At 66.2% G+C, this 57,671-nt stretch carries 38 protein-coding genes and 1 tRNA gene (1 of these 39 cut by a window edge); 15 read left to right on the top strand and 24 right to left on the bottom strand.

Features of this window, described 5'->3' with window-relative positions:
- Positions 1-778, top strand: the 3' portion of a protein-coding gene (locus BLV57_RS01150; protein WP_091285431.1) for a glutamate ABC transporter substrate-binding protein. It extends 47 nt beyond the left edge of the window; only the last 778 of its 825 coding nucleotides appear in the window; its start codon lies beyond the left edge, outside the window; its stop codon occupies positions 776-778.
- Positions 779-835: 57 nt separating this feature from the next.
- On the opposite strand, the gene BLV57_RS01145 is transcribed toward BLV57_RS01150, so the two are convergent.
- Positions 836-1,351 (bottom strand): DUF4232 domain-containing protein, encoded by a 516-nt coding sequence (locus BLV57_RS01145; RefSeq protein WP_091287804.1) that lies wholly within the window; start codon positions 1,349-1,351, stop codon positions 836-838.
- Positions 1,352-1,561: 210 nt separating this feature from the next.
- Here BLV57_RS01145 and BLV57_RS01140 point away from each other — a divergent pair, with 210 nt between their 5' ends.
- The 6 genes from BLV57_RS01140 (at position 1,562) to BLV57_RS01115 (ending at position 7,894) form a co-directional block, all read left to right on the top strand.
- Complete coding sequence (locus tag BLV57_RS01140) at positions 1,562-3,604, top strand: MDR family MFS transporter (RefSeq protein WP_091287803.1); 2,043 nt, start codon at positions 1,562-1,564, stop codon at positions 3,602-3,604.
- Between the two features lie 8 nt (positions 3,605-3,612).
- Complete coding sequence (locus BLV57_RS01135) at positions 3,613-4,566, top strand: aldo/keto reductase (RefSeq protein ID WP_218134551.1); 954 nt, start codon at positions 3,613-3,615, stop codon at positions 4,564-4,566.
- A 77-nt stretch (positions 4,567-4,643) separates the two neighbouring features.
- Complete coding sequence (locus BLV57_RS01130) at positions 4,644-6,074, top strand: hypothetical protein (RefSeq protein ID WP_091285427.1); 1,431 nt, start codon at positions 4,644-4,646, stop codon at positions 6,072-6,074.
- Positions 6,071-7,108: a hypothetical protein gene (locus BLV57_RS01125; protein ID WP_091285424.1), complete on the top strand. Its 1,038-nt coding sequence runs from the start codon at positions 6,071-6,073 to the stop codon at positions 7,106-7,108. The genes BLV57_RS01130 and BLV57_RS01125 overlap by 4 nt, the downstream gene beginning before the upstream one ends.
- Positions 7,109-7,119: 11 nt before the next feature.
- The gene (locus BLV57_RS01120) at positions 7,120-7,740 is read left to right on the top strand and encodes a TetR/AcrR family transcriptional regulator (RefSeq protein WP_091287802.1); all 621 of its coding nucleotides are present in this window, start codon (positions 7,120-7,122) and stop codon (positions 7,738-7,740) included.
- A 79-nt stretch (positions 7,741-7,819) separates the two neighbouring features.
- A tRNA-Val gene (locus BLV57_RS01115) sits at positions 7,820-7,894 on the top strand.
- Between the two features lie 49 nt (positions 7,895-7,943).
- Here the strand turns inward: BLV57_RS01115 and BLV57_RS44320 are convergent.
- The 11 genes from BLV57_RS44320 to BLV57_RS01065 form a co-directional block, all read right to left on the bottom strand.
- A complete protein-coding gene (locus BLV57_RS44320) occupies positions 7,944-8,204 on the bottom strand; it encodes a hypothetical protein (RefSeq protein WP_342741151.1) in 261 nt (86 codons plus the stop codon).
- Positions 8,205-8,215: 11 nt separating this feature from the next.
- Positions 8,216-9,001: a hypothetical protein gene (locus BLV57_RS01110; protein ID WP_342741150.1), complete on the bottom strand. Its 786-nt coding sequence runs from the start codon at positions 8,999-9,001 to the stop codon at positions 8,216-8,218.
- Between the two features lie 293 nt (positions 9,002-9,294).
- On the bottom strand, positions 9,295-9,609 hold the full coding sequence (locus BLV57_RS01105) for a helix-turn-helix domain-containing protein (protein ID WP_245757085.1): 315 nt from the start codon (positions 9,607-9,609) through the stop codon (positions 9,295-9,297).
- 840 nt (positions 9,610-10,449) lie between these two features.
- On the bottom strand, positions 10,450-10,617 hold the full coding sequence (locus tag BLV57_RS43145) for a hypothetical protein (protein ID WP_176968460.1): 168 nt from the start codon (positions 10,615-10,617) through the stop codon (positions 10,450-10,452).
- A 48-nt stretch (positions 10,618-10,665) separates the two neighbouring features.
- Positions 10,666-10,842, bottom strand: a complete 177-nt coding sequence (locus BLV57_RS01100) for a glycosyltransferase family 1 protein (protein ID WP_143046943.1) — start codon at positions 10,840-10,842, stop codon at positions 10,666-10,668.
- 466 nt (positions 10,843-11,308) lie between these two features.
- Positions 11,309-17,011 carry an AAA family ATPase gene (locus tag BLV57_RS01090; protein ID WP_143046942.1) on the bottom strand — a complete coding sequence of 1,901 codons (5,703 nt, stop codon included), beginning with the start codon at positions 17,009-17,011 and terminating at the stop codon, positions 11,309-11,311.
- Positions 17,012-17,131: 120 nt separating this feature from the next.
- Entirely contained in the window at positions 17,132-19,456 is a 2,325-nt protein-coding gene (locus tag BLV57_RS01085) for a hypothetical protein (protein WP_091285416.1), read from the bottom strand.
- Positions 19,453-25,461, bottom strand: coding sequence for a DEAD/DEAH box helicase (locus BLV57_RS01080; protein ID WP_091285413.1), 6,009 nt, complete (start codon positions 25,459-25,461; stop codon positions 19,453-19,455). Before BLV57_RS01080 ends, BLV57_RS01085 begins: the two co-directional genes overlap by 4 nt.
- 258 nt (positions 25,462-25,719) lie before the next feature.
- Positions 25,720-27,924, bottom strand: coding sequence for a DEAD/DEAH box helicase (locus tag BLV57_RS01075; protein WP_218134549.1), 2,205 nt, complete (start codon positions 27,922-27,924; stop codon positions 25,720-25,722).
- An 85-nt stretch (positions 27,925-28,009) separates the two neighbouring features.
- A complete protein-coding gene (locus BLV57_RS01070; protein ID WP_091285409.1) occupies positions 28,010-29,317 on the bottom strand; it encodes an ATP-binding protein in 1,308 nt (435 codons plus the stop codon).
- Entirely contained in the window at positions 29,314-31,461 is a 2,148-nt protein-coding gene (locus BLV57_RS01065; RefSeq protein WP_176968459.1) for a tellurite resistance TerB family protein, read from the bottom strand. Before BLV57_RS01065 ends, BLV57_RS01070 begins: the two co-directional genes overlap by 4 nt.
- Before the next feature lie 589 nt (positions 31,462-32,050).
- Here BLV57_RS01065 and BLV57_RS01060 point away from each other — a divergent pair.
- From BLV57_RS01060 to BLV57_RS01045, 4 genes are read left to right on the top strand one after another with little or no spacing between them, the layout of a single operon-like run.
- Positions 32,051-33,622: a DUF2397 family protein gene (locus BLV57_RS01060; RefSeq protein ID WP_176968458.1), complete on the top strand. Its 1,572-nt coding sequence runs from the start codon at positions 32,051-32,053 to the stop codon at positions 33,620-33,622.
- Positions 33,619-34,923, top strand: coding sequence for a DUF2398 family protein (locus BLV57_RS01055; RefSeq protein ID WP_091285402.1), 1,305 nt, complete (start codon positions 33,619-33,621; stop codon positions 34,921-34,923). Before BLV57_RS01060 ends, BLV57_RS01055 begins: the two co-directional genes overlap by 4 nt.
- The gene (locus BLV57_RS01050; RefSeq protein WP_091285400.1) at positions 34,923-39,974 is read left to right on the top strand and encodes an SbcC/MukB-like Walker B domain-containing protein; all 5,052 of its coding nucleotides are present in this window, start codon (positions 34,923-34,925) and stop codon (positions 39,972-39,974) included. The genes BLV57_RS01055 and BLV57_RS01050 overlap by 1 nt, the downstream gene beginning before the upstream one ends.
- The gene (locus BLV57_RS01045) at positions 39,902-41,212 is read left to right on the top strand and encodes a TIGR02679 domain-containing protein (protein WP_091285398.1); all 1,311 of its coding nucleotides are present in this window, start codon (positions 39,902-39,904) and stop codon (positions 41,210-41,212) included. Before BLV57_RS01050 ends, BLV57_RS01045 begins: the two co-directional genes overlap by 73 nt.
- A 98-nt stretch (positions 41,213-41,310) precedes the next feature.
- Here the strand turns inward: BLV57_RS01045 and BLV57_RS01040 are convergent, their stop codons facing one another.
- Entirely contained in the window at positions 41,311-41,994 is a 684-nt protein-coding gene (locus BLV57_RS01040) for a hypothetical protein (protein WP_425425930.1), read from the bottom strand.
- 248 nt (positions 41,995-42,242) lie between these two features.
- Positions 42,243-44,546, bottom strand: a complete 2,304-nt coding sequence (locus BLV57_RS01035) for a helix-turn-helix domain-containing protein (protein WP_091285395.1) — start codon at positions 44,544-44,546, stop codon at positions 42,243-42,245.
- Positions 44,547-44,799: 253 nt separating this feature from the next.
- Between BLV57_RS01035 and BLV57_RS01030 the strand changes: the two genes are divergently transcribed.
- Positions 44,800-45,885: a serine hydrolase domain-containing protein gene (locus tag BLV57_RS01030; RefSeq protein ID WP_091287799.1), complete on the top strand. Its 1,086-nt coding sequence runs from the start codon at positions 44,800-44,802 to the stop codon at positions 45,883-45,885.
- Positions 45,886-45,890: 5 nt separating this feature from the next.
- Entirely contained in the window at positions 45,891-46,919 is a 1,029-nt protein-coding gene (locus tag BLV57_RS01025) for an alpha/beta hydrolase (RefSeq protein WP_091285393.1), read from the top strand.
- A gap of 84 nt (positions 46,920-47,003) precedes the next feature.
- On the opposite strand, the gene BLV57_RS44205 is transcribed toward BLV57_RS01025, so the two are convergent.
- The 6 genes from BLV57_RS44205 to BLV57_RS42725 are packed head-to-tail and all read right to left on the bottom strand — an operon-like array spanning position 47,004 to position 50,923.
- The gene (locus BLV57_RS44205) at positions 47,004-47,135 is read right to left on the bottom strand and encodes a hypothetical protein (RefSeq protein WP_281244375.1); all 132 of its coding nucleotides are present in this window, start codon (positions 47,133-47,135) and stop codon (positions 47,004-47,006) included.
- Between the two features lie 60 nt (positions 47,136-47,195).
- Positions 47,196-48,005 (bottom strand): methyltransferase domain-containing protein, encoded by an 810-nt coding sequence (locus tag BLV57_RS01020; protein WP_091285391.1) that lies wholly within the window; start codon positions 48,003-48,005, stop codon positions 47,196-47,198.
- An 8-nt stretch (positions 48,006-48,013) separates the two neighbouring features.
- A complete protein-coding gene (locus BLV57_RS01015) occupies positions 48,014-49,063 on the bottom strand; it encodes a hypothetical protein (RefSeq protein WP_143046941.1) in 1,050 nt (349 codons plus the stop codon).
- Between the two features lie 20 nt (positions 49,064-49,083).
- A complete protein-coding gene (locus tag BLV57_RS42730; protein WP_143046940.1) occupies positions 49,084-49,365 on the bottom strand; it encodes a hypothetical protein in 282 nt (93 codons plus the stop codon).
- An 11-nt stretch (positions 49,366-49,376) separates the two neighbouring features.
- Positions 49,377-50,369 (bottom strand): hypothetical protein, encoded by a 993-nt coding sequence (locus BLV57_RS01010; RefSeq protein WP_091285387.1) that lies wholly within the window; start codon positions 50,367-50,369, stop codon positions 49,377-49,379.
- Positions 50,366-50,923 (bottom strand): hypothetical protein, encoded by a 558-nt coding sequence (locus tag BLV57_RS42725; RefSeq protein ID WP_143046939.1) that lies wholly within the window; start codon positions 50,921-50,923, stop codon positions 50,366-50,368. The genes BLV57_RS01010 and BLV57_RS42725 overlap by 4 nt, the downstream gene beginning before the upstream one ends.
- Before the next feature lie 209 nt (positions 50,924-51,132).
- On the opposite strand from BLV57_RS42725, the gene BLV57_RS01000 reads away from it, so the two are divergent.
- Complete coding sequence (locus BLV57_RS01000) at positions 51,133-52,380, top strand: MFS transporter (protein ID WP_091285383.1); 1,248 nt, start codon at positions 51,133-51,135, stop codon at positions 52,378-52,380.
- Here BLV57_RS01000 and BLV57_RS00995 read toward each other — a convergent pair.
- From BLV57_RS00995 to BLV57_RS00980, 4 genes are read right to left on the bottom strand one after another with little or no spacing between them, the layout of a single operon-like run.
- Positions 52,377-53,138 carry an ESX secretion-associated protein EspG gene (locus tag BLV57_RS00995; protein WP_091285380.1) on the bottom strand — a complete coding sequence of 254 codons (762 nt, stop codon included), beginning with the start codon at positions 53,136-53,138 and terminating at the stop codon, positions 52,377-52,379. The genes BLV57_RS01000 and BLV57_RS00995 overlap by 4 nt on opposite strands.
- Positions 53,139-53,153: 15 nt before the next feature.
- Positions 53,154-54,455 (bottom strand): PPE domain-containing protein, encoded by a 1,302-nt coding sequence (locus BLV57_RS00990; RefSeq protein WP_091285379.1) that lies wholly within the window; start codon positions 54,453-54,455, stop codon positions 53,154-53,156.
- Complete coding sequence (locus BLV57_RS00985; RefSeq protein WP_091285376.1) at positions 54,456-55,082, bottom strand: DUF3558 domain-containing protein; 627 nt, start codon at positions 55,080-55,082, stop codon at positions 54,456-54,458.
- On the bottom strand, positions 55,082-55,543 hold the full coding sequence (locus BLV57_RS00980) for a hypothetical protein (RefSeq protein ID WP_091285375.1): 462 nt from the start codon (positions 55,541-55,543) through the stop codon (positions 55,082-55,084). Before BLV57_RS00980 ends, BLV57_RS00985 begins: the two co-directional genes overlap by 1 nt.
- An 853-nt stretch (positions 55,544-56,396) precedes the next feature.
- On the opposite strand from BLV57_RS00980, the gene BLV57_RS00975 reads away from it, so the two are divergent.
- Complete coding sequence (locus BLV57_RS00975; RefSeq protein WP_091285372.1) at positions 56,397-57,557, top strand: Cmx/CmrA family chloramphenicol efflux MFS transporter; 1,161 nt, start codon at positions 56,397-56,399, stop codon at positions 57,555-57,557.
- Positions 57,558-57,671 lie beyond the last annotated feature (114 nt).

Genomic DNA, 57,671 nt, shown 5'->3' with positions numbered 1-57,671 from the left:
GGTGACCGGTTGCGGCAGCGAACCTCCACCCCCTGGCGACCTGCTCGCCTCCGCGTCCGCGGGCAAGCTCACCATCGGAATCCGGTTCGACCAGCCCGGCATGGGCTTGAGAACGCTTAACAAGACTTACGAGGGCTTCGACATCGACGTCGCCAGGTATGTGGCCGCGGAACTCGGCGTCGATCCGGAAGACATCACCTGGCAGGAAACCCGGCCGGCGAACCGGGAGAAGTTCATCGCGGGCCGCGCGGTGGATTTCGTGGTGGGCGCCTACACGATCGACGACGAGCGCAAGCGGCAAGTGGGCTTCGCGGGTCCGTATCTCACGGTCGGCCAGGATCTTTTGGTGCGGCGCAACGACAATTCCATCACCGGGCCGCAGTCGCTCAACGGCAAGCGGCTGTGCACGGTGAGCGAGTCCACTTCGGCCCAGTACGTGAAGGACACGTTCGCGCACGAGACGAAACTCGTGGAGTACAAGCAGTATTCCGATTGCGTGGCTTCGCTGCTGGCCAACCTGGTCGACGCCATCACCACCGGCAACGCGCTGCTCAGCGGCTACGCCGGGCAGCATCCGGAACTGCTCAAGGTGGTCAACAAACCGTTCACCCAGCGCTTCTACGGCATCGGCCTGCGCAAGGACGACAACGCGGGCCGGGCGAAGATCAACGACGCGCTGCGGAAGATGATCTCGACGGGCGCCTGGCGCGCGTCCCTCCAGGCCAATCTGGGCCCGTCCGGCTACACGATCCCGCCGCCGCCCACGATCAGCGACTAGCCGTGGGTCGTGAGTGGCATGACCGGTTCTAACCGGCCATACCACTCACGACGACGGTCAGGCCGCCGAGACGGCCGTGACCTCGACGGACTCGCCCTTCAGCGGCGCGCCTTCCGGCCAGCCGACCGTGACGGTGTCGCCGCCCGGGATCGGCAGGTTCAGGTTCACCACGCTCGGCACGAAGGTGACCGGGGCCTGCGAAGCCATCAGGATCCGGGACTCCGCGGGCTTGCCGGGCTGGACGTTCACCGGAACGCTGCTGTCGCCGGACGGGTCGTCAGGGACGACGCCGATGCCGCTGCCATCACCCTCGCCGTGCCCGCTGCCCTTGGTGAAGGTGACCGCGGTCGGGATCCCCTGCAGCTTGCAGTTGGTGTGCCCGCCCGCGGCGACGTAGTGGATCACGTAAGCCTGCTGGCCCGCCGAAGAAGTCGGATCCGGCGTGACCGAGACAGTGAGGTCGGAGATGTCGCACGGCTTGTCCGACGGGTTCGCCGACGCCGCGGGAGCGAGCAGGACGACCCCGGCCGCGGCGACCGCGATACCGGCGACTGCCTTGAACTTCGTGTTCATCTGGTTCTCCTTCGTGATGCGAATCGAGATCGATTCACCGTGTTCGCCCTCACCAGGAAAGATGTTCACCAGGCCGTGGGGATGCTTCCGGATGACCTTCGCCTCACCGGCGCAACCCCAGTGCCGATCACACGTCGCCCCGCCCCCGGATCGGGTGATCATCGCCGATGGAGCGAGCCGGTTTCCGCCGTGATGAGCAGTGTGAACGTCATGACGACGACCGCGACCGCCGAGCGGCAGGAGAACGCGCCGCCGGAGCTCAGCCGGAAACGGGTGAACGCGGTCTTCGCCGCGGTCACACTGGGGATGCTGCTGGCCGCTTTGGACCAGACGATCGTGGGCACCGCGCTGCCGACGATCGTCGGCGATCTCGGCGGCGCCGGGCACCTTTCGTGGGTGATCACCGCGTATCTGCTCGCCGAGACGATCATGACGGTCGTCGTCGGCAAGCTGGGTGACCTGTTCGGCCGGAAGCTGATGTTCCAGCTGTCGGTGCTCGTGTTCACCGGCGGCTCGTTCTTCTGCGGATTCGCGAACGACATGATCTGGCTGATCGTCGCGCGGGCGGTGCAGGGTCTCGGCGCCGGCGGGCTCATGGTCACCGCGACCGCGCTGGTGGCCGACGTCGTGCCTCTGCGGGAGCGCGGGAAGTACCAGGGCGCGCTCGGTTCGGTGTTCGGCGTGGTGACCGTGCTCGGGCCGATGCTGGGCGGGCTGTTCGTCGACCATCTGTCGTGGCGGTGGGCGTTCTACGTCAACGTGCCGCTCGCGGTGATCGTGCTGATCGTCGCCGCGGGCGCGATGCCGAGCGTGAAGGCCGCGGTCAAGCCGGTGATCGACTACCTCGGCATCCTGCTCATCGGGCTCGCCGCGACCGGGCTGACGCTGGTCACCAGCTGGGGCGGCACCCAGTACGCGTGGGGCTCGCCGACGATCATCGGCATGGCCGCGGGCTCGGTGGTGCTCCTCGCCGGGTTCGTTTTCGTGGAGAAGCGCGCGAAGGAACCGACGCTGCCGATGCGGCTGTTCCGGAACCCCGTGTTCACGGTGTCGGCGATCCTGAGCTTCGTCGTCGGGTTCGCGATGCTCGGCGCGCTGTCGTACCTTCCGACGTATCTGCAGTACGTGCACGGGATCTCGGCGACGAATTCCGGGGTCCGGATGCTGCCGATGGTGCTGGCGCTGCTGGTCTCCGGGATCGTCGCGGGCAACCTGGTCGGCAAGACCGGGCGCTACAAGATCTTCCCGATCCTCGGCGGTGTCGGGCTGACGCTCGGGCTCTACCTGCTGTCGCGGCTCACCGCGACGAGCGGCTTCTGGGAGATGTCGGCCTATCTGGTCGTGCTGGGCCTCGGCATCGGGCTGAGCATGCAGGTGCTGGTCATCGTCGTGCAGAACACGGCCGAGTACCGCGACCTCGGCGTCGCGACGTCCGGGGTCACCTTCCTGCGCTCGCTGGGATCCTCGTTCGGCGCGGCCATCTTCGGCACGATCTACGCCAACCAGCTGGCGCCGAACATGGCGCGCGCCGCGGCGGAACATCCGCTCCCCCAAGGACTCAATCCGCAGATAGTCCAAGTGCCCGCCGCGTTGCACAAGCTGCCGCCGTCGGTGTCGGCGCCGTACATCCAGGCCTACAGCGATTCACTGCACGCGGTGTTCCTCTATGCCGCGCCCGTCGGGCTGGTGGCGTTGGGGCTCGCGTTCTTCCTCAAGGAGGTCCCGCTGCGCGACACCTCGCGCGCGGGCGCGCCGGACCTGGGCACCGGCTTCGCGATGCCCGATCCGAGCGATCGCGACCAGGACCTGGAACGCGCCGTCGGCAGGCTGCTCGCCAAGGAAGGAAGAGCCGCGTCGCCGCATATCCTCGCGCGGTCGGGATGCGAGCTGGACCGCGGCGGCTTGTGGTGTGTCGGGCAGGTCCGGATCAGGGAACGGCGCGACAAGCCCGCGACGCTGGCCGCGGTCAGCGAACGGTTCGGGATCCCGCCCGAGGTCTTCGAGCCGGTGTTCTCCAAGCTGGAACTGACCGGCCATCTCACCTACCACAATGGCCGGTGGGCGACCACCGAACTCGGCCTGGTGGAACTCGACAAGCTCATCGAGGCCTGGAAGAACTGGCTCGCCGAGCAGTTGCGGGACTGGGGCCCGGAGGGCCGCGAGGAGTTGCTCGCCGCACTCGGCCGCGTCGCGAACCGTATTCTCGATCAAGCAACCGATGATCGGCCATACGGCAAACACGCGTACGCGTAGGAGAATTCATGGTGAGCACAGAGCCGCCGGCACCCCGGGCCTGGTACGGGTGCATGGGACTGGGCGGCTCCTGGGACGAGCAACCCTATGGGGCGCAAGACATCGAGCTCGCCGAGCGCGCGGTGAACACCGCTCTCGAAGTGGGGATCACGGCATTCGACCACGCGGACATCTACCGGTTCGGCAAGGCCGAGTCGGTGTTCGGCGAGCTGATCGCGCGGGATCCCGGGCTGCGACGGCGGATCGTCCTGCAGACCAAGTGCGGCATCCGGCTGGCCCAGGACGGCATGCCGGGGCACTACGACCTGCGCGGCGCCTCCATCATCGAGCGGGTCGAGCAGAGCCTCGCCCGGCTGCGCACCGACCACGTCGACGTGCTGCTCCTGCACCGGCCGGATCCGCTGGCCCGGCCCGAAGAGGTCGCCGAAGCGTTGACGAAGCTGCGTGACCAAGGGCTGGTGAAGCATTTCGGTGTCTCGAACATGAGCGCCGAGCAGATTCAGGACCTCGAACACCGGCTGGACTTCCCGCTGGTGGCGAACCAGCTCGAGATGAGCCTCGCCAGCCGGGCCTGGGTGGAGGCGGGCGTGCTGGTCAACACGGCCGAAGGCGCCTCGGTCGGTTTCCCGTCCGGCGTGACGGAGTACTGCCGCAGGCGCGGGATGCAGATCCAAGCATGGGGAGCGCTCGCGCGCGGGCGCTACACGGGGCGGCAGGAGACGGAGGCCGAACACGCCACGGCGGACCTGGTTTCGGCCATCGCCGCGGCGGCGGAGACCACGCCCGAGGCGGTGCTGCTCTGGTGGTTGCAGCGGCATCCGGCGCGGATCTCGCCCGTCATCGGGACGACCAATCCCGGCCGGATCCGTGCCTGCGCCGACTCCGTGCGCCGCGAGCCGGAGCTGTCCCACGAAGACTGGTACCGGCTGTGGATTTCCGCGCGGGGCAGCGCGCTCCCCTGATCGCGCCTTGACACACACCTCACGTCATTCATACATTCAAGGGCACTTTGTATGATTGACGTGGGGAGCTGGTCCGTGTGGAGCTCGGCAAAACCGCTGTCGTACTGGGTGGCAGTGCCGCGGGACTGTGTGCCGCAGGCGCGCTCGCGCCCCATTTCGAGCAGGTGCTGGTGCTGGAGCGCGACGAACTGCCCGCCGAAGCCGAGCATCGGCGCGGCGTGCCGCAGAGCAAGCATCCGCACTTCCTGCTGAACTCCGGCCGCCGCGCGATCGGGGCGCTGTTCCCCGGTTTCGAGGAGGACCTCATCGCCGCGGGCGGGCTGCACCTGATGCCGTCCATGGACGCCGCCTACCTCGACGGTCCCGGCTGGTCGGCGCGCAAACGCAGCGCGATGACGATGATCTACAGCTCGCGGATCCTCATCGAGCGCGTGCTGCGCGACAAGGTGCGCGAGTTGGCCAACGTGACCATCCGCGAAGGGGTCACGGTCACCGGCCTGACCACGGCAGGCGGCGCGGTCACCGGAGTCGAACTCGGCTCGGAGCACCTCGGCGCCGACTTCGTGGTCGACGCGCTGGGCCGCGGCTCTTCCGTCGGCGACTGGCTGGTGGCGGCGGGCTGGCCCAAGCCCGAGGTCCAGACGCTCGACGCCAAGGTCACCTACACCTCACGCTGGTACGACCTGCCCGCCGACCGGCCCGCGTCCTGGTGGTGGCGGCACTTGGTGATCATGCCGACGCTCGACAAGGGCGAGCACCCCGCCGAGCACGAGTTCCTGGTCAACTTCTTCCCGATCGAAGGCAACCGGGTCATCGCCTGCATGGGCTCGTGGGGACTCGAGATGCCCCGCACCACGGACACGTTCGCCGAGTCGGCCGCCCGGGTCCGGACGCCGCTGTTCGCCGCCGCGATGGACCGGTGCGAGCCCACCTCGGAGGTGCACCTGACCCGGTCGACCGGCAACAAGTGGCGCCGCTACGACCGCTGGAAGACGCCGCCGCGCGGCCTGGCGTTCATCGGCGACTCGATCTGCGCGTTCAACCCGTTCTACGCACAAGGCATCAGCTCGGCCTCGGCCTCGGCACTGCTGTTGCGAGAGCACCTCCCGGCTTTCGACACCAAGCGATTCCTTGCCGCGCAACGCAAACTGCTCGCCGTACCCTGGCGCCTCGCGATGGCGAGGGACCAGGGTTACGCCTGCGCGGTGGGCACCGAGACACTGCCCGAATGGCAGCGCCGCGTCGTCTCGGCGTTGTCCGGCCCGGCGTTCAGCCTGATCGTCGGCGCCGCCCGCGAGGACGACGTGGTCGACGAGCACTTCGCCAAGGTGTTCAACCTCGACGAGTCACTGGGCGACATGATGCGCAACCCGAGGGTGCTCGCCGGCCTCCTGCGCTACCGCGTCCGCGCGGCACTGGGCAGGCACCGCGTCCCCTTCGGCTTCGACCCCCGCGCCGAACCACCCGCCGCCGACTACTCCCCCGCGACGACCGCGGCCGCGCGATGAGCGCCGTGTGCGGCCCCGAGGCGGAGGCCGTCACCCGCGGCCTCGGCTTCGACTGCCACGACGTCTCACCCGTGCTGTCAGTCCGGTTTCCCTGGGACCTCGCCCATCCGACGATGCCGTTCCTGGAGCTGCTCATCCTCGGCGGCGCGATCTTCGCGCTGGTGCACGCCCTGCGCCGCCACCGCGACGGCGACCCCGTCAACCTGGCGCTGTGGTGCACCTCGCTGGTCTACCTGTTCGTGATCGAGCCGCCGCTGTACTTTCCGGAGTGGTTCGGGCTGGAGCGGCAGTACGGGTTCATCTTCGCGCACAACCAGTTCACCGTGCAGTTCATGTGGGATCGGCTCCCGCTCTACATCGTGGCGTTCTACCCGGTGATCAGCCAGCTCGCGTACGAGCTCGTGCGCTCGCTCGGCGTCTTCCGGCGCCGCGGCCCAGCGCTGGGCGCGGTGGCCGTCGCGTTCGTGTGCCAGGTGTTCTACGAGGTCTTCGACCAGCTCGGCCCCCAGCTGAAATGGTGGGCGTGGAACATGGACAACCACCTCGTCAACCACCCCGCGCTGGCCTCGGTGCCGCTCAACAGCATGCTGTTGTTCGCCTCGGTGTCCATGGGAGCCATGACATACCTGGTCGTCCGCCTGACCAGGGACCGCCACGGCTGGTCGCTGGCGTGGCGCATCCTGCTGGCCGGCATCCTCACGCCCCCGACCATGGCGATCGCCGGCATCCCCGCGAGCTTCTTCACCGACAAGACCTGGGTGCTCGGCATCGAGCTGGCTTTGGTCTGGCTGGCGGGCGTCGCGATCCTCGTGTCGGCCCGCGGCCCGGCCGAGCCATTGTCTCCGTTCGTCCGCGTCTACCCCGCCGTCTACCTAGGCGCAATGGCCGCGTTCTGGCTCAGCTCCCTGCCCGCCGACGACGGCACCCCGACCGGCAGCAGACCCTACGCACTCGCCTGTTTCCTCGGCGCGGGCCTCGTGTTGGCCGCGCTCTACCGGGCGAGTCGAACGGCGCCGGCGGCACTCTCCCGGTAAAGATGGTCCCCATGGGGCACCACGGCTGGCAGGGCAACCCACCCGGCACCGAAGACGAAGCACGCCGCCGCATCGTCGAGGCGGCAACAACCTGCATCGACCGAGCAGGCCTCGCCAAGACCAGCCTCTCCGACGTCGCCACCGAAGCGGGCATCACCCGCCAAACCGTCTACCGCTACTTCCCCAGCCTCGCCGACATCCTCCGCGCCGTCGCCATGGCCAACGTCGAAGACTTCGCGGCCCGCATGGAACGCCACCTGTCCACCTTCACCACCGCCGCCGAGGCGGCCGTCGAATCGGTGGTCTTCGCCGTCCGCACGGTCCCGAACGAGCCCTACCTCGGCCTCCTCTTCCAAGCGGGCGAGGCCGACTTCTTCACAGCAGGCGTCACCTCCCCCCTGTCGTTCTCCCTCGGCGCCCGCATCCTCCGCAACCTCCCGATCGACTGGCCCGCCGCCGGCCTCGCCGACACCGACCTCGAAGGCCTCGCCGAGATCCTCATGCGCCTGTTCATCTCATTCCTGCAGTACCCGTCGACCCCCGCACTCACCGACGACCGGCTGCGAGCCCTGGTCCGGCGGTGGATCGGGCCGGCGTTGAGTCCTACGTGGACAGGCGGGATCGGGATATAGCAACAGAGTTGCCCCGGGCGACCACGGGGGTGGCTTTGGGCGGCCGCGGACGCTTGGTAGTGTTTCCTTCAACAGCAAGGCGCGTTTAGCTCAGCGGGAGAGCGCTTCCCTGACACGGAAGAGGTCACTGGTTCAATCCCAGTATCGCGCACCATACGTTTTCGCAGCTCAGAGCCCTGTCCCTCCTCGCGAGGGATGGGGTTTTACTTTTGCAATGGCGTGAATCCGGCGTGGATCTTTCTCACCGGCTCGATCTCAAGGTTTCGGTACACCACCTTTAAGTGCGGGAACCAGCTCGCGAGCTTGTCGCGCTCGGTGGGCCGGAGCACGATCAAGGACGCAGCCCATCGTGCTTCCAGCGACGCGATGATGTGCTGACGCATCGCCGGGGTCACGTGGTCGTAGATCCTTCCCATGCCCTTCATCTTCTGGCCGAGCCTCGCGCGCCTCGCGACTTCCGGCACTCCGTCCTCGGTCAGCCATGTCGCGTGAGTGTGGCGCCCTTCGTGGAAGGTGAACCTTCGAGAATCGGAGGCACCGAACCCGGCTTGTCCTCGGCGGCACCGTCCCAGGCTGGACGCCAGTAGCGGTAGCGGAAGTTAGATCGCCGCCACGGGTTGCCTTCAGGACTGCACAGGATGAACGGGTGGCTATGGCTGTCCATCAGTTCCTCGTAGAACACCGCGATACTGGGCGGAATCTCCACCAGTCGTGTCCCAGCCGGAGTCTTGGTCCTCCCCTTTCGTTGCTTTCCGCGACGCCGTGACGGGGCTGCGATCTCAGCAGGCGCCTTGCCTCCTTTGAAGACTCGCCCGCTGAACTCCTTCAGTGGCTCCCTGATCGCGATGGCGCGCACCGCCGAGTCGTACTCGTGCCGCTGCTGCCCGACCAATTCACCCCATCGAGCGCCGGTGTAGGCGTCCATCAGGCACAACACGAACCCATGCAGCCCAAGCCCGCACTTGTACAGGCGCATCGCACCGCGCAAGATCTGGACTGGGCTGGCCACCAGGTACTCGGTGTCGTACGCACCGGAGGTGACCCTGACACTCGAGCATGGGCTTGCCGGGATCAGTCTCGCGTTCGCCGCGGCCTTCATGAGCCCGGAGAACGTGGCGAAAATCGACGCCACCGTCGACTCCGCGTAGTCCTCGTGCAGCTCTGACACCCACTTCTCGATTTCCAGGTAGCCGTTGAAGATCCCAGCCAACGGCCACGACTCCCACTGTGGCAGCAGATGGTTGTCCAGGAAGGACCGCATTTTCGCCACCGTATTCGGCTCCAGACGACCACGGATAGCGTCGAGGTGAGCCTCAGCGAAACCCCCGAAGAGCGTCGCGCCGGCCAGCGGACCGATCCACAAGTTTCGCCGGATCAAAGCCTCCTGGTCACCGGCCCACTCCTTGGCCGCCTTCTTCGAGTCGAACCCAGACAGGCTCCCGACCGTCCCATCGGGACGCTTGTACCGAGCACGCCATCGCTGCCCGTCAAGTTGTCCATACGCCACAACCACATTCCTCTCTCGTATCGATCGAACTCACCGGTCACGATCGGTCACGCCACACGGAGATGTCTCGGCCGAAAATGGACACCCCGAGCCGCGAGCCGAGTGATCTCACTCACGTCCTCGCGGCTGAATCGGTAGTGCTTCCCGAACCGCCGGTGCGGGAAAGTGCCCGCATTGGCCTGGTCTTTGAGCGTGCGTGGGGAAATGCCGAGCAGCTGACCGAGCTCGTCCGCGGTCATCAACGCCTGCGCGTCGCGAGGTTGCCGCGAGGCGAGCATTTCGACCGCGTCGGTCAACCGGCATATCGCCGACGTCAGCACAAGCACATCGGCCGTGTCGTCATGATTTGATGGACTGGTCACACTCCTCCTCTGATTCTGGCGCCACTGAGGGACTTTCCTGAGTGCTCATGACGGGACACGCGACAACGCGGTTCACCACGCCCGAACCGGCGCGTACCGGCTTTGCCAGCTGCAACAACGAAACCAGCTGGGATGCAAGGGATTCACTCGTTCGAGCGAGTTCCGCCTCGTTCCTCTGATCGTTGCGCTTGTCCGCTTTGGAAGCTGCTGAGGTGACTTCCCAGCAGACGCGCGCGACACCGTCGAGCCTTCGAGAGCCGCGCTGTCGGCCGGGGCTGTTCCAGCCTGGGCCTACATTGGTGCGCAGCGCCAGCCGGCTCGCGGGGCACTATCGCGGCGATCGGGCCGACTTGCACGCCTCGGTGCTGGCCGGCTTCCTCGAGGCGCTGGCCACCGTCAAGGTGAGTGGTCGAGGACTGTCGCAGCAGTTGGGGATCGGCGACCGGTGGCTGGCTGTGGGCGAGGGGATAGACGAGGACCGGGGGCAAGGTGTGGTCGGCCAGCGCGACGGGTGCGGCGGATCAGAATCAGCCCGCGGCCCTGCAAGTCGATGGCGAGGTTGATCGGGCACGGGGTTTCCAGAACGCGGTCGCCAGTGTGCCAGACGCTCTCGGGGAGCAGCTCGGCCACCATGGCCTCGACACCGTGGGTGGTGAGGGGGTGTGTTCGGCAGCCAGGATTCCGCCGAAGTAGCCACCACCGCCGTGCGACGCGCGATCGCCCGAGCCGAAGGCCATACGGAGCCGACCGGAGAATTCGTCAGCCCGCCCAGGCTCGTCGTCAGGCGCACCTCCGGCCCGGCAGGCTCGGCGAGATCCTGATCAGGCGTAGTCCGGTAACCTACTCGCGATGTCGTGCGGTGAGGGCATGGCGACGAGTTCGGCGGTCATTGCAGAGTTCGTGTACGACCAGGTCCGGCCGCCAGTTCTCGATGATCGGCCCCAGGTCGGCGACCAGCCCCTTCGGCAGGAGAGAGCCGAACCCCAGCGCGATTCGTTCCGGCGTCAACTCCTCCACCGCCGGCAGACCATGTTCTTCGTTGGCGCCCTTGAAGGTTCACACCATGTCCAGACCGCCGGGGATGTACTCCACGCCGCAGGACTTCAGCGTGACCTCGAACGCAGACCCGGTCACGAAGGAGACTTCGTGCCCCTGCTCAGCCGCGGCGATGGCCAGTGACAGAAGCGGGTATGTGTGCCCGTACGCGGCCAGACTTGAAGAGAGAAGTCGCATCAGCGAGTACCTGCTCAGATTTCTGACGAGATGATCTTGCATCTGATCCAAGCACGTACGACACCTGAGCGCGTTCTGCACACCAATTAAACCGCAACCTTCCGCAAAATCCTCAAAACGCGGTCCGGCATCCGCTTCCATTCCGCGTTTACCAGACACCATGCTGGATCAGCCCCAGTGTCAGTGCCGCCGCCGCAGTGGCTAGAAACACGATCCCGCCGATGACGTCGCGGGGGCCCACGCGCAGGTGGGCGCGGCAGACTGCTCCGTCGAGTAAGCCGCCGCACCAACGCAGCGGCTCCTCGCCGAGCTCGCCGAACTGGGCTGGATCGAAGCGAACGGTCCCGTAGGAAAGTCCCTGAGCGGAGGCGGCTGCCCAGCGAACCAGATCACGCCTGATCCTCATCTGAGGTTGTCCCCCGACCGAGGATCAGGCGCGATCGACTTCGCCGCCACGTAACTGTCCCTAGCCGGGCAAGCAGCGCACCAACGTCGGTTCCGGCCGATACACGCCACCGTCAAAGTCGAATACTTGGAGGGCCATGAGGCACTCCACATCCGTTTCCGGTGCGGTGATCACGAAACTCGCGGCCACGTCAAGATCCGCCCGCGTCAGCCCTTCGGCCCCTGCCTCCGCGAGGATTCCGGTGAAGGCACGCAGGAGCCGGCCGTCGCTGGCCAGGCCGGAGGCACTGAACAGCTCCTTTCGCCCGGCCGCGGTTTCGAGATGCTTTTCGACCTGTCCCAGCGCTTCGGATTCGTCCACTCCCGACGCACCTGGCGACGAACCGTCTCCCTTGAGCAGCTGTTGGACCCGTTCCACGAGCATGGGCCAGCCACCGGTGACCCGCAGCAGCCGGGCCCGCGCGGCCTTGTCGGTGAACATGTTCGTGTCCATCGACCACACTTGCAAAGTCGCGGCGGTGTACCTGCGCAGCAAGACTGTGCCCGCTACCTGGCTGTCCGTGGAATCCTGTTCGAACACCTTACGCCACAAGGGCATTTGCTCCGGCCCGGCGACGATCACCGCCGACCGGGTCACACCGGCCGCGATCGGCCGAAGTGTCTGCGCGAGTTCCAGCGCTTCCAGACAAGCCGCCTCGTTCGGCGCCACGCTGACCAGGTCGTCGAGGACTACTCGCCACTCCCCCGGTCGCCCTTCCATGAGCTGCGCCTTGAATTCTCGCCGACTACCACCGATGCGCGGGAGCGTGAACCGATCTCCGACGCTGGCCGCGGCCTCGACGGCTTCGCTCACCAATTCGATCCCGGTGGCAGGCGAACCGAGCACGACCCGCACCTGGTTGTTGTGATCGCCGAGTGCGTCGTCGGTCTGCGCCGCGGTCAACGGCGAGGTCCGGCCGCTCGGCAGCTCCTGCCGTGATTCGAGGACAAGGAATTCGCCAGGAACGGACAGTTCCGCCGCCGAGACCAGCTCGGCCTCGACATCGCCCTTGGTTCCGATCCTGCTCAGGACGTTGGCACTGCGCAGGTGCCATCCCCTGCCATCGTTGTTGGGCGCGAGCACTCCCAGGCCGGTCATCTCCTGGAGATAGGCACGGAATCCCTCGACATCGAGGTCACCGAAGCCTTGCGGCCAGTAGTCCAGGCACTCTTGGCGCAGTTGCTTGTCAGTCAGCCGGGCATCGAGGCCGTGCTCGTACGCGTAGTGCGCCAGCACGTGAGCGATGACACCGTAGCGGTGATCGAGGTTCAGCGTGTCTCGGAAGGCCGTGCGGATGTCGCTTCGAAGATCGGCCTGGTTCACGACCGCCTCGACGTCATGGCGGGCGATCGCGTACGGGGGCTCGTCGACGCCGAGGACCCCGCCACGCCGCTTGACGTGCATCTCCTCGACGAGGCGGTTGGCGAACATCTGGAGCAGGAACGGCTGGTACGAGCAGTAGCCAAGGATCCGGTTCACCAGGTCCGGGTCCTCGAACTCGAATCCCAGCGCCGCCAGCGGCTCCGACAACAGGTTCGCCGCGTGCTGCGGTTTGAGAGGCCCGATCACCGTCGGGCGCTGTGCCATGTGGCTGAACGGCGCGTTGCGTGCCTTCTTGGCGTACCGCTGAACCGAATGCAGACCCGCGAAAACGACCTTGACCCGTCCGTTGCTCTCCTGGCCGAGTGCCTTCAGGGCGGCCGTCTCGTTGAAGTGCGGCATGTCGGCCTCGAAGAACTGATCGGCTTCGTCGATCAAGACGAGCAGCCGCCGTTGGGTGTTGACCTCCAGCCAATCTCGCACGCCGTGCTCGACGTGATTTCGCGATGACTTGCGGCCGGCGTTCTTACGCGGCGTCTGAAGGACTTCTCGAAGCCGCAACTTGTCCAGCAGCGCGTCCCAGATCGCGTTCTGGTCCTTCGACGAATTGGCCCGGATTCCGACGACCTTGAGATCGAGGTAGATCGCGACACGATCACCTCCGGCTCGGCTCTGGCTTTCGAAGTGTTCAGCCGCGCTGTGCAGCAGTGCCGACTTGCCGAGGCCGCGACCACCGAAAACGAGCTGGGTGCCGTCGGGGTCGAGGACACTGCGGCGCTCCTGGTCGCGCCCATAGAACATCTCCCGCGCGACGACGCCACGCTTCTGGAGGTACGGGTTCACACCCGAGAACGGGAGGAGCACTTTCAGCGTCGTCGTCATCTGCCCGCCGCTGTGCGCCGCCAGATAGACGAGGGCCGCGTCGTCCAGCACGAGGATGGGTGCGGTCCGGCTCGCGGCTAGCACGGCGAGATCGCGCCGGGTCTGCATGCTCATCGTGCCGAAATGGGTGATGAGCAGACTCTCGCCCGACGTGTCACCGTCTGCCCAGCTCATCAGGAGTTCCGCATTCGGCTGACCCCACGCGAGGAGCACCCGCAGCCTGTCTCCGAGCTTCGACCCGAACGCGGGAACGAGGACCCGCCCCACCTGGCCGGTGACGGCGACCTCGACGAACCGGCGGTCACGTCCGCGCGGCAGCTCGGGCAGCTGGGTCACGTGCCCGGTTCCCAAACCCATCAGCCGCAGTACGGGAAGCAGCTGAGACCGCTCGCTGATGCTGTAGCGCTGGCCTGGCTCTGTCGAGGACAAGTCCCGCCAGCCCTGCAGTGTCTCCGCGGCGAGTTGCGCCTGGGTCTCGCTGATCTGGGTGAAGTCCAGCACCGAGCAGGTACCGATCACATCCCGGTTCCGGACCTGCGTGATGAGCTCGGCCGTCACGCCACGGGTCAGCGCTTCGGGAACGGCTGGGACGAACTGCCGCAGATCCTCGGCTTCCTCGATCTCTGGGAGCTTCTCGTCGATCTCGAGGAAGTAGATGAGTTCTTCCGCGGTCGACAGCTGTCCGCTGGTCATGAGGTCCGCGACCCGCGCGGATGTGCTCTCGTCCACTCGGCCATCACGTGCGAGTTTTTCCATACGGGCTTCAAGCCGTACTCGCGCTTCGACGCGATAGGCACCGAGCAGTGTGTCCAGCTTTTCCAGTGCGAGCCTGACGGCCGCCAGGTTGGCCTCCGTCAGTTCGCTGCGCGCGCTCTCGAGCAGGCCGGTCAGATCGCCGTCCTGTTCCTCCGCGATCTCGTCGTTCGACCGGGCTCGTCCCAGCACCACCGCGAACTGCTCGAGCTCGCCGCGGAGCGCCTCCCGTGACGCTTGCTCGGCTGCCTCGACCGTCTTCGCCTGGGTTTCCCGGTCGGTCAGGTCGCCTGCCGGAAGACGACCGGCCTCAGCCTTGGCCAGCAGGAACCACGCCACGTCGAAACGTTCACCGTCGATGTGTAAGGCCAGCGCGTCGTCCCAGCTGCGCTCCGCGGCGTCGCGAAGTTCGGCCGTGGTGGCCCCGGCTGGCAGGATGACCTGCTCGTTGTCGATCATGGCGCCGGGTACCTTCGCGAGCTCGGCCGTGAGCACGTACTCGGGCGCCTGCTCGACAGAGGCGAGCGTCCGCGCGCCCCGGAGAACGGCGAAAGTCTCGTCGAGCGAGCTGATCGCGGCGGCCGCGGCGGCCGCGATCATCGGGTCGTCGTGTCCGGCGAGATCTTTGAGCGCCTCGGCCACCGCGTCGCTCCGGCCGAGCACGGCCGTCCTCATGTCAGCGACTTCACCCGTGCCCCAAGCGGATTGGCCGTTGTCACGACTGAGTGAACGGACGACCGTCACCCACTCGGCGAGCGGGGTCAGCGCCTCTCGTGCGAGGTCGAGCAGATCGCGGCGCCCGGCGCCCTCGATCGGTTTTCCGGAGTTTCCTTGGTACTGGCCGTCCAGTGCGTCGAGTTCGTCCTTGACGTAGTCGCTGTCCGCGAGACGTTCGATGTCCGCGGCGACCTCGTCGACAGCGCGTGTGTCGTTGCGCTCGACGATCCCCAGTGGTCGGCCGAGAATGCCCTCCGAACCGAGCCACACCTTGCTGATATCGGTCGCCCGCTTGAACCGGAACTTGCGATGCCGGACCCGGAACTGCTTAGCCGTGCCCGCCAGCGTGAGCAAGGTCCGTTCGCTCTCTGCGACGTCGGCCAAGGCGACAAGGGCTCGCGAATCGGCGAGAACCCCATGGAGGGCACGGCGGCCGACTTCCTCGGCGACCACCTTCAGATTCGGTTCCACACGGGTGCCCAGGTCGGTGAGCAACGCCCCGGTCGTCGGCTCGCCGGTGACCAACGCGGCACGGATCAACGCCGGCACGATGAGAAGCAGGCTCGGCAGGTCCGCGACCACGCCGTCCGGCTCGAGCTGAGACAGCTCGTCCCGAAGCGTCGCGGCGACGGCACCGTGCTGGAAGCGGACCGCGTCGGCCAAAGCAGCCACCCGCAGTGCGGCCAGCTGTGCCTCCGGCCGTGACTCGGCCGCTCCGATCGCGGCGGCCATGCCGAACCGCCCGCTGGCCACCAGGCGAGCGAGGTCACGCGCGACGGGGGCTTCCGCATCGGGCGCCTCGTCCTCGACTTCTTCGGCGGCAACGACTGCCGGTTCGGCAGGTTCCTCGACGACCTGAGCGGGCGGTGCGGGCGCTTCGTCGAGCCGGACCTCGGCGGGCTCCGCCGCAAGGGGCTCCGCCTCGGTCAGGGCAAGCCGCGCCGCCTGGAGTGCCAGGAACGATAACTCAGGCCAGGCCTTCGACCAGCGCATCGCGAGTTCCATCGGTGCCGGACCACCCCTGGCAGGCACGGCGAGGTCGATGAGCAGGCTGAGCGATTCAGCCCGTTGTCGCGCCTGCTCGTCCCAGCGAGCCTCGCTCATCAGCTCGGCCGCCGCGCTCTGTGCCTGCTCCAGCTGAGCCGCGAGCATGGGCTCCTCCGGCGGCGCGGTCAACTCGCGCACGAGGGCGAGGGTCGCCCGGAGGTCACCATCCCGTTCCTCAGCGGACGCCTGGTCGATCGCGACCCTCAGACTGCCGAGCGTGTCGCCGGGCTCCGGCAGCCCGGCATCGCGCAGCATGGACGTCACAGCGTCGAAAGACTCCCGGGTACGCACCAGGCGGGCCAGATCTTGGCTTGCCGGTACCTGTTTAGCGCTCAGCTGCTCGGCGACCCGCCGTGCGGCCACAGCACCGTCTTCGAAGATCGGTTCGAGACCGTCCACCGCAGCATGAAGATCTTCCGAAGAGTCGCCGACGGCCGGCATCTCCTCCGCTGCCGACTCGACGGCTGGTGACGCGTCGATGACTCGCCGAGCGGCGCCCACAATGTTTTCGAGCTGGGTGGCGGTGAGCTGCGCGGACGCGAACCACGACCGGCCGCACGCCCACAGCCAAACCCGGGAGTCTCGGACCGAGGTACCACGCTCGGCCCAGATCGCGACCTGGCAGAGCGCCGCGCCCCAGCTCTCCTCGGGGTCCGGCTGAGCGCCATCGAACACGGCATGATCGATGTCCGTGGAGACCTTCGTCGTCAGCATGCGCGCGGCGCGGCGGACATCGTCGTCCGCACCTCGTAGCAGCAGCGCTCGGGTGTCCTGACTCATCTGCCTGGTGATCTGACGCGGCTTGATGTTCAGGCCGAGTGGCTTGAACACCGAACCCCGATACTGCAGCGGAACGGACTTCAACGCCTTCATCACGTCGGCCGCGGTCAGCTGCTCGATCGCCGCGGCGAGCATTTCGCGGCACGGCGTCAACACCTGCTCCAGCTGCGCCAGCGCCTCATCGCGGGCAGGATTCTGCCCGAGCGGCCACTCCTGCTCGTCCACGACGGGGTACGGACGACCGGCATCACCGTGCGAACACGCGGTATGAGGTCGACGCTGGGTCATACATCCTCCTGGCTACGAAATCGCGATATGGAATCGAATGCGCGGGCGTACTCGATTTCAGCGCCCGCGGGTGAAAGAGGTGACGAACGTGAAGCCAGGGGGCAGTTCCCTCGCACCGTTCCCGACCCGTTCCATTTCTGCCCGGTAAGCCGCTTTCTGTTCCTCGCTCGCCACGCGACCGAGATGACCGATTCGCCGAACATGCCCTGTCACCTTGGTACTGCGCAGGAACCGCGCTTCGACGGTGCGGGGTGACGACGTAGTACTCGGCCGTGCCTTCGCGACCGCCACGGACGGCTCGTAGACGAGGACCTCGATCTCGCGCTGGCCTGGTTCGGCGGGGAAGCGCAACAGTCCGAGTTCGTCCACACCCGCCAGATCCGCACGCAGCCGGCCATCGCGGATCAGCTCATCGATCGCATCGCCGAGACCGGGTTCGGTACTCTCCCCGTGAACCGCGACACCCAGCCTCGTCCTGGTCAGCACCGCCCGCCCGTCGCTGTCGAGCAAACCCAGCCGCCGCACAGCCCGCAAGACGCGTTCCGGCAGGGTCAGCGCTCCAGCCATGCTGGTAGAGCTGCCTTCCTTTGCCGAGCCACGCTTGCCTTCACCAGGCGCGGCCTCACGCGTGAGGATCGACCTGTCGAACCGGTGCTCGTAGAGCTCACCGTCGACGGTGACCGGTTCCTCCAGCAACGTCGACGTAGCTCGCACGATGCTGCTCCCCCGCGTCCAACTGCACGTCAGAACGATGCCGACGAAGAACTCCAGCGGCCAATCGATCTCGCTCAGCCGCGGCGCGGGTGCGTACAGCTCGGTGGTCGTGTTCTGGACCTGCTGGCAGGTCTCCAGCTCAGCTCCGTCATGGGACAGCATCAACCGCAGTCGCGGCGCCACACCACGCATGGCGGCGGCGACACCGTCGGGCAGGGGCAAGGAGCCCTCTTGCAGGTACTTCAGCCGCAGGGGCTGAGTCCAAGCGATTTCGCTGTCCTTGACCACAAGATCGGTTGGTGCGCCGAGCAGGTCCGCGGAATCCTCGAAGTCCGGCTCGGCCGCGGGTCCCACCTCGGGCAAGGTCGACGACCATCCCAAGCCCAGGGGCTGAGTGATGTCGAGTAAGGCTTCCGCGCCGCCAGGCGCCGCGGATCGCCAGACTCCACCGCCCTGCCAGTGGTCGTCGAGCCGCAGGCTGATGCCGCCCGGCAGCAACCCGGTCGATTCATCGGAGTCACGGCGGACGTAGTCGCTGATCACCGAGTTGGCATGACACACGGCCGCGGCGTAACCGACGCCGACCAAGCACTGCCCCGCACCCTGGATCTGCCGAAGCCGCGGACCGATCGCGAGGTAGGCAGGCTTCGGCTGTATCGCCCAGCGCGGCGGCCGGTCCCGGACGGCGCTTCGTCCTAGTTGTGTGGCGATCATTCCCAGATCCGACTCCCCGAGCGGTCCGTCGTCGGTGAGCCTCGCACCGAACGCGGCGCGGCCAAACGCGTATCCATGCCAGGTCCGGAGCTGGTCGTCGAGGCGGGAGAGAGCGTCACGAATGGTGTTCAGCAGTCCGAGCACGGCGGCCTGGTACTGCTCCTCGCCGGCGTCAGGCGTGAGCAGTGAGCCCAGCGACATCGGGGCACTGGCGCTCATCACCTGATCGCGACCGCGGGTGAGGAGATACCGCGCGTAGTAGGACACCTCGTCCAGGTCAGCGTCTTCGCGCGAGGCGTACCGGGCGTTGTAAACCAGGTGACCGTCGGCGTTCATCGCGCGGCCCGCTCGTCTCGCTCTGTCCACTTGCGACGATTTCAGCGAGAAACCCGGTCCGAACGCGTCGGTGTCGATGACCAGCAGCTCGCTGAGCAACGGCCGGGTATCGGAGTTCGCTTGACCAGGTCCAACGGCACCGGCGGGAGCGCCTGAAACCCAAGCGGGCAGAGAGCCGTCCTCTTGCAGCTCCGGGTGTGCTCCTTCTTTGTAGACGACCTCGGCGAAGAACGGACGGCCGCCGGCGGTGATCTTGACCAATGCGCCCACGGGCAAAGCGTCATTCTCCTCTCCCACATGGATTTCCGGGAAAGAGAACAGCTCGTGGAGCGCGCCGTGCACATAGCCGCCCGCGGTCACGTCGAAGCCGAAGTAGACGGCGTTGAACGCGACGTTGACATGGACGGGAGTCTTCCGCGCGTCGACGAGAGCGGCGAGGTACCGGAACAGCCGCTGCCGTTCCTCGTCCGCCATCGCGTCGAGACCCATGAGCATGCTCGATGTCACCAGAGGAGGGTCGGCGTAGGGCTGCCACACCAGACCCGCGTCATGCTGCGGAGGCTCGTCCTCGTGATCGAATCCGGCGGCACGCTCCCAGTCCACGTCCAGCTCCGTCATATCGTCACCTCCGAGTTCGGTGAAGCGCCTGTGACGGCGAGACGTGCCTGTGCACGCCGCACATGTCCGGTGTCACGCCAGAGCGCACCTGTCTGAACGACCTTCGAGTCGGCAGCCAAGCGGGCCAGTGAGTCTTCGATATCGAACAGCCGCACCGACGGATTGGCACCAAAGAAACGACTCATCCGCAGTCCGGTCCGCAACCGCACTCGCCGGCCCGCAAGCGGATGGAAGTAGGAGTCCTCCCCGCGAAGCGCACGGTAAAGGTCACGTGGGTGCACGCCTCGGAAGACGTCCCAGACGAGGCGTGAAACCTGCTCGTCGAGCCGTTGACGGCGGACCGCCGCGTCGACACGTTGTCCTGCTGCGCGCGGCCGTTCCGTCAGGAACGCTTGAACGACAGGAGACTGTCTGTCCTCGAGTGGCCAGTTGCCCGCATTCCAGCACGCCGAGCACCGATTTCCCGCATGTGAGCAGCACCCGTCAGGCAGGTCCTTGATCCCGAAGTAGTCGGCGAACTTGCGGTTGGCGCACGTGGGCAGGTCCTCATGGAAGTTTCGCAGCAGTCTGATCTCCTCGGCCGCGCGCTGTGCCTTGCCCAAGACCGCAGCCAGAAATCCGCGCGGCAGCACCGAATCGACGACGCGGAGTCCGGTGACGAGCCGCCGAGACGGTGCGGCGCTCACATCGAGCACGCCACGGTCGTGCAGGTCCGCGAGCAGCTGCCACGTGCCGGCCACGTCGTCGACGAGCACCCGGTACCCGGGTACCGTCCGCTCCAGGTGCCGATCAAGGCCGTGAACATCCAGCTTGACGCGGTGCAGGCCTTGTCCCCTGGCGGGCAAAGCCAGCACGGCAGCCACCAGTGCGGCCTCGACGTCGTCGAGCGAACCACCGGCCAGCTCGTGCAGTTCACCGGCTTTGACGGCACAGAATGGCGGGAAATCGCCGAGGTCGACGACCGCGCCCAGTCCGGCGAGCGCGGCGAACACCCGGACGACGCCTGCCTCGTAGTTCTCAGCCGTCCTGCTCCGGCGGGCTTCGTCAAGTGAAAGCTCACCGGCGGCGACATCCGCTCCGATCAGGTTGTCGGCGATCTGTCCGGCGTCGAGCACACCACGGGTGGCCAAGACCTCCTGCCCCATCCGCTCGAGCAACTCCTTGCGCAGGTCGTTGGCGGTCATGAACGCGACCGTGCGCAACCCCTGGGTCGTCAGCAACGTCAAGCCGAGATTCGGGTCGGTGGAAGTCGAGCCGGCATCGCGACCAGCCCTCCCGATCTGCTGGTAAAGCGCGGCGAGGTCGGTTGGCGTGCTGACGCAGAACACGGTCCGCACGTCCGCCCGGTTGATGCCGAGGCCGAACGCGCTCGTCGCCACGATCACGAGCGGAACGAAGCCTTCTTCGTTCTTCCTGGGCGCCTCCCGGAATTCGGTCATGACCGCCGACTTCTCGACCTCGGTCAATCTGCCGTGGAATCGGCGTACCCGAGCCCCGCCGTCACCGAGGTAGTTCCGCAGGTGAGCGTGGAGCGCGACGACCTCCTTGACTGTCAGGCAGTAGAAGATCGCGTGGTCTTTCAGCTTGTCGACGACCTCCTCGGCGAGGCCGGCGGCAATGGCGGGTCCCACTCGCCCCATGCTTCTCCGGAAGATCGCCAATTCAGGACGGATCGGGTTCTCGCGCACGGTCACCAAGCCCCCGGTCGCCGCCTCCGCCGCTTCGACGTCCTCACCATCCACCTCCTCGGACAGTCCGAAGACGCCGCTCCGCAGTCCGGCGTGCACCGTACGGTTCGCCGTCGCGGTCAAGGCGGTAACCGGCAGCCCGAAGTCACGGCGCAGATCGGCCAGTAGCTGCTCGACCCTGCTCATGGCCGGACGGAAGTCGTCCCACTGCACGAAGGTGTGCGCCTCGTCCAGCACCACGCGGGTCACCCGCCCCCGGCCGACGGCCCGCCGCACCAAGTCGCGGAATCGTCGCTGGCAGAGCCGCTCGGGCGACACGTACACCATGCGTATCCCATGGTCGGCAACGCCGCTGAGCTGCTCGGCGACCTCGGTCTTGCCCGCGCGTGAACTCGACTCCCGCATGGGCGCCACCAAGGCGCGGACCGCCCCGCCGATGCTTCGGTTCAGCTCCAGCGCCTGATCCTGCATCAGCGCCACAAGCGGCGAGACTACGATCGTCATACCGGGCAGCACCAAGGCCGGAAGCTGAAAGCAGAAGCTCTTGCCGAAACCGGTCGGAAGCAGGCCGAGCACGTCGCGGCCGGCGGCAACGGCACCGATGACCTCCCGCTGAGCCGGTTTGAGATCCGCGGGCTCATCGGACAAGCGCAACAGCCCGCCGACGACGGCGGAGCGTTCGAGCACCTCCAACTCGAGCGAACCGGCAGCGCGATGCCGCGTGACCTCCTCTGCGGTCATCTCCAGTTCGCGAATACGCCGGGTCTGCGGCAGCAACGTGTGTTCGTGCAGCGCTTCCGACGTGCGCAGTTGTTCGGCATGCCCGGTCTCGAGCAGTCCTTCGGCAGCGAAGAACTGCCAGATGTGAGCCCAGCCTTCGGCCATCGTGACGACGTTCCCGCCTGCCCGTTCACCGGTGACCGGATCCGGCTTCAGCAGCCCAGGCGAGCCGGGCTCCGGGTCGTCGTCCAGTGAGCCCAGGAAGATGTCGCGGTAGGCCCGGCGCAGCGCGGATCTGCCGGCGAGCTTGCGATCGCTGATCACGACCACGCCGCGATGCCGTTCTGATCGGATCAGCCTGCCAACCGCCTGCCGGAGCTGCAGAGCCGCCAGCGGGAGGTAGTAGTTCAAGGTCGCGACCGCATCAGGGTCTTCGGCTCGTGCTGCCTCCGCGCGTGCTTTGACAGCTTCGCGTCGTGCCGCGATGACGGGCGCGGCGAAGGGAGCGAAAGGGAGTTTGTTGATCCATACCAAGCGAAGCCGGTCCGGGACATCGATATCGACGCCCTGCCACAAGCCCTTCGTACCAACCAGGAAGCCGCCGCCGTACTCGCGGTCGTTGAATTCACGGTAACCACGGTGGTTGCCCAGTACCAACGTGGACAACACGGGTGTCTCGTCACCACGCCGTCGCAGGTCGGTCGCCAGATGATCGGAAATCCCGCCCGCTGTCGAGCGCGCTGTCGTGAGAACCAACGCCCCGCCGTCGAAACCACCACGACTTACCTGGTTCTCGATTCCTTCGGCAGGGCGGACCATCTCGCGGGCATACCCGGCGAGCTGGTGCGCGACCGTGCGCATGGCGCCCTCGCTCTGCTCCGCCCAAGACGGGAAGTCAGAGAAACAGACGAGGGTGGACTGCTTCCCGAGGTTGAACGGTGTCGCGAGCGAGAGCGTCGCGATGCCGGGTGACAACCCGAGCCTGCCGCGGATGAAGTCCCACTTCCCTGCCACCCGCAACGTCGCGCTCACGTAGTAGGTCCGGTCGAACGCGGTCAGGAACTGCTGCCAGTGTTCGTCGGCCGACAGCTCCACCGGACTGCTCGCGATCCGGAATCGGTAGCGCCGCAAACCCTCCTTCAGCGCACCGACTTCCTCCGCGTACACGACCCGGTTCGACGTACCCGGCGGCAGTTCGCCCAGCACCGGGTCCTCGTCGTCCTCGTCGCCCTCTTCGGTCAGCTCCGCCTCGCCGTCGAGCGGCAGTTCGTCCTCGGCTACTTCCGCCGCTGAGCTCGCCGGGACGTCGGAGCCGCCCCGCTGTCCGACGATCGAGTTCAGATCGTCGACAACGGAGGCCGACGACTCGTGAACGTGCTTGCACCTGGCGAGCAACGTCTGCACACGCTCACGCTCGAAGAAATCGAGAACCTGCTCGTGTGCTCGCTCATAAGCGCCGAGGGCACCGACCACAGCTTGGCAAAGCCCGCCGAGCCGTGTCAGCAACACCGCCAGCTGTCGCGACTGCGGTATACCGCCCATCCCCATGTAGGCGCTCGCCAGTGTGACCATCCGGGCTCCGACCAGTGCGCCGTCTGCCGCCCCGCAGGCGTCGAACGCCATTCCGGCGACACGGGGAAGCTGCTCATGATCAAGAAATGCCTCGAGATTTCCGGTTGCCTCACTGACGGATTCGCGCGCGTGTCCGCGTCTGGCCGTATCGACCCACGTCTGCAATTCCACCAGCAGGTCTTCGACGGAACGGTAGTCAACCGTAGCGGTCAGTGCGCCGGTGGCGGCGTCCTCGAGCTGATGAGCCTCATCGACGACCAACATCGTCTTCGCGCCGAGCGCATCAAGGTCATCCAGGTGAGCCAGCAGCAAAGCATGGTTGGCGAGTATCAGCCGATGTGAGGTCAGGGCCTCTCTGACGACATCCGTGTGCGCTGCCGCGCCGACCTCTGCGCCCGCCGGGTATTCACCGTTGCTGGCCTGTGACAACGACTCCAACCAGATCGGCAACGCAGGACCCGCGTACTCGCCGAAGAACGCCGGGACGTCGACGGAATCGACCGACCGCGCGAGCCAACCGCTTCGCACGTCGTCGGAAGCGAAAAGCCGCAGCAGGAAGTAGACGAGAAGCTCTCGGAAGACCGGCCGGTCAAGGAACCTGTTGCGCTGCCCTGGCCTCGACTGGCCTTTTCCACGCTCGGTCGACGCATCGGCCAGCAGGACGGTCAGGCCGCGAAGCGAGAGGCGGTTTACCTGCCCTTTTACAAGATCACTCGTTTCGAGCAATCCTGGTACGACCGAATCCAGCTTGGCGACGTCGTCGGCAAGCTGCTGCTGTAACTGCTTGGTGAAGGTCGTGACGACGGCTGTGCGATCAGGAGCCCCGGACAACCAGTCGAGCGCCGCGGCCAAAACCGCGAAGCTTTTTCCCGTTCCGGTCGGCGCCTCGACAAGCGCGGGGACACCTTCGTCCACCCACCGATGCAAGGCCGTGGTCATCTGCTCTTGCGCTGGGCGACGCTTCGTGTCGACGCCATGTGCCACCTCCGCCAACGCGATCGGATCGATCCGTTGGTCTTCTCCACGCAACCCTGTGTCGATGTGCAGCGTCGGACGAATACCCACGCGCTCGTCGACCCGTCGCGGAGCATGGTTCGCGAGCTGCGCGGAAATGATGTTCGCGACGTCGCCCTGCCCATGCGGGGTGATCTCGCCTATCGGACGTCCACCGTCGGCCAGATGACGCAGCAGCAACCAGGCCGGCGAATCGGGGCAGGCCGAAGCGACCAGATCCAGCACCTTTCGATCCCAGCCGGTGATCAGCTGAGCCCCTCGTGCCAGCAACCGCTCCAGCAGACGACAGTCGTCGATCGCGTTGTGCCAGCTCAAGTCGGCGCGATCGACGCCAACCCGGTCGGCGAGCGGACCGAGCTGATGGTTCTCGGCCGTCGGCCACAGCGCCAAAGCCAGGTAGTAGGCGTCGACCGGCACCGGAGCGAGCACAGGCAAGCCTTCGCGGTGGAAGGTCTCCTCCAGCAAAGGGAAATCGGCGACTGTCCCGTTATAGGTGACGAGCATGTCAGCTTCGGCACAGAATGACTGCAGCGCCAGCAACGCCTCCTGCACAGGTACAGCACGTCGTTCATGCTGTGCCCGTAGCCGGTCATGCCGGATCTGCCAAGCGTCGCCAGCCGGCAACTCGACGAAGGCGTCGAAGTCGCTTTCCGCTCGCACCCACTCGGAATCCGTTCCCAGCCTGATGGCACCTATCTGGAAAATCCGCTTCTCGAGGTACGGCTCGGTCGCGGTGGTGCGGACGACGGACTCGACATCGACGATGACGGCGCGCACCGGCGCGCCGTCATCCGGAACGCCCGCCTTCGCATCCGAAATCGTTTCCTTGGCCTCCGGCACAGTGAAGCGATCTCCGGAAAAGAGGAGGGCGCCGGCCTGCACGGCCTCCGTAATTGCCGCTTCGAGTCGTTTCGGGTGCTGCCCGCGAAATCTCTTCCTGGCCAAATCCATCAATTGCGCCCTGGTCAGGGCGACCCCGGCGGCAGCGACGATCTTCGTGATCTGATGCACCGTCGTGCTGACCCTTGCTGGATCCGGTTGTGTCAAGACGTTCCTCTCACTCGCGGCCACAGGTAGTAAGCGCGAGCGAACCGAGAACCGTTACGTCGATCTTCGAAACGGGCCCAGATAGATCCAGAACGTTACATTCGACAAAGACGCGGTGACCGTACAACCGTTGACAGGAAGCCAATACTCTGACATGTGGCCACTGTTCTACGCGAGCCGTTTCCCTCAGGAATCGGCGAGCGCAGCTTATCGTGATCCTCGTCAGGCTCGAAGACCGTTCTGACACGGTGAGGTCGCGCCGGGTTCGTTCGTCACCGGGTCGCGGTCGATCTCCGGCAATTTGTCGACGAGCGTCGTCAAAATGGCCCGCGCGCCAGCCAGATCGAGATGGCCGCGGCCATATGCCAGCTCCCGCAACGGTTTCTGAAGGTAGACGTCGTACTTGTCGATCGTGTTGTTGGGCACGGTCGCGGCCAACGACAGGTCGGTGACGCTGTCGTCGTCGAGCATCCGGCGCACGCCCTGTCGAAGGCGGGCCGGCGAGCAATCGGAGATCGTGAGCGACACACTGTCCTGGCTCGCCCTGAATCCGGACGCGGTCAGCCACACCGCGATCGTGTTGAGCACGCGGTCACCACACCACGGGAAGACGACCGTGTCGTCGCCCCACCGCAGCGCGGGTTCCACGGCCAGGTCAAGCCGTCGATACGCCGCGCGGCCTTCCGCGAGCAGCCGGACGGCCATCGGATCGAGATAGCCGGGGACGTCCTCGGACTCGTACCAGCGGCGCATCCGGTGTCTGACTTCGTCGTGCACCTCGGCATCGCTGCCGACGAAGTTAGGTGCGCGGCCGCCGCTGGCGAGCTTCACCTCGACGAGCTTGGCCTGATCGTCGACCGAGAGCACCTCCCAGCGGCGGCCGGCGAAGATGAGCCTGGAGCCGACCGGGATCGGGAACAGCACCGGCACCGTGCCCAGCGTCCGGCTGCCGTTGACCAGCCGATACTCCTCTCCGGACGCGAAGGCGGCATAGAAGCTGAAGTGGTTGACGATGCGCTCGCCGACGCGCCCGAGCAGCAGGAGGCCGTCCCGCTCCTGCTGGATGAGCTCGGCCTTTCCCATGTCCCGCAGCAGGGCGGTGAACATCGCCTGGTCGACATGAGCGAACGGGCCGGTACCGCAGAGTGCGGTCCACAGTTGAGCAGGCGACGCGCCTTGGTGCTGCGCGATCACCGACATCAGCTGCTGGATGAGCGTCGAAAGGTGCGGCGAGGCCGTGTCCGGCGGCTCGTACCAGCGCTCACCGAGCAGGTCGATCATCGCCACGATCTGAAACAGCTGCGCGCGGAGTTGATCGGCCGGTGGTGTCTGTGCGACTACCTCCTGCTCGGCCACGTACACGCGCAGGATGGCGGGCTTGCCCCGCCGTCCCGCCCGGCCGAGCCGCTGCCGCAGCGCCGCGACCGAGGGTGGCGCACCGATCTGGGCGACGGAGGTCACCGCCCCGATGTCGATCCCCATCTCGAGCGTCGAGGTGCACACGGCGGTCGTGGGACGTCCGCTTTTGAGCTGCGCTTCGACGAACTCGCGCACGTCTTTGGCCAGGTTGCCGTGATGCGGGAAGAACTCGTTCGGAACCCGCTTGTTCTCGCATTCGACGCGAAGCCGGTCCGCGAAGAATTCCACCTTGCTTCGCTGGTTGACGAACACGAGATTGTTGTGACCGCGGAGCACGCCATAGAGATGCTCCGCGATGGCGAGCGAGCCAGGACCCTGACGCGGATCCGCGTCAGGGTCATCCGGGTCGTCGTCCGGCCGTGTGTCGAGGTAGCCGCGGACCTGCAGTTTGATCTCACCGCCGCCATGAGCGGACTCGACGATCTCGATGTCCGCCGCCTTACCCGGCCGCAGGAAATCGGCGGCCGAGGTGAGGTCGCCGAGCGTGGCGGACAGGCCGATCCGAGCGACGCCGTGGCGCACGGACAGCTCGAGGCGATGCAGCAAAGCCTGGAGCTGGGCACCGCGCTCCGTACCGATGAAGGAGTGCATCTCGTCGACGACGATCCAGCGCAACCCGGCGAACACCCTGGCCACGTCCGGTCCGCGGAGCACGAAGAGTGCTTCGAGGGATTCCGGTGTGATCAGCAGAATCCCATCGGGCTTGGCGATGACCTTGGCCTTCGCGGCGCCCGCGACGTCGCCATGCCAGCGGTGGACCGGCACACCGACCTGCTCGCACAGCTCGTCGAGCCGGCGATACTGGTCGTTGATCAGTGCTTTCAGCGGCGACACGTAGAGCGCGCGGACTCCAGTGGCCGCGCCTTTCTGCTCGCCGACCAGTTCGGAACAAATCGGCAGGAACGCGGCTTCGGTCTTCCCCGACGCGGTGGCGGCCGACAGGACCACGTCCTGGCCCGCACGCAGTACGGCCGGGATCGCGCCTTCCTGAATGTCGTTCAGCCGCACCCATTCTCGGCCGTGAACCCACTTCTGGACACGGGGATGCAGGAGCGCATAACTCGAGGAGATGCCTCGATGAGTGGTCATCGCGTCAGAGGCGGAACGAAGCGAGATCGGCCTCGACCGCGGCAGGCTCCAGCGGTTCGAGGTCAGGGTTGACCTCTTCCTCGAGCCGGACGGCGCCGACCAGGGGCCGCCAGTCCTGTCCGGGATTGTGTTCGAGGATGGACAGCAGGTTGAGGAACTCCTTGACTGTGGCGCGCGGAGTACGGAAATAAGCGTCTCCGACGCGTTGTGAGCAGTGCTGCATGAAAGCGCGCAGTGCTTCGTCGGGCAGCAGGTGGTCGTCGGCGACTCCGGCGGCGAAGACGTTGCGCAACTTGCTGAGCAGGATGTAGAAGTCCTCCTGCGACAAGCTGGAAAGCCGGAGCACCGGCCCGGAGTAGTCGACAAGGCCGTCGACGGCGAAGGTGTTTTCCGCCAGCCTGGACTGGAGTGCCTCGTAGGAGTAAAGCCCTCGGCGGGGGTCCATGAGGAACTCCGGAGTACCGCCGAACAAGAAGCCGAGGTGGCCGCTCGTGCCCTGCAGGCTGTCGTTGACGATACGCAGGATCTGCTCGTAGTTGGCCGAACGCGCTTGCGCGGAGGTGAGCTTGTAGAGGTTCACCATCTCGTCCAGGCAGACGACAAGCCCGTTGTATCCCGCCATCCGAACGAACCTGGACAGCAGTTTCAGCTGATCGTAGAAGTTCGCGTCGTCGACGATGCTACGGATGCCCAGCGCGGCGCGAGCGTCGGTCTTGGTGGTGAATTCACCACGCAGCCAGCGAACGGCGTCCGACTTCAACTGATCGTTGCCGGTGTCGTGACCACGCCAGTACGCGGCGATCACCTCGCCGAAGTCATATCCGCCGACGCTCTCGGACAGCTCACCCATCCGTTGCCGGATAACGGCTTCCGGATTCACCCCCTGCTCACGTGCGACAGTCAAGGCCTGCGACACGAACCGTTCGACCACGGCGGCCAGCGCGCCACCGTCCGGCTTCGCACTCGTGGCCAGATTCCGGGTCAGCTCGGCGTAGAGGTTCCGAGCCTGCCCGCCGGTCGCGTGCAGGCGGCGGTCCGGCGCGAGGTCGGCGTGCACGGTCACCAGGCGCTGTTTGAGCGCGATGGACCTGATCAGATGCAGGAAGAACGTCTTGCCCGCGCCGTACTCCCCGATGACGAAACGCGCGGTGGAACCGCCCTCCGCCACCCGTTCCAGATCTCGGACGAGCGCGGTCACCTCGTGCACCCGGCCGACCTGGATATGTTGCTGCCCACTGCGGGGAACCACGCCTGCGCGCAGCGACTGGATGATGGCGTCGCGCTCGCGCGGCCGGATCTGAGCGGTGTTCATGCTAGAAGTTCTCCCAACGCGTAGTCATTCATCCGCAGATCGTCGTCGCCTTCGATGACGGGCTCCTCGGCCATGGCCATCGCAGCCTCGTTGAGCGTGTCCAGAGCGCCCTCCGGAAGCAGATGCGCTCGGCCGCACAGCTTGTCGAACTCGGCTCGTGTCCACCGAGGACGGGTAGCCAGCTCGCGCAGCAGCGTCGAATGGTCGGCGTCGAGTTCGCCGACGAGTTCGACCTGCCACGTCTCGGTCTTCGCCGGTGGAACGGGGTCCGGCTCGTCGTTGAAGATTTCCGCGAGCAGGGCGGAGACCGCCGCGCTCTCCGCCAGCTTGGCCTCGATGACACCTTGGTCCAGCTCGATTTCGGCCGCATCGGCACGCGGACCGTGCTCCTTCGGGATGAGGTAGCCCGTCGGCGAGGTGTCCGCCGCTACGACGGTGACCGGTTCGGTGGCAGGAGCACCACCGCTCGCGACCGCGTGCAGCTTGCCGTACACGGACTCGGGGTCGAGCTCGATCAGCTTGAAGATCTTGCGCAGCATGGTGACCTCGGCAGGCGAAATCCGGCCATCGATGCCTGCGACCCCGATCAAGAACTCACCGATGTCCGCACGTTGGGCGCCGCTGAGTGCGCTGAGCCGCTTCGTAAGCCCTGTCAGCTTGAGGTCGCCGGCGAGCAACCAGGACAGGTGTGCGGTCAACCTCAGCCGCTCCGCGGACGACAGATGCAAGCTCGACTCGAGGTGACCCATGAGATGTTCTCGCTCGGCCTCCGAAACGTCGTCGTCAGCCGCGCTCACCACGGCCGCCAGATGCACGAGCGTGGTCGCTGCCTGATATTCGGCCGATGGCGCGGCCGGCTGCCCCGCCTCAGCTCGGAAGAGCACCATCGGACCGGTCGTCCGCGCCGCGCCGCCAAGCCGCACGTCGGGTTCGATACCGACACCGAGCCGGTCAAGCACCTGCGCCAGCGCCACCGCGTCGGCCTTGGCGAACTTGTCCGACCTGCGTGGTTGCCACAAGTCCGTGAGCGCCCCTGCGTCGACGACCGCCTGCGGCGCGCCTTGCCGCAGATGCTCGGCGACGAATGCGGTCAGCGGACCCAGCGCCGGAGCCGACGCGTCGAACAGCTCGACCGGGAGCAACGCGGCCGCGGCCAGTGAGTGGCCGGCCTCCGGCGATCGCCCGAGCAGCCTGCTGTAGGAATCGAGCGCGTCAGCGCACTCATCCATCAAATCCGACAGCGCGTGGGTCGGCGCCTCCGCTGTCAGCACATCAGGGAAGGCGGTCGGAAACTGAGCGGTGCCGAGCGCGGCGCTCGCGGGGGAATACGTCACCACGACCTTCTGCCGCGCAGGTCGCACGACCATGCCGGCGCCGTGTTTGGCGCGGTACCGCGCCATGAACAACCGGCGGAATTCGTTCGCGCACCGGCCGGCGGGCGTCCGAGGGTAGATCGTCGGATGCGCCATCGCCCAGGCGAATGCCCACTCCTGGGAAACCGGCAGCCCGTCGCGGGCGAATTCACCGATACCGGCCCTGAGCCAGAACGGCGGTTCGAACCGGTCACCCGGCACCGCGTCCGGCGGCGGGTCCGCCGATATCCGCCGTCCCTCACCAAGCAGCAGGTCGAGAACGCCGGCGAACGAGCCTGCCTGGGAACGGAACGAGTAGCTCATGCCGTACAACCGCAGCAACTCGTCCACCTCTCGGCGAATCAGGCCGAACTCGCCACGGACATGCGGATCACGGGCGGCGTCGACCATCACACGCCGTTCCAGACCGTAGAAAAAGAGGAAGACGTAACCGATGTGCGTATCCGGAGCACGGCGACCACCGGCCAGCCACTGGAGATACGCGGCGCGACTGCCAGGCGACATCTCGTGATAGGCAGGCCAGTACTCCATTCCCGCGCCCGCGGTGTCCGGCCGGGACCAGTCGACAGGCAGCGCGGGATCAATGATCTCGCCGCCCTCCGAGCTGTGGAAGAACTCCCGTGGCACAGATCCGACGTAGATCATTCCTTGCGGCAAGGTGAGGCCGCCGACCTGGACCGATCCGCCCGGCGGCACCCACACCGGTCCCGATCGGGCGGGACCACGCGGAACCGAGTTCACCACGTTGCGAAAACGATCGAGCAGACTCACCCATCCTCCCCGGCAGGCTTGAATTGCCGACCATAGCAGCGGCCATAGCAACCTTTGAGGCGTAGGCCACGAACGGCCGAACGGGTGATCAAGCGGCAACTTTCACCAAGTTACTTGCCACGCAGCGAAAGACTATGCATTGCGTGCGTAAAGCCACCAGATCGCCATTCGAGCAACTCCCCCACCATTGGTCTCCGCACTCCGGTGGGTCGAATGGACTCAGTAGGCACGCGTAGTGGAATACGATCATGTGGATGCTTGGGTTAGATGCTTCTAGGCACAAAACACGCACAAAAAGCGCACAAGGGTTGCCAGCCACCACCCCGACGAGTCCCGGATCCGCGAGTACCTCCTTCGCGATCCGTGAAGGATCCGATTCCTCGCCAGAAGCTGTCGAAAAGCGTTGCTACCTGGCAAGAAACGTTCTGAATCCAGTTTTGTCGGTGGTGGGTGCTTCCATGGTTCCGGCGAGGTTGTTACGTCCGGCTCGCCTGAACCGACTGTTTCGACAGGGAGGAACCGTGATCATCGATCCACATCATGTCGACCGTCGTTCACCCGGCCGCGAGGTCGAAACCGGGACGATGCGGTGAGCACTCTTCTTGATCAGCCGCGACGTTGGTGGCAGAAGGTCGTGGCCAGCGACTGGTCGGCCTTCGCACTCACCGAAGACATCGTTCGGGAAAGGTATTCGGCACTGCTTGCCGCGTTGGAAGAGCTGAGCACCCGCGGTCCAAGGTCCACTCTCCGCGAAATCGCCGACCAGCTGCGCACTGTCGGTTTCCACGACGCCCTGCTGGAAAGCGACCTGCGTACTCTGCTCGAAAAGCTTGCCGCCTGGGGCTTTGCCGAGCCGTTCCGTGATTTCGCGGCGCCTGTCCGGAATTATCACGGGGTTGTCAGCCGTCAAGAAGCGTGGGCGCTGACCAGGCACGGACGTACCATAGTCGCCGCGGTGCGAACCGCGGTCTCCTCATCCGACCGGGCACTGCAGCTGCCGAGCAGGTTGCTCGACAGTGTGGAGCAGACACTGCGCACGCTGCTGGAACACACCACGGACGCCGGCGCTCACGGACTTCTCGACGCCGACCTCAGCAACGTCAAGACCCGCATCGCGGAACTGCAGCGCGTCACGGCAGACTTCTACGACGCGCTCGGCCAGCTCGTGCAGTCCGACGTCACCAAGGATGAGGTCTTCGGCGGCAACCGCGACCGGGTGGTGGAGGCGCTGAGGCAGTTCGCGCGCGAGTACGACCGAGGGCTCGTGCGGGTCGGTTCGGCACTGAAGGACCTGCGGCACGTGGGTCACCAGCATGTCGTGGAGTGCGCGGTCGTGCACGCCGGTCTGCTGGATCCGGCTGCTCAGCAGCATTGGGTGGCCGAGCAGGTGTCACTGCTTTCCGCCTTGGAGGCGTGGTTCGTACCCGAAGGGAGCGTGCACCGGCTGATCGAGTCGGCGTACGGCGCCGTGAACACGGTCCTGAACGCGGTCGACCGTCGCTACAACGCTCGCCTGCGAGGCTCGGACCTGTCGGCCGATTTCCGGATATTGGCGCAGTCGCTGTATCGGCAGACCGATGACGATGCCGCTCAACGGGTGTACGCCGCCGCGTTCGGAGACTGGCCCGCGTGGCACGTAGTAGCCGGTCAGCCGCAGGAGAACGTCGAGTTCTCGACGATAGCCGCTGCGGGTTCGGTGCCGTTCACCTCGGAGCTGACCTTGCGCGAGCACGAGCGGCATGGACCTCCTGGAGGCCGGCCGCGGAAGATCGTCGACGCGAGCACGGAACGCCAGCAGGCGCTGGATGACGCCCGCGCCCAAGCCGAGTACCGGCAGCGCTGCGCCGAGGCGCTGCTGACTCCGGGTGAGGTAGCGCTCGACCACTTCGCCGGGCTCGATGCCGAAACGGCGGCGGTCCTGTTCGACTCGCTGCAACTGGCGCTGGACATGGTCGATCCGGCAACGGGTACGGGTCAAGCCGAAGCGGACGAAGCTGGCGTGCTCATCGCCGTGCGGGTGGTCGATCCGGATCGATGGGTCACCGTGCCGCTCGAGGAGGGCGACCTACGCGGCCCTGATCTTCGCGTGCGGGTCGTCCCAGCTGGAACTTCGCTGCCACCACCCGGCCCGGGTACCGCCCGTACGAGGAGGGTCGCGTGAGACATGAGGAACTGCTTCATCCGGACCTGGCCGACTGCGCTCGAAGGTTGATCGCCCGCGGCAGGCTGCTGGCCGAGCGTGAGCCGGAGCTGTACCGGGCGGCTGTCCGCGGGAGAGCTGAGCTGGCCGGCTTCTTCGCATCCGAACTCGGCTGGTCCGTCGACGTGCTCGAGCCCGCGGACATGGTGCGCTTGCACAAGCGCAGGGTGGACGTGCCGAGTCAACGTGGACCGCGGTTGCGCCGGGACGGCAGGGAAAGCAACAACACGGCTCCCCGACTTGTGCTCATCCTGACCGCACTCGCCTGCGAGCAGCTCTGGCGCCGACCACGAATGACTCTCAACGACCTGCTGCAGGCGGTCGCTCAGGTCTGCGCGGAAGACAGCGAACAAGGCCTCTTGCCGCGGCTGCCGGTGGTCCCGGGTGACGGTGTGAGCAAGCGCGAAGCGCTCGCGAACCGGCAGAGCTTGGTCGACGCTTTGCGAATACTGGAAGCCGACGGGACTATCACGATCGAAGGAGACCTGGACCGAGCGGTAGCCGACAACGCCAGCGACGGAGTCGTCGCCGCTTCCAGGGACCGGTTGGCGGCGAAGTTCTCGTCGCTCTCGCCTTCCTTGCTCAAGCTCACGCAGCTCCCGCCGAATCGGCATGCCGCGGCCTTGACCTCAGACCAGTTGCTCGAGGACGAGGAACCGGCCGATGAACCTGGCACCCGCGGCGAGACCACCATGCGGCGCAGGCGGGCGATCCGGCGCCTCGTGGACGATCCGGGGGCCGACCCCGTTCTTGACGAATACCTGCAGACCTCCACCGGGCGCAATCGCGCACTCAACGTGCTGCACGCGCTCAAGCTGGTCGGCACCGTGCGCCATGATTGGTGGCAGGTCAGCGACCCCACCGGGCTCGGCAGCACACTGGACTTCCCCAACGGCAGGCGCAACGAACGTCAGGCGGCGCTCGCTCTGCTCGATCACCTCGGAAACCGCGCCTTGATCGACGACCGAAGCGAGCGCCCGTTGGCGATCTCCGAAATCGTGGAGTTGTTCGAGCAGGTGCGCGTTCGGCTGCCGCGCTGGGCCTCAGCCTACGAAGGACGATTGCCCGCGCTGGCCAGAGCCGCAGCGGCTGAGCTTGTCGACAACGGGTTCCTGATCGACATGACCGCGAACGGCGAGCTCGACGAGTGCTGCTGGCGGCCGACACCCGCGGTCCGGATGTGGCGTATCAAGCTCATCTCCCGGCCTCCGGTGGCTGAACCGCCGGCCACGCTCTTCGATCCCCCGGAAGGAGCTGTCTGATGTCCGCCGAGGAAGTCCCGGCTTTGGCGCACGGGGTCCCTGCGGTCGTAGGACGTTGGCAGCCCACCCGCGCAGGCGTGGTCAACAGCTGGCAATGGACCGACGAGGAGTTCCACTTCGCCGACGGTTGGCTCGCGTTCGTCGGCCGTAACGGCTCCGGCAAGTCCCTGACAGCCTCGCAGCTGGTCACTGTATTGCTCGACGGCGACACGACCCAGACAGCCCTGAGCGTGTCCGGTCGTGCGGCCGGCACGTTGATGAGCAGGCACACCGACAGCCGCGAGAAGGACGACAAGACCGGCGTGTGGTGGCTCGAATACGGCTTCACCGACCCGGTCACAGAGCAGACCGAGTATCTGACCAGCGGCCTTTGGATGCGTTCGTCCGGCCAGTCCTTGCTCCGTGCGTTCTTCCTTGTGCCCGGCAGAACCGGCGACCAGCTCACACTGCAGGCGGACCGCAACGTGGCGAGCATCGAAAACCTGGCTGAACAGCTCGCCGCGAACAACGGCGAATTGTTCACCGATGCGCAGCGGCTCAAGCCGAAGGCGGCCGCGCGCCTGACCGCGATCAGTCCCGAACACGACTATCGCATCGCCGTCCGCACCCGCCTTTTCGCGCCGCTCGACGAGGTCCAGTACGAGGCGCTGCTGAGCGTGCTCCGCACACTGCGCAGCGTCCGGACGGCGGAAAAGATCTCCGCACGGGATATGCTCGACGTGCTCACGGGCGCGCTGCCCGCTCTCGATCAAGCGAAACTCAGCGAAATCGCCGGTGCGATGCAGCGCATCGCTACGCTGGAAGGCCAGCTGGCCGACACCAAGGAGCAATCCAGGAAGCTCGCCGCGACCGACCGAGTCTACGAACTGTATCGCCGGGCCGTCGCGTTGACAGCGGCCGCGAGGCTTCGCTACGCAAACACCGAATTCGACAACCTGACCCGATCCGAGCGAACCGCGGCAAAGACACTAAGCGATGCGGAGACTGAGCGGGAACAGGCCATCCAAGCACAGGTTCTGGCCAGAGATGCCCTTTCCCGTGCCGAAGGCGATCTCAGCGGCGCCGAAACCGCACTACGCGATCATGCGGGAGCCGAGCTGCCGCTACTTGAGCAGCGCGCCGCCGATTTGGAGTCCGACGCGGAAGCTGCGAAGAAACGGGCAGGTCAAGCCAAAGTCGATTCCGACGCGGCACGGGCACTCGCCACGCGTGCGGTTCAGAACGCGAGCTCAGCACAGCAAAGCCTGGTCAAGATCACGCACGAACTCACCACCACGGCCCGCCAAGTGCAAGGTGAGAGCACGCTCACGAACCTGCTCTCGACAACCGAAGAACTCACTGCGCCCAGCCAACTTGACCCCAGCACCGCCGAACGCGACATCAAGGTCGACGAACTCGTCGCCACTCCTCTGGCATGGGTGGAGATGCGCAAGAAGAACGCGGAGAACGTTTCGACAGCTCTAAATGACCTGAACACCGCGAACCAGCTCGCTGTCGGCTTCGCAGAACAGCAACGTGCCGCACAGAGTGAACAAGAACAGCGCGGCGAGACTTTGCGCGAATACTCGGCCGCCCGCGACCAGGCGGAGCAACGGCTCGAAACCGCGATCACGGAGTGGCAAAGGTCCTCTGCTCACTTCCCGCTGGTGCCGGACGCTCTGTTCGAACCCGATTCGATCGACGAGCGCGTCAACCCCGAAAGCTTGACGCAATGGCTCGATCAGCAGGCCGCTGCGATCGGCCACCAACTCGACGTGCCTGGTCATCGCGCTCGCAAGGAGACCTCGGACCTGACCGCGAAGCAAGACGCCGAATCCGCGGCGGAGCTGCAAGCGGCTGCGGGCGAGGCGGCGGAGATCGCCGCCGGCGCTCAAACCCATCTCGACGAACAGGTTGAGCAGGCCCGTCTGGCTGCGGAACAGGACGCCGAAACGGCCCGGCAAGCCGAGGAAGAACGTGATCAGCACGTCGCGGCGGCCCAGCAGAGCCATCACGATCGCCGCCTCGCCCAGCTGAGACAGGCCGAGTCCGCGCTCGAAGCGGTGACGACTTGGGCTGAACAGGTTCAACGATGGCGGTCAGGCCTGCGGCATCTGGACCGCACCGCACTGCTGGCGCCCGAGCCGTTGACCGAACAAGTCGCACAGTTGCTCACTGAGTTGCGCGCCGCCCGGACGGCTGCTCGAACCACGTACCTCGACCGGACCGCACCGGTGGTGGCACTTGCGGAACGGTCGCTGACGACTCTGACGGAATACGACGACCGGCCATTGCGAGCGGCGCTGGCCGATGCCGCCCAGGATGCTCTCGGTCGGCTGGACCGGAAGGTCATCGAGGCCGAGAGCGTCGTGTCCGGCCTGAAAGAGCAGAAGCGCGTTCTGAATGTCGAGCTTGCCGAGGCACGGCGGGCTCCCGCGCCACCACCAGCACCGGCATGGCGGACGCGCAGTGGCGGCAGTCCGCTCTGGTCTCTGGTCGACTTCAAGCAGGGCGTACCGCCCGAAACTCGGGACCGTTGTGAAGGCGCACTGCTCGTCTCCGGCGTACTCGACGCGGTGGTCACCGCCGACGGTCGAGCTCGTTCGGGCGACGCCGTACTCACCGGAGACCACGCCGCAGCCGGCGCCAGCCTGGCCGACATCCTGGTTGTGGAGCAGGAAAGCCCAATCGACCAGACGCTCGTCCGGATGTTGTTGCGCAGCGTTTCCTTCGACGGCACCACAGTGCGGTCGGGTGTGCTGACCGCCGCCGCTCCAGCGGGGTATGACGCCCGGTACATCGGCACGACCGCACGGGAGCGAGCCCGCGCTGAGCGAGTCGCCGACCTCGAAGCACAGGTGGCGGAACTGGCAAGTCGGGTGGAAGCGGCGGAAATCCAGCTCAGCCGGCAACGGGACGCGGTGTCAGAAGCGAAGTCCGAAAAGAACGGACTGCCTCCTGCAACACTCTGGCGCGACTCGCTGACGCTGGCCCGGACAGCCCAGTCCGAAGCGCATGAGGCCGAGCATGAGGCAGCGAATCTTACGATGCAGGCCGATTCCGCTCTCCGGTTTGTCCTGGAGGGCCTAGCCACGGCAAAGCAATCCCGGGAACAAGTACTCACGGCTACTCGTAGTGAGCTGGACAAGGCGGTCGCCTTGGCCGAGCAGGCCGCTCGGATGGCCGGAACAGCGGTCGCCAAGGCAGCAAGCAGCGCCAATCACGCGCAGGCAGCCGCGGTGCGATTTGACAACGCAGTCACCAAGCAAGCGACCGCTGATGCCGACAGGCTGGCATTCCCATCTTTCAGGGACCTGTTGGCGGCACGGGAAAACGAGGACGAAGCCACACTCCAGATGGACACCGCCCGAGCACTCGTCGTCGCTGCCGATGAGCAAATGCGAAAAGCGCAGGGCAGAACACGGGAGGCGTTGACCGCACTGAACCGAGCGGTGGACCTTGGCAACGGGCGAATGCTGCCCGCCGAACCCGCCGCCTTGAAAACCTTCAAAGACAGCCTCACTCAGTTGGCCGACCAAATTCACTCGTGGCAATGGGCCACCGACAGGGCGGTGAACCTGTGCGGTCAGGCCCGCAGCTCGACCGATACCGCCCTCACGCTCAGCGAACGCGCCGAAGAAGGGGAACAGGAGGCAGCGACCGCGCACGAGGTCGCTGTAGGCGCGAAAGCGACCGTCGCCCGAATAAAGGAACTCCACGGTGCCGAATATCAAGAGCTAAGCCAAGCATACGAGCGGTCGACCGTCGTCCTCAGCGAAGCGAAAACCGAGGTCGAGCACGTCCGCGGCAAGATCCATCAAGCCGAGGTGGCAGCGGCGACGGCTAAGGCGACCTTGGAGAACATCGCGCCACAACGGGAACTCGCCGAAAAGCAACGCGAAGAATGCCTGCTGCAGATGAACCAGCTGGTCGATGAGTCGGTCGCAACCGTCGAAGACGGCATCTCCACCGACGAGGCAGGGCGTCCGGCCAACCTGACCGCGGCTCTAAGCTGGGGCGCACGCATGCTCTCCGCCGAGTCGGGCACACATCATCGCGACGAACTGGCCAAACTCCTCGACAGCAGGCGCACCCGGCTGGAAACCGAAGCGAAAAAGGTCAGCGCCGAGCTGATTCGTTTCGACAGGCAAGTGACACTGCAAACGATCCCGGGAACCGACTGGCGGCGAGCCGTCGTCGCGGCACCCGAGGCTCTGGGCGGCGAGGACTTGCACACGACGGTGCTGACTCTGCGCCAGACTGCCGAGCAGCTCGAAGGCGATTTGCGCGAGGATGTCAAAGCCACTCTCAAGACGAGCATGTTCACCGCCCTGCGGCGAGATATCGCGACCCGCCGGGCGGCAGCCCAGGAACTCGTCCGGCAGATCAGCGCCGCACTCGCCGATGTGCGGACAGGCGTGGCACGAGTCGGCGTCGAGGTTGATTGGAAGGTCAAAGACGACCCCGACGCGCAACGCATGGTCGATCTGGTGGTCACCGCCTTGCCCTCCGATGAAACGTTCGAACAGATGTACAACGTGCTGAGACATCGACTGGAGGAAGCGGCAGGCGACACGTGGGAGGCGCGTGTGGCGCAGACTTTCGATTACCGGGTGTGGCACGAGTGGGAAATCAAGGTCACGCACAAGTCGTTCGGCGACGGCACGACCGAGGTGTTCCGGCCGCTGACGGTCAGGTCGAATCCGCTCGCATCGTTCAGCACCGGGGAAATGCGCCTGGCCACCATGCTGCCGCTGCTGGCAGCCGCGTGGTCGATGTACGAAGCCCCCGGACACCAAGGCCCCCGGCTGTTGTTCATCGACGAGATGAACGCTGCGTTCGACCCGCAGAACGTGCGCAAACTGCTCGCCTTGCTGCGTGAATGGAACTTCGACGTGCTCTCGACGGCGCCGGAGATGAGCGCGATGCTCAAGGCGGAGTCGAAACGGGTGATGATCGCTCAGGTGACCCAGGCAGGCTCTGTCCGAGTGACGATGCCATGGCTGTGGACCGGATCCGGCAGGCCCATTCTGATCGCGGATCGCATCGGCGGCGCCGGAGAAAGATCGTGACGGATAATCCTTTGCCTGAGGCCGCGCACACGCTCGCCCACGACGACGACCTGCGGCCGCTATGGGCAGCGGTCCACAAGAGGCTCTGTTCGGGAACGGAGCCCACACAGCTGGCAACAGTGCTGGTCAATGGGCTGCCAACCGGCGGTATCGCCATACTGCGAACCTGGCTCGACACGAGCACACGCCGCCGTCGCGGACCTTCGGCCATCACCACCGCGAACGGGTCCACCCGAGTGCCCGTGCGAATGGTGCTCAGCCGATTCGACCTCGCACCCGAGCACCTGACGGCGATCGCGGAACTTGCGATGGGCGAACCGGTGGTGAACCAGGCGTTGGCTCGCAGGGCAGGCGTGGCCGCGCGCGAAGATCTCTGGCTCGAGGTCGTCTCAAATCTCGCAGCCGTCCCAGAGCTCGCCCGCCGCATCCGAGCCACTGGAGTCGCGGAGAGCGACATTGCGACGATCGCGAAGCAGTCTCGCCAGCTGCGAGCAGCTCTGGAAAAAATCGACAACCTGCGGCGCCCTGGAACTCCTCCGCTGACACTGCCCAAGCTGGCGCACGACTGCGCGCACGATCCACACGCATTCGACCTGGACTCCCTTACCGGCAAACGGCTGGTCGAAGCCGTCGCGGAGTTGCTCGGCGAACCGGAACCGGCTCGTCCCGACAGGGTCCGAGCCATGCTCGCGCGAGCGGGCGTACTCGCTGATCGCCTATCCACGACGGTGCTGGTGCTGAACCTGTCTGCAGTAGGCATCGGGATCGTTGACCAGCGACTGCGTCTGGGCGGCGGGCCGGTGCCGCTGACCTTGTACGACCTCACAGTGAACCCGCCTGTACTACAGGCCTCCCCGCTCCTCGTGGTGGAGAACCCGTCCGTGCTCGAAGCCGCCATGGCAACGGGCTTCACCGGCCCACTGGCCTGCACGAGTGGACACCTGCGCGCCGTCGAGCACGCTTTCCTGCAGTGCGCCGTCGACTGCGGCGTCGAGTTGACCTACGCGGGCGACATCGACCGGGATGGGCTGATCATCGCGTGCCAGGTTCGCGAACTCTACGGGGCACGGATAGTCGGAATGGACGAAGACGTCGTCCTCCAAGCAGGACCGTGTTCGTCCGCCGTCCCGCTAGGAGTTCTCCCTGCCGAACTTCCCTTTGAGCTGAGCGCCGCATTGAGTGCCGGCGGCAAGGCCATCTACCAAGAGAATGACGTGATCTTGGAGAAGATACTGTAACAAATCCCTTGTCCCTCGTAGTCGACGCCGATAGCGCCATCTCGCGTTCGCGTCGGGCTCGTGGTCATGCGCACACCCTGTCACGACCCCGCCCTTGGTTACGAATCACCGGCACGAACCTCGTATTCGGACCGCACCACCTTCACCAGCATCCGAGCGCGCGCGGCACCGATTCCCAGCCGTCCGCGGAGTACCTCGGCCGAAATGGGTCGCTGGGTTCGCGACCGATGCAAAGCGTCTTCTTCCTTGGCACGCGGCAGCAGATCGTCTCTCAGCTCGAGCTCACCAATCGCGTCATTCCCTGCCCTCACGGGCGCGGCGAGACTACTACCAGGCATTTTAACAATCTCTTGCTGCCCATTAAGCTTCAGCAGCAAGTCCGGGCCGACCTCGGCCCACCCGATCAACAGCAGCGGACCGACCGCATCGAACGCGGCCTTCCCCACGTGGCCGGTAACAAGCGGGTCTGCCGCGTTCAAGGCCAGTGTCACCATGCTTGCGAACAGCAGCAGCCGCCGAGCTGGCCGCAGACTGCCGGTAGCGGCACCCTGCAGAACCAGGTGACGCACCGCCAATAAGAGCCCCAGAACAGACAAGTCGACCGCAGGCGCGACCAGCGGGGCAATCCACACCGAGACGCCGAGTCGCAAAGCGAGATTTAGTACGTTTCCGAAGCCGAACAAGAAGCTCAAAGCAATCACCGTCGCGGCGATCGCCGTCACGATGTTCACAACTGGATCACGATCAGACACGTCGAACACGTCCTCCGAGGCCAAGATCATCCGGCGTAAATCCGGCGACAGCAACGAGTGGCAAGCCGCCGGAACGAGGAGGAACAGAACGTGCTGACCTGCAGAATTATGAGAATCGCCTGGTCGTGAACCGCGTTGATCTTCCCTGACACGGAAGAGGTCACTGGTTCAATCCCAGTATCGCGCACCACACGTTTTCGCAGCTCAGAGCCCTGTCCCTCCTCGTGAGGGATGGGGTTTTTACTGTTGGAATCACCGACTGTCCGCGTGGCCTGCTGTCACGACTTCCGCTGCTGTTGCCCAAGGGACCGTGAAGGGTCGTGTCCAGAGGCTTGGCCGAGGTGATGTTGGAGGCGGGCGTGGCGGAACTGGTAGACGGCGCCGACTTGACGCAGCACGCCGCGCTGGTAGGCGTCGTCGAGGAAGGTGGTGAGCGCCCAGGGAAGTTTGCCCGTGAGCGGAAGCCAGACGCGGCAGAACACCAGCCACTGACCCCACGCGGTGAAAGCGAAGATGTAGGAGAGCGCGCCGGCCGAACCACCGATGGCCCCCACGGTGAGCCCGTAGGAAAGCGGCCAGCTGAGCTGGCCGAGCGAGCCTTGGAGAAGCGTGACCATGAGGGTGCCGCCGAAGGCGATCGCCACCATGAATATCGGCGCGAGGACCAGGACCCGCCGGATCACGATGGTGCGGTTGGTGCGCAGCATGGCCAGCGGGGTGGTGGCCGAGTCGAGGTCAACGGGCGTCTCCAGCACCGAGGTGAGTCCGAAGACCAGGCCCGCGGCCAGCCCGAAGATCACGCCGAACACGAGCATATTGGCCAGTGTCGTCATGATCAGCGTGTCGATCGGGGTGGGAAAGCCCCAGAACATCCCGCGCCCGATCGTGGCCACCAGCTGTTGTCCGAGCCCGACCGCGAATCCACCGAGAAACCCGGCGCCGAATCTCGCGAGAACGGTGCGGGCCGCGGGAGTCCGGCCACTCCAGCCGAACCACCGTATCTGGACGCGCGCTGGTGCGAACACAACACCGCCGAACTCGACTATGATCCCGTAGACCAAGCCGAAGCCCAGCCCGACTATCGGCCCGCCCAGCAGCCCGTCCAACAAGGCCACGCGGAGCCCGAACGTGACCCCGGATTCGGTTATGGCCTGTGGTAAGTAGATCAGCCAGTCGGCGAACACGGTGACTATCGTCGAAGTCACGACCACGCCAAGGATGCGTGCCGAACGGCGCAGCGAGTTGCCCAGCTGCCACCAAGCGAGGTCCGGGGTTCCGAGTCTGCCCAAGTGACGGGCAAGGTAACCCAGCCAGCGCTGGACGCGGTCTCCGGTCCAGTCCGAGCAGGGCAAGGCCGCGGAGTGCGCTGGATAGACAGCAGGCACGAAGCTGCCGAGCAGATGGTTTTCCAGATCGTCCGTGGCCGGAAATCGGCTGGTGTCCAGCAACGAAACCGGGTCGTGGCCGGTGTCGTTGTAGACGGCGCGGGCCAAGGAGACCATGAGCGGTGTGCTGAGCACCCCCATGAGGTTCTTGCTGGCCAGGTTGTCCGGGCGGTCACGCAGTTCGCTCAGCACCGGATCCCAGCGGGTGGTGCGGCTGGAACGGCGCAGATAGTCGGACAGGTCGGCTGAGGTGAGGTCGGCTATCCAGACGCACGCGGCCCACGTCAGCACGTTGGTTGTCGTGACGGCTTTGCGGTACTCGCGTGGACGACTGGTCAACAGCATGGGCAACGACGTGCCATTGAGCGCCAGCAAAGCGGCATGGTGCAGGCTCGCGGGAATCTCGTCGAACCCGTCCAGCACCGGCAGGACACGGCCTGCCTCGACCAGTGCGGCGGCCAGTGTCGAACCACCGGGGGCAGCCGCGGCCAGATCCGGATGGTCGCGCAGCAGCCGGTCGACCACCCAGTCCCGCAGCGCGTGGGCGGTCGGATCCCACGAGCCCAGGCTGACGATCACCGGGACCGGGTCGGCGCGGGTGCGCGTGGCCAGGTAGTCCAGCACGAACCGGATCATCAAGATCGTCTTGCCTGCCCCAGCGCGGCCGAGCACCACCAACCTGCCAGACGGGACGCGCCGGTAGACCTCCGCGATCTCGGTCAAGTCGCCCGCGAGGTCCAGCGGGCTCGCCGTGCCCCCGGGACGAACGCCGCGAACGTTGTCCCAGTGATCGGCCAGATCGTCGGGCGCCCGCTGCCACCGTACGGGTAGCGGGAACGGATTGTGGGCACCGCGCTGTTCCATTTCCCGTCGCCACCGGCCTTGGAGCACCTCCGCGAGTTGGTCGGCGACCGCGGCCAACGGCAGATCCGCGCCGGGCGGGTCCGACCTGGCCTCAGGTGAATCCGGGAGTGGCGGCACCACGCCTGCCGCGGACATCAGTTCGCGGCGTTCCTCCGCCGCGAGGTTCAGGGCGTCGGCCAGCAACCGGACAGTGTCGAGCCGGAAGTTCTTGTCAGGGCCGGTCTCCAGCCTGCGGATGGTCCGCACGCTGACCGAAGACTTCTCGGCGAGCTGTTCCTGCGTCATCTCCGCCCTGCCGCGCCATTTGCGGACCAACAGGCCGAACTCCCCCATGACGTAGTGCCTTTCCCCACCGATCCCGGTCTCCGCAACCCTATCGGCCAGACCGGCAATACGTGGCCGGTCCCTGTCCTGGCCCGCTGACCAGTACGAACGCGAGCATCTATGTACACAACGCCTCTGGGCGAAGTACACCGATGAAAGAGAGAACCCAGTGAAGGTTTGCCTCCGTTCGGAACCGAACAGGCACCGCGGGAAACCGCGGTCAGCGGCCATCGTCATCGCGGCCGCGGCCGCGGTGGCGGCGATGACGATGACCGTGCCGGCGCAGGCGGCGCCGGCCGCCGACCACGCCGACACACAGGCAGTGCTCGACAGCTATCAAGCCAACGAGGGGCCAGGTGCGGCTGTTCACGCCGGTAATCGGACCAGCTCGTGGGATCTGCACAGCGGGACCGCGGACATCACGGTCAAGCGGCCTATCGGGGCCAACGACCAGTTCCGCATCGGCAGCCAGACCAAGACCTTCACCGCGGTCGTGGTACTGCAGCTGGTCGACGAGGGCAAGGTTGAGCTGGACGCTCCGATCGAGCGGTATCTGCCGGGTGTGGTCAGTGGCAACGGCTATGACGGCACCAAGATCTCCGTGCGGCAGATACTGCAGCACACCAGCGGCATCGCGCGGGACGCGAACAATCCTGAGCCCAGCCCGGACGGCACCTACGGCCTGCGGGAGGTGGTCCGTGCCGGGCTGACCAACCCGCCCCAGTTCGCACCGGGCACCAGCTGGGGATATTCCAACATCAACTTCGCGGTGGCAGGCTTGCTGATCGAGCAAGTCACCGGTATGGCGGTCGGTGACGCGATCACCGCCCGGATCATCAAGCCGCTCGGCCTGACCCGGACCAGCTACCCCCGTGGCGGCGACCGGAAGCTCGACGGACCATATCTGCCCGGCTACCGCGGCGGGCGGATCGGCCCCTTCTACTACTGGGCCGACAGCACCTTCTCCGTGGAACTGACCCTGTTCGCCACCGCCGGGGCCATGGCCTCGACCGAACAGGACATGACCACCTTCACGCAGGCCTTGGCCGACGGCAAGCTCATGTCACCGGCGATGCGGGCCCAAATGCGCACGACGGTTCCCATGATCGGGTGGCCGGCAGGGAACCGCTACGGCCTCGGGCTGTGGCAGCTCGACCTGTCGTGCGGCGGGCAGGCGTGGGGCCATGGTGGCGACCTGCAGACCGGTCACTCGTCCGGCACCTTCGCCACCGATGACGGCAGGCACGCGGCGGTGGTGTCCAACGGCACCCTCTACGTCTCCAACCCGCGGCCGACCTCACGGTTCAAGGTGATCGACTCCGCGCTGTGCGGCACCCCGGTGAGGTGACCTCAATGACATTGGGTTCACTGACAGGAAAAGCGCTCGCTCTGGGAACCGCCATCACCACCGTGATGGCACTGTCCACGAGCGCGGCGCCGGCCGCGGACGCGGGGGTACCACCCACACTGCACGACGGATATGGCCTCACCCAGGTGGGATCGCCTACCGGGACGGCCACCACCTTCGTGCTCACGGTGACCACGCCGCAGGTGGCGAGCAACCACGACATCAAGATCATCCTGCCCAGTGGCTACTACGACAACCCGGACCGGCGCTACCCCGTGCTGTACTGGCTGCACGGCGCGAACGCCGGTCCGGCGCAGCAGAACTACGCCGCACTGGCGAAGTCCGACTCGATGATCACCGTCATGCCCGACGGCGGCATGCGGAGCTGGTATGCCAACTGGCTCGACCAGAACACCGCGCTGGGCGCGCAAAACTGGGAGAACTTCCATATCCAGCAGGTGATCCCGTTCATCGACGCCAACCTGCGTACCATCGCCACCAGGCAGACCAGGGCCATCGTCGGGCTCTCCATGGGTGGTTTCGGCGCCTTTCACTACGCCCAGAAGCATCCCCAGCTGTTCGGCCAGGCCGCATCGCTGTCCGGGGACATCGATCTGTCGGCGCGGTTCATGGTGCTGCGATTGGCCGTGGTCGGCTCACTCGTGGCTCAGCCGCCGCCAGTGGACAGCGACGCCGTATTCGGCTCTCCTTACCCGATCTTCAACGCCGACCGGCGGTGGAACGAAATCGATCCGTCCCAGCATGTCGACCGGTTCGCCGGTGTCGGCGTATCCATCTACGTCGGCAATGGCGGTGGCGGCATCCGCCCGGCCGAACCGGATTTCTGGCTGGAGGGCGCGGCCGAGAACGTAGCAACGAACATGAAAGCCCAAGGACTGCCGGTCCACTTCGTCGACTACGGCGACGGCGCCAACTGGGGCACAGGGTGCGACGGCGGCCACAACACCATGGCCTGCCGAGAGACAAGCCTGCGAGACCTGATCCCCCGGTTGGAGAAAGCCTTCGCCGCGTAACGAGGTGCGAGCGGCGGGTGATGCCGAGAGAAGACAGCGCCGGGTGGGAACGAGTCCCACCCGGCGCCTTGGCTGACAACGCGGTCAGTGATTCGGGTCCGGGTACTGGGCCTGGGCCCTCACCTCGGGGGACGAAACCTGGGCGACGCCTGCGGACGTGAAGTCGGCGGCCTCGACAAGGTCGGCCTCGTTGAACTCGATGACGAAAGCGGACATGGTGTACACCTCCTCTGTTTTCTCGGATATCCATTCATCCGGCGCTGAAGCGCCGAAATCTCAGCGGGTGAGTACCAGCAGCCGGCACTCCCAGCCCTCGGCGCCACCATCGGCCACGTAAAGAGGGCCACGGTCGGCGCTCTCGAAGCCGAGTGATTCGGCGATCGCGGTGATCTCACCCGGTGACCACAGTCGTTCGACGTGGATTCCCAGCACACCTGGCCAGCCGGTTTGCCGCTGTTCGAGGAAGACGTTGTGCAGGATGCGCCGGGTTTCCGGTTCGTAGTGCATGCCACGCCACACCAGGCAGGGGCCTGCTTCGGTTTCGTGCTTCAGCACGTCGACGATCCGGTTGAACCGTTCGAACTTCGGCGCCACCGATTCCGCGAAGACCGGGACGAGCACGCGCAGCCGTGGTCCGCTCACCTCCGACAGTCGCGTCAACAGCGCGCGCACGGCCGACTCGGTGGCGAACGAGTTGACCGTCACGCTGCCCAGCACGGCCGTGCCGACGGGTGCCGGGCAGGTGAAGTCACCCAGCACGTCGGCTTCGAGGAGGGTGACCTTCTCGCCGGCGAGACCGTCCAGCCGTTGCCGGAAGATCTCGAGCGGCGCCGCGGCTCGGTCGATGCCGATGTACTCGCCGTAGCAGCCCCGCAGGGCGAACGCCAGTCGCCCAGTGCCACAGCCGATGTCCAACAGCGCTTCACGGGTTCGTCCGAGCACCTCCCGATAGCCGGTGACATCCCAGGTCTGCTCGTGAGAGAACTCGTGGTCCCATCGCGCGAACACGTCGTCGAAGTACGAGGTGACCTTGACGTCGTCGGACAGGTTCCGGAGTTTGGTGAAGGGGCCGAAGGTATCGCGCATTTTCTTCCTCAGTACCGGAACGTGTGCTGACCCGCGTAGACGTCCGCGTTCGCTTCGATGCCCGCTTCACGGATCGATCGGCGCAGTTCGTCGACGGCACTCCGCAGCCAGTTCAGGAACTCCGGTCCTTCAGGTCCGACGTTCTTGACCACGATGTCCTTGGTTCCCAGCGAGAGGAAGAACGTCGCCCGGGCCAGGTATTTGGCGATGACTTCGCGTTCACGGTCGAGGCCGTGCTCTTCGAAGGAACGCATCCACAGCGTCAGCAGATGCGTATAGACATGAGCGGTGGACAACACACGGAGCATGTCCATCGTCCGAGGGCCGGCCGGCGTGGGATTCCACGGTATCTCGACGAATGGGCCGCGGTCCGGCGAATAGCCCGCGGGAAGCAGGCGACGGGTGAGCAGGCATTCGCCGAACTTCTGGTGCAGCGTCTCGTGAAAGATCAAGTCCGCCGCGTACGCCTCGTCGGTGAGCCGCTCCCGGTTGAGTGCGATCAGCTGCGGTGTCGGCATCAGATAAGCGGAATCCACATCGCCATCGATGATCATGACCACAGTGGACATTCGCAGGGTATCGGTACCCAGATCGCCGATCAGCCGCTCGACCCGTTCTTCGGCGCGGCGTACGAAGGTGATGTCGGCCGGCCTGGGCGAGTGCGCCTCGACCGTGTAGGCGCTGCCGCGGAGGTCGGCGAGCGTGGCCTCCCTCGCCCAAGCCGTCAGCTCATCGTCCGGCGCCAGGGTGAGCAGCGCGAAGTTCATGCCAGGTTCGGTGACATACCTTCGCGCTGAAAGGGCTTCCTGTTCGGCACACAGGTCGCGCAGCCGGGTCTGCGCCGCCTCGTCGAGCTGCTCGCCACGGGTGACCCGCTCCAGCGTCGCACGAGTGAGAGACCGGGCCAGCGAGTCGGTGAGTGCCGAGTACGGGACGGGGGGCCGTAGTGCGACTTCGGCGAGGCCGTCGAACAGGACGTCACGATCGGCCGCGAGATCTTTCGCGCGGCCGAACGGGCCCTCCCCGAGGATCGCGATCGCGCGTTGGGTGGATTCCACGCTGCTGTTCCCGTCGTCCATCAGGCGTTTTCCCGGTGCAGGACTCCGCAGTCGAGCAGAGCGGTGACCGAGTCGTGGAACCGTTCGGCGGCGACCTGCGTGTCCGTTCCCGAGTCACGCAGTGACCGGACGAACCGGGCCTCGGCGGCTTCGAGATCGCCTTCGGCCTTGGTCACCGAGACGACGGCGAGCACGGACCGGCTGTCCAGGTGGACAACCCGAGCCGGTTCGGCGAGGAAGGCCAGAAAATGGCGTCCGGTCGAGAGACGTGAAATACGTTTGGCGGCAACGGAGATCCGCATTATTCCCCCAGTCAGTGCTGTGCCGTGGCCGGCTCGGTGATCTGTTGCCCGTCGATGGCGTACCCCGGCTCGATGTCCAGGTAGGCGAGCGCGCGGAGCAGGAAGTCGACGAACGAGCCGCCGTCCAGGCCGAGGCAGCGGCTGAAGGTCTTCGTACGCAGTGCGTCGAGCATGAGGCTGCCGCGGGCGAAATACTCGGGAACCCGAGCCCTCGACTCGGCACTCACGCTTTCGCCGGAGCAGAAGATCGCGAGGTGCGTGTACACATGAGCGGCCGACAACAGTCGCCAGGCGCTGAACCGCCGCGGCCTGCCACCGCCGCGAGTCCATGGGAGCGTCAGCAGCGGGCTCGTTTCCTCGGCGTATCCCGGGGCGAAGAGCACTCTGGCGAGCCGGATCACGGCCGACTTCTCGTGGAGTGACTCGTGGAGAAGCGCCTCGGCGATGACATCAGGAGACTTCCGCAGGATCCGCGAGCCGAGAAAGATCGATTCCGGCACCTGGGCGACATAGGCGCTCAAGATCGGCGAGTCGTGCACGACCACCTCACGGACGAAGTCCAGGGTCGTCGGCCCGAGCTCGGGAAACACCCCGTCGAGTCGCTGTAGTCCGGCCGCGAGCGCCGCCACGTGCTCGTCATCGAGCCGCCACCGCTGGAACGGTGGCATCCCGCCGAGTTCGAACGCGTCAACGACGGTCTGTCGCAGAGCGCTGTCCCCCTCGCCTGCCAAGCTGGTCGCCCACAGTTTGTCCCGTAGCGGGAATCCGGCGGCGGGTTCGACGGATGACGCCGAACCGTGCGGCAGTCGCTCGCCCACCATGTCCTGGTCGATCCTGGCGCGACCCAGCACCCTGCGGTGGGCGGCGTCCAGGTTGACGGCCTCGGGTAGCGGCGTTACCCCAAGGACTTCCACGGCGCCCGCGTACCAGGTGTCACGGTCGGCGAGCAGGCCTGCCGGGTCACCGAAAGATCCTTGCGTCAGGTGCGCTTCAGCAGCATTCATCGCGCGATCCCCAAACCGAGCGAAAGAAGCAGCACCGATTCGCCTTCGGTAAGTGGCGTACGGCCATGCGGGGTGAAACCATGCCGCGACGCCCGGCTCGAGCCGATAACCCGTTGTCCGCTCGGAATCGAGCACGAAGTAGGTCGCAGAACCCTTTCCGGACTTCGGCGGTGTGACCTGGAGAGGAATGAGCAGGTTGCAGTCGTACCCAATGGCGCGATTGTCCACGTGCGACGGCAGCCCTTCACCTGCTTTATAACAGAGGAATACCGCATTGATGTCGTCGCTCGCCGACCGGAATGCTCGCGTGCGTCACGAGCGTCTTCCCGTGCCGTCTGGGCCGGTTCGTCAATGGCCTGGCTGGTCAACCAGTCCGGTTCATGCATGTCCGGTTCGAACAGCCGCTCGCGGGAAAGCCGATCCGCCACGAAATCGAGCACTTCCCTGCGGGGAGTTCCGCGGCGCGCCAGAAAGCCGTCAGATGTCAGGCCGACCAATATTTCAGCCCATTCTACTGACGCATCTGCCTTTTTCATGCTCGCCAAAATCGTCATGGTGGACACCTCCCCCAGAAGTCCCGTTTCACAGCCTGAAATCGACACTACCTGCCGCGCCGCACGCTGACAAGTGCGATGATCAACTTGCTAACCGCTTTGCGCATTATCCAAAAAGAGCAGTGCGATGTCCGCTTTCAAGCCTGTTTGAAAAGGTGGAATTCGTCCGCGCGATGGTGTATTCGGGATGAGATGGATCGGAGGGGGCAGTGACGCGACGGCTTTGGGTGCTGCTGCTCGCCGCGACGGTTTCCCAAGTCGGCGACCGCATCGCGGCGACCGCGCTCGGCCTGTCCGCGGCACAGGCGGGCTCACCGGGCTTGCTCACCGCGATCTACGTGGCAGAGCTGCTGCCGGGCGTCGTGGTCGGCCTGCTCGGTGGCGTGGTGGCCGACCGATTGCGCAGACCGTGGCCTTGGCCTGCCGTGCTGCTGGTCCAGGCCTGCTGTTACGGGCTCATCGGCTCGACGTCGTCGCCTGAGCTCACGGTCGCGCTGGTCGGTGCGGCCGCGACGGCCAGCAGCCTGCTCGGACCAGTGAGCACGAAGTACGTGCACGCGCTGGCCGGAGCGCGTCATCGCGCGCTGGCGGCGCGCTTGACATCGTCCGCGCCCGCGTTGTCCGCAGTGCTCGGCCCGGCGATCGGCGGCGTTGTCTTCGCCGGTCTGGGGCGTTCGGGGGCCATGACGCTGGACGTCGCGTCGTTCCTGGTACTGGCGGGCGCCGCCATGGTGTGCGTTCGCCGCCTGCCTCCCATCGAGGGCATCGCCCGCCCGCCCCTGACGATCGCCAGCTTGATGTCCGGCTTCGGATCACTCGGCCGGGTGCGTGGTTTGCGCAAGTCGGGCGTGCTGGTCCTTGTCAGCATCATCTTCGGGACAGCTCTCGAAGGTGTGGTCGGTATCTTTTTCTTCACACAGCAGCGCGGGGTCGACAGCCGCGCCTACGGAATCATCGTCGCCTGCTGGGCGGCGGGCTTGCTGGCCGGTTCGCTCAATCCATGGGCGACCAGGAACGCGAGCAGGGCCGCCCTGGTGATTCCGGCATCCGGGCTTGTCATGGGCGCCGGTATCGCCGCACTTCCGCTATTCGCCTCAGTTCCGGCCTTCGGAGCGCTCTTCGTGATGGGCGGAGCCGCGAACGGCGTGTTGAACTCCGCGCTTCGGTATCTGGTCTTCGAGGACGTGCCTCACGATCGCCAAGGACGGACCTGGGCCGCGTTCGGTGTCCTCGCCAACGGCATGACACTGCTCGGCTACTTCGTCGGCTATCTCGGTGAGCGGATCAGCGTTCCCATGGCACTCGTCGGATCCGGCGCCGTCGTGATCTTGTGTTCGGCGGTTCGCTTGCTCCACTGGCATCGATCGCCTGGCGGTACCGGTGCCTCCCGCACTCGCGGGTCGGCGGACGCGACTTCGTTGATCGCAGCAAGACCTTCGCAGCCTGAGCAACCCTAGAGCGTCTGGTTGGTCGTCTCCAGCAACCGGGTCAGCGCGGCCGGAGAGCCGGACCGCAGGTTGACACATTCCGCGCCGGTGTCTGGATCGTCGTTGAGGTAGGTGACGATCCGGCCTTCGCCGGTCACGTCGAGCGCCGTGATGGGCAGGCTGCGCCGCCGTGTTCCGGTCCCGGTGCGGATGGCCGTGTAGAGCTGGTGCACGGCATCACGCGGTGCGGTCATGACCGCGTGGAGGTGGTCGAGGTCTCGAGTGTCCGCTGGCTCGGCGAACGCGCTTCGCCCGGCGCCGTCGGGCTGCGCACGGCTGACGACGACGCTTCGCGTAACCGCACCGGGAACCGGTGGCAGGGTTTCCACGAACCGTGCGGCCAATCCTCTCCCCGGAACAGGTTCCAGCAGGACGACTTGATCGGTCACCACGGCGCGAATCGCGTCGTGGTCACGGGCGGCGACAAGCGCCGCGCCCGCGTCGCCAGGCCGGCCGGAAACGGTACTCCAGCCGTAGAACTCGCGGTCGGCGTCGGCGATCGTGGTCAGGGTGTCGACGAGCAGTGGGCTGATCGCACCGCGCCGGGCGAGTCGCCGCTCGCCGAGCAGGTCCAGCGTGCGGTTCCGCACGGTTCTCCGGAAGTCTTCGGTCATGAAGTAGTGCTGGTTGGTGCCGAGCACGGGATGCGGCTCGCCGAGGTCTTCGAGGTTCCACGCGGTGATGAACGCGAGTTTGGGCAGCACAACGGCAGCATCGATCAAAGTCATGGAGGTGGGCTCCGCTCATGCGCCGATGGTGGGCGGCGTGATCGTGAGCCCGGTAGTCGGATCGATGGTCTTCTCCAGATCACCCGTGATCGCGGTCGCGTCGGTCAGCCCGACCTTGCGCAGGTGCTCACCGTCATCACCGCCAGGAGCACGTCCGCCCGGTGCGACGCCTCCCGCCGCGGCGCTGACACGACCACCTGCCCGCGGTCCGGGCGAACTGCTTCCCGTATGCGGACCAGATGGCGCGAAAGTAGCACCGCTTTGTCGCCCTGCCTTGGGGATGCCCGCCCCGGCACCTGTCGGCTTCTGGCTCGTTTCTTCTCGCTCCGCGGGTGTTTGTGTGTGCGCGAATCGAGCGCTGCCCCGCGGTGGCACGTCGCCGTCACCGCCGCTCCACGGTTGTGCCGCGCTCCCGCCACCTGCCGGATTCGGCACGCCGTCGCCGGGAAGCGACGAGGGATGCACCACTACCGGGGAGGCCGCCGCGGTCACGGTGTGATCCGCGGGATACGGCTGAGCGACCGGCGCCGGTGAGGGCCGATGCCCATCGAGTGCGTACCCAGCAGGCCGTGACGCGGCGCTGACCGAGCCAGGCCCGGCCGCGGGCGTGTGGTCGGGTGCGGCACGGTGGTGAGCGCCACTCGATCCGTGCTGTTCAGGCCGGCCGCGGCCGGCCGCCAGTGTGACGTCGCCACCGTCATAGAAGCCGAGTTGACCGTAGTCCCGCTGCAGGGTGGTCACCGCGGCCTGTGCCTGCCGCGAGTAGCTGTCGTAGATGGCGAGATTGTCGTTGGCGCGCTGGTTGTAGCGGTTGATCGCGGCCTCGGTGTCGGTGTCCCACGGGGTGAGGATGTCGCCGAAGCTCTTGTCCGGTGGTGGCGGCATCTCCTTGAGCGTCAGCTTGGCGTGGTCGAAGCCGCCGGCGACCGCCTCGAGGCTCTTCGAGTTCATCGCGAACGACGTCGAAGCCGAGGTGACGACATCGGCCAGCTTCTTCACGCGCGTGTGCGCGGCATCGGACGCTTTTCCCGTCCAGGAGGCTTCCAAGTCGCTGAGCAGCCGCCCCATGTGCTGGCTCGCGGTGGAGTGGGCGTCGGACAGCTCTTTCGCACGCTGGACACCTTCATGCCACTGCTGTGAATTGCCGCCGCGGACCTGCTCGACGAACTCCGGCACCGACATCGCCTGCGTGCCGAGATCGCCGCCGAACAGATCCCCCGTCCAGTTGACCGCGTCGGTGACGGCGCTGACGACCGCACCACCGACGTCTTCCGCGGTATCGACGACCGCGTCGATGATGTCGCTGAACCAGCTCATCTATCCCCCCGCTTTCTGCCGCAACGTGGCGACGACGTCGGCCGCGACCCCGGCTCCCACATCACATGGGTTGGTCTTTCCCTTCCTGGCGTCGCTGAGGAAAATGCTCATTTCGAGCGACAAGTCGTCGGCCAACCCGATCGTGACACCGCAATACTGGTCAGGCGGCCCGCCGCCGGGCGTGACATGCGCGACCGCCGGGAACCCTTGGATCAGCGGAAGTTCCCGCCACACCTCCGCTCTCGGCTGGACGTTTTTGTACGTCCCGCTCAAACCCGTATGTGTGACCGTGTCGTAGTTGATGATCAGATGCCCGCTGGTCGCGGTATTCACCCAGTCACACCCGGGCCCGATCCCAGGATCGTCGGCCCGCTTCGAGGTGACAGGTGACCCCAACTGCGTCCTCACCTGTTCCGCGGTGAGCAAATCCCGGCACGGATCACCCGCGACGGGGGACGCCGTCAACGGAGCCGCCACCTTGGGCGCACCTCCGAAAGGCAGAGCTCGCGACGAGGGCGCCTGGCTGACGATGCTGCCCGGCGATGGCCCGGCGGGCGGCTTGTGCGCGCATCCGGCGACGGCAAGCCCGAGAGCGACGAGAACAGGGACCACTGCGCGGCGGGCCATCAGAAATTGCCCCCGGTGACCGCGCCCGCTTGCGCGGCTTCGCCTGCGGCATGTTCGTCCTCGGCTTCGACAATGCCCAACGCCTTGCGCAGCCGCTCGATCAGCTCATTGAGATACAGCGCCTCGAGCCGCAGATGCCCCGCCCCGTAAGCGAAAGCTCCGGGGGCTTCCTCGCCGCACCACGTCACGCTCCCGTTGTACGAGCAGCTGACCGGATCTTTGGCGGGCGGGTCCATCTTTTCCAGGAACTCGGCCTTGTGCTGGACATCCTGCAATTCCTTGCGAATCGCGCGTGCCTGCTCGAGCATCCTGGTCGCCTCGTCCTTGTCGAGACTGAATCCCGGGCCGGCATGCGCCGCCTGAATCTTGCGGTTATCCAAGACTTCGCGGTTCCGAGCGTTGTCGACGTAAATATCAACGCCGTCCAACCACGGACTGATCCGATCATCGGCCAGGCTCATATCGTGCGTCCACCCCTCGCCCGTACGCGCGTTCACGCCCTCGCGACCCGCCTCGACCGGACACGTGCCGCCAGGTCGCGTCAGCTGGTCGCGCGTAACACCGTATCCGACCGATCACACTATGCAACCAGGCCGAGGCGGCATCTCTGGACGACGACCACCCGATCTCGACGAGAAGATGACGCAACGTGAGCGGCAACGAGGTGTTATCCCAGGATGGGAATACGTGGCGTGACAGCAATGTACGCCAAACGAGTAAAGCCGATCACACAACGCGGGAAATAATCGAAACAAATCTGTTATCAGCAGATAATTGGCTTATGTCAATCGCTTATGCAGCGATAACTCAGCCACGCACCACGTGCCCCACACACTCCACCGGCGCCCAACAACCGCGAGTGAACCAACCAGTGCGCCTGTTGTGCTCTTTTTGTGCGGAATTGGCCACGACGATCCGGGAGCGAGTCACCTAACCAGCCTGCGTGCCGCAAGCAGAATTACTCCGGCTTAAGCGAACTCACAGGTTAACCATGGTGGTAAAACGCTGATTACTTGCGGGACCGGAGGTCGTGAGTGTTCCGGCCGGTTCTAACCGGCCTAAACACTCACGACCCCAGCAAGCGACGATCAAGCCACATGTAATGCGTTGGACGAAGCGGCGCTCTCGTTGCTACGTTGCGCACCGTGTCCAGCCCCGAGGCCGAAAGAAGCTAGCCACCGGTAGTCCGGTGGCGCGCCGGCTCCTGGCCCTCGTCATCGGGTTCACCGCATCGCGGGTGCGCCTGGACACTTCGAATCCCAGGCATTCAGCAACGCGGCACAGCCGCGTCCTCATGGAGCTTGGAGCCTGTCAATGCCGTTCGCCATCTATGTCCTCGGGCTGGCCGTGTTCGCCCAAGGCACTTCCGAATTCATGCTGTCGGGCCTCGTGCCCGGTATCGCTCAAGACCTCGGTGTGAGCGTTCCCGCCGTGGGCTCGCTGACCTCCGCCTTCGCTGGGGGCATGATCGCCGGTGCGCCGCTGGTCGCCATCCTCAGCATGCGGTGGCCGCGCCGCCGGGCGCTGCTCGCCTTTCTCGGCGCCTTCCTGCTCGTGCACGTGGTGGGCGCGCTGACCACCAGCTTCGCCGTCCTGTTCGGTACCAGGGTGATCGCCGCGCTGGCCAATGCCGGGTTCCTCGCGGTCGGGCTGGCCGCGGCGGCCTCGATGGCGGGGTCGCGGGCCAAGGGCCGGGCCACCTCGATTCTACTCAGCGGGATCACGCTGGCCTGTGTCGCCGGGGTTCCGCTCGGCGCGGTCGTCGGTGAATTCTGGGGCTGGCGCTCGGCTTTCTGGGGCGTCGCGCTCATTTCCGTGCCTGCGGTCATCGCCATCGTCGCGGCGGTTCCGGCGGAACCGGCTGGCCCGGAGGCCGCCAGCGCCAAGCACGAGCTGCGGGCACTCCGGTCGCCGAAGCTGATCGTCACGCTGCTGGTGGGGGCGCTGGTCAATGGTGCCACGTTCTGCTCGTTCACCTACCTCGCGCCCGTCGTCACCGCCGTCACCGGGCTGCCAGGCGGATGGGTGCCCGTTGTGCTGGCGTTGTTCGGCGTCGGTTCGTTCGCCGGGGTGGCCATTGGCGGGAGGCTCGCCGACAGCCGCCCGGTCACGCTGCTGTCCGTCGGCTCGGCCGCGTTGTTCGCGGGCTGGCTGGTGTTCGCGGTCAGCGCGGGAAACCCGGTCGTGGTACCGATTCTCGTGGTCGTCCAGGGCACGTTGTCGTTCGCGGTCGGCTCGACGCTGATCGCGCGCGTGTTCTACGCCGCTAGTGAGGCGCCGACGCTGGCGGGCGGGTTCGCCACCGCGGCGCTGAACGTCGGCGCCGCGGCCGGTCCCGTGCTCGGCGGTGTGGCGATCGGGGCCGGGTTCGGCTTTCGCTCGCCGCTGGTGGTGAGTGCCGTGCTGGTGGCGGGTGCGCTTCTCCTTGGCAGCGCGGCAGTGGTGCGGAATGACGCGTCGGGAAACATCCCGTGATCGTGGGATCGCCTCGGTTTAATGCTTGGCGGGTAACGAATTCACTGCGGCTGGTCGGCCGAACGGACGAGCCGGTTCGCGGATGTCGTTGGCGCACAAGACACCCGAACGGTT

Origin of the sequence: Amycolatopsis xylanica (genome assembly GCF_900107045.1) — a bacterium.
Taxonomy (GTDB): domain Bacteria; phylum Actinomycetota; class Actinomycetes; order Mycobacteriales; family Pseudonocardiaceae; genus Amycolatopsis; species Amycolatopsis xylanica.
This window is presented reverse-complemented; position numbering and strand designations above follow the sequence as displayed.

Bases quoted from the DNA above. Each gene is read 5' to 3' on its own strand.
- BLV57_RS01050 (WP_091285400.1), top strand. From the start codon at position 34,923: ATGTCCGCCGAGGAAGTCCCGGCTTTGGCGCACGGGGTCCCTGCGGTC.
- BLV57_RS01110 (WP_342741150.1), bottom strand. From the start codon at position 9,001: ATGCGGTCCTTCCTGGACAACCATCTGCTGCCACAGTGGGAGTCGTGG.
- BLV57_RS01040 (WP_425425930.1), bottom strand. From the start codon at position 41,994: ATGATCTTGGCCTCGGAGGACGTGTTCGACGTGTCTGATCGTGATCCA.
- BLV57_RS01140 (WP_091287803.1), top strand. From the start codon at position 1,562: ATGACGACGACCGCGACCGCCGAGCGGCAGGAGAACGCGCCGCCGGAG.
- BLV57_RS42730 (WP_143046940.1), bottom strand. From the start codon at position 49,365: ATGCGGATCTCCGTTGCCGCCAAACGTATTTCACGTCTCTCGACCGGA.
- BLV57_RS01020 (WP_091285391.1), bottom strand. From the start codon at position 48,005: ATGCGCGATACCTTCGGCCCCTTCACCAAACTCCGGAACCTGTCCGAC.
- BLV57_RS01010 (WP_091285387.1), bottom strand. From the start codon at position 50,369: ATGAATGCTGCTGAAGCGCACCTGACGCAAGGATCTTTCGGTGACCCG.
- BLV57_RS01125 (WP_091285424.1), top strand. From the start codon at position 6,071: ATGAGCGCCGTGTGCGGCCCCGAGGCGGAGGCCGTCACCCGCGGCCTC.
- BLV57_RS44205 (WP_281244375.1), bottom strand. From the start codon at position 47,135: ATGTCCGCTTTCGTCATCGAGTTCAACGAGGCCGACCTTGTCGAGGCC.
- BLV57_RS00985 (WP_091285376.1), bottom strand. From the start codon at position 55,082: ATGGCCCGCCGCGCAGTGGTCCCTGTTCTCGTCGCTCTCGGGCTTGCC.
- BLV57_RS01145 (WP_091287804.1), bottom strand. From the start codon at position 1,351: ATGAACACGAAGTTCAAGGCAGTCGCCGGTATCGCGGTCGCCGCGGCC.
- BLV57_RS01135 (WP_218134551.1), top strand. From the start codon at position 3,613: ATGGTGAGCACAGAGCCGCCGGCACCCCGGGCCTGGTACGGGTGCATG.
- BLV57_RS42725 (WP_143046939.1), bottom strand. From the start codon at position 50,923: ATGACGATTTTGGCGAGCATGAAAAAGGCAGATGCGTCAGTAGAATGG.
- BLV57_RS01035 (WP_091285395.1), bottom strand. From the start codon at position 44,546: ATGGGGGAGTTCGGCCTGTTGGTCCGCAAATGGCGCGGCAGGGCGGAG.
- BLV57_RS01100 (WP_143046943.1), bottom strand. From the start codon at position 10,842: ATGCGACTTCTCTCTTCAAGTCTGGCCGCGTACGGGCACACATACCCG.
- BLV57_RS00995 (WP_091285380.1), bottom strand. From the start codon at position 53,138: ATGACTTTGATCGATGCTGCCGTTGTGCTGCCCAAACTCGCGTTCATC.
- BLV57_RS01045 (WP_091285398.1), top strand. From the start codon at position 39,902: ATGGCTGTGGACCGGATCCGGCAGGCCCATTCTGATCGCGGATCGCAT.
- BLV57_RS01070 (WP_091285409.1), bottom strand. From the start codon at position 29,317: ATGAACACCGCTCAGATCCGGCCGCGCGAGCGCGACGCCATCATCCAG.
- BLV57_RS01120 (WP_091287802.1), top strand. From the start codon at position 7,120: ATGGGGCACCACGGCTGGCAGGGCAACCCACCCGGCACCGAAGACGAA.
- BLV57_RS01030 (WP_091287799.1), top strand. From the start codon at position 44,800: ATGACGATGACCGTGCCGGCGCAGGCGGCGCCGGCCGCCGACCACGCC.
- BLV57_RS00990 (WP_091285379.1), bottom strand. From the start codon at position 54,455: ATGAGCTGGTTCAGCGACATCATCGACGCGGTCGTCGATACCGCGGAA.
- BLV57_RS01025 (WP_091285393.1), top strand. From the start codon at position 45,891: ATGACATTGGGTTCACTGACAGGAAAAGCGCTCGCTCTGGGAACCGCC.
- BLV57_RS01085 (WP_091285416.1), bottom strand. From the start codon at position 19,456: ATGACGGAGCTGGACGTGGACTGGGAGCGTGCCGCCGGATTCGATCAC.
- BLV57_RS00975 (WP_091285372.1), top strand. From the start codon at position 56,397: ATGCCGTTCGCCATCTATGTCCTCGGGCTGGCCGTGTTCGCCCAAGGC.
- BLV57_RS00980 (WP_091285375.1), bottom strand. From the start codon at position 55,543: ATGAGCCTGGCCGATGATCGGATCAGTCCGTGGTTGGACGGCGTTGAT.